59 protein-coding genes and 1 other RNA gene (1 of these 60 only partly in view) are annotated in these 55,426 nt (G+C 59.0%); 30 read left to right on the forward strand and 30 right to left on the reverse strand.

Annotated elements, in window-relative coordinates; translation table 11 throughout:
* Positions 1-90: 90 nt before the first annotated feature.
* The gene (locus ACR0MV_RS10895) at positions 91-1,248 is read left to right on the forward strand and encodes a DcaP family trimeric outer membrane transporter (protein WP_480702133.1); all 1,158 of its coding nucleotides are present in this window, start codon (positions 91-93) and stop codon (positions 1,246-1,248) included.
* A gap of 86 nt (positions 1,249-1,334) precedes the next feature.
* Here the strand turns inward: ACR0MV_RS10895 and ACR0MV_RS10900 are convergent, their stop codons facing one another.
* From ACR0MV_RS10900 to ACR0MV_RS10910, 3 genes are all read right to left on the reverse strand, one after another.
* Entirely contained in the window at positions 1,335-1,688 is a 354-nt protein-coding gene (locus ACR0MV_RS10900; RefSeq protein WP_170422838.1) for a hypothetical protein, read from the reverse strand.
* 127 nt (positions 1,689-1,815) lie between these two features.
* Entirely contained in the window at positions 1,816-2,301 is a 486-nt protein-coding gene (locus tag ACR0MV_RS10905; RefSeq protein WP_480702134.1) for a DUF6497 family protein, read from the reverse strand.
* Between the two features lie 88 nt (positions 2,302-2,389).
* A complete protein-coding gene (locus tag ACR0MV_RS10910; RefSeq protein WP_170422840.1) occupies positions 2,390-3,922 on the reverse strand; it encodes an acyl-CoA carboxylase subunit beta in 1,533 nt (510 codons plus the stop codon).
* Positions 3,923-4,105: 183 nt separating this feature from the next.
* Here ACR0MV_RS10910 and ACR0MV_RS10915 point away from each other — a divergent pair, with 183 nt between their 5' ends.
* Both ACR0MV_RS10915 and ACR0MV_RS10920 read left to right on the forward strand, forming a co-directional pair.
* Positions 4,106-5,311 (forward strand): multidrug effflux MFS transporter, encoded by a 1,206-nt coding sequence (locus ACR0MV_RS10915; protein WP_480702135.1) that lies wholly within the window; start codon positions 4,106-4,108, stop codon positions 5,309-5,311.
* A gap of 65 nt (positions 5,312-5,376) precedes the next feature.
* Entirely contained in the window at positions 5,377-6,777 is a 1,401-nt protein-coding gene (locus ACR0MV_RS10920; protein WP_170422845.1) for a helix-turn-helix domain-containing protein, read from the forward strand.
* A gap of 69 nt (positions 6,778-6,846) precedes the next feature.
* Here the strand turns inward: ACR0MV_RS10920 and ACR0MV_RS10925 are convergent, their stop codons facing one another.
* From ACR0MV_RS10925 to ACR0MV_RS10950, 6 genes are all read right to left on the reverse strand, one after another.
* Entirely contained in the window at positions 6,847-7,086 is a 240-nt protein-coding gene (locus tag ACR0MV_RS10925; protein ID WP_170422847.1) for an HP1242/YdcH family protein, read from the reverse strand.
* 90 nt (positions 7,087-7,176) lie between these two features.
* The gene (gene betA, locus ACR0MV_RS10930; RefSeq protein WP_480702136.1) at positions 7,177-8,835 is read right to left on the reverse strand and encodes a choline dehydrogenase; all 1,659 of its coding nucleotides are present in this window, start codon (positions 8,833-8,835) and stop codon (positions 7,177-7,179) included.
* Positions 8,836-8,908: 73 nt separating this feature from the next.
* Positions 8,909-10,417: a choline-sulfatase gene (betC, locus tag ACR0MV_RS10935; RefSeq protein WP_480702137.1), complete on the reverse strand. Its 1,509-nt coding sequence runs from the start codon at positions 10,415-10,417 to the stop codon at positions 8,909-8,911.
* Positions 10,414-10,986: a choline-binding transcriptional repressor BetI gene (gene betI, locus ACR0MV_RS10940; protein ID WP_170422853.1), complete on the reverse strand. Its 573-nt coding sequence runs from the start codon at positions 10,984-10,986 to the stop codon at positions 10,414-10,416. Before betI ends, betC begins: the two co-directional genes overlap by 4 nt.
* 87 nt (positions 10,987-11,073) lie before the next feature.
* Positions 11,074-11,982, reverse strand: a complete 909-nt coding sequence (locus ACR0MV_RS10945) for a DMT family transporter (RefSeq protein WP_480702138.1) — start codon at positions 11,980-11,982, stop codon at positions 11,074-11,076.
* Between the two features lie 40 nt (positions 11,983-12,022).
* Positions 12,023-12,622: a LysE/ArgO family amino acid transporter gene (locus ACR0MV_RS10950; RefSeq protein WP_480702139.1), complete on the reverse strand. Its 600-nt coding sequence runs from the start codon at positions 12,620-12,622 to the stop codon at positions 12,023-12,025.
* An 86-nt stretch (positions 12,623-12,708) separates the two neighbouring features.
* Between ACR0MV_RS10950 and ACR0MV_RS10955 the strand changes: the two genes are divergently transcribed.
* The gene (locus tag ACR0MV_RS10955; RefSeq protein WP_480702140.1) at positions 12,709-13,599 is read left to right on the forward strand and encodes a LysR family transcriptional regulator ArgP; all 891 of its coding nucleotides are present in this window, start codon (positions 12,709-12,711) and stop codon (positions 13,597-13,599) included.
* 9 nt (positions 13,600-13,608) lie between these two features.
* Here ACR0MV_RS10955 and ACR0MV_RS10960 read toward each other — a convergent pair whose 3' ends face one another.
* A complete protein-coding gene (locus tag ACR0MV_RS10960; protein ID WP_480702141.1) occupies positions 13,609-14,883 on the reverse strand; it encodes an MFS transporter in 1,275 nt (424 codons plus the stop codon).
* 168 nt (positions 14,884-15,051) lie between these two features.
* Positions 15,052-15,792, reverse strand: a complete 741-nt coding sequence (locus tag ACR0MV_RS10965) for a YebC/PmpR family DNA-binding transcriptional regulator (protein WP_170422863.1) — start codon at positions 15,790-15,792, stop codon at positions 15,052-15,054.
* Positions 15,793-15,902: 110 nt separating this feature from the next.
* Between ACR0MV_RS10965 and ACR0MV_RS10970 the strand changes: the two genes are divergently transcribed.
* From ACR0MV_RS10970 to ACR0MV_RS10985, 4 genes are all read left to right on the forward strand, one after another.
* A complete protein-coding gene (locus ACR0MV_RS10970; protein WP_480702142.1) occupies positions 15,903-17,675 on the forward strand; it encodes an SLC13 family permease in 1,773 nt (590 codons plus the stop codon).
* Positions 17,676-17,691: 16 nt separating this feature from the next.
* Positions 17,692-18,426, forward strand: coding sequence for a glutamine amidotransferase (locus tag ACR0MV_RS10975; protein WP_480702143.1), 735 nt, complete (start codon positions 17,692-17,694; stop codon positions 18,424-18,426).
* A gap of 72 nt (positions 18,427-18,498) precedes the next feature.
* Complete coding sequence (locus tag ACR0MV_RS10980; protein ID WP_480702144.1) at positions 18,499-19,356, forward strand: bile acid:sodium symporter family protein; 858 nt, start codon at positions 18,499-18,501, stop codon at positions 19,354-19,356.
* A gap of 11 nt (positions 19,357-19,367) precedes the next feature.
* The gene (locus ACR0MV_RS10985) at positions 19,368-21,029 is read left to right on the forward strand and encodes an FAD-binding dehydrogenase (RefSeq protein WP_480702145.1); all 1,662 of its coding nucleotides are present in this window, start codon (positions 19,368-19,370) and stop codon (positions 21,027-21,029) included.
* 14 nt (positions 21,030-21,043) lie between these two features.
* Here the strand turns inward: ACR0MV_RS10985 and ACR0MV_RS10990 are convergent, their stop codons facing one another.
* The 3 genes from ACR0MV_RS10990 to ACR0MV_RS11000 all read right to left on the reverse strand — a co-directional run bounded on the left by ACR0MV_RS10990 (position 21,044) and on the right by ACR0MV_RS11000 (position 24,567).
* Positions 21,044-21,784, reverse strand: a complete 741-nt coding sequence (locus tag ACR0MV_RS10990) for a YbaY family lipoprotein (RefSeq protein WP_480702146.1) — start codon at positions 21,782-21,784, stop codon at positions 21,044-21,046.
* A 99-nt stretch (positions 21,785-21,883) separates the two neighbouring features.
* Positions 21,884-23,662 (reverse strand): SLC13 family permease, encoded by a 1,779-nt coding sequence (locus ACR0MV_RS10995; RefSeq protein WP_480702147.1) that lies wholly within the window; start codon positions 23,660-23,662, stop codon positions 21,884-21,886.
* 89 nt (positions 23,663-23,751) lie between these two features.
* Positions 23,752-24,567, reverse strand: a complete 816-nt coding sequence (locus ACR0MV_RS11000; RefSeq protein ID WP_480702148.1) for a TIGR00282 family metallophosphoesterase — start codon at positions 24,565-24,567, stop codon at positions 23,752-23,754.
* A gap of 88 nt (positions 24,568-24,655) precedes the next feature.
* Here ACR0MV_RS11000 and ACR0MV_RS11005 point away from each other — a divergent pair, with 88 nt between their 5' ends.
* A complete protein-coding gene (locus ACR0MV_RS11005; RefSeq protein ID WP_480702149.1) occupies positions 24,656-24,892 on the forward strand; it encodes a putative hemolysin in 237 nt (78 codons plus the stop codon).
* Positions 24,893-24,894: 2 nt separating this feature from the next.
* On the opposite strand, the gene ACR0MV_RS11010 is transcribed toward ACR0MV_RS11005, so the two are convergent.
* The gene (locus ACR0MV_RS11010; RefSeq protein ID WP_480702150.1) at positions 24,895-25,452 is read right to left on the reverse strand and encodes a 5-formyltetrahydrofolate cyclo-ligase; all 558 of its coding nucleotides are present in this window, start codon (positions 25,450-25,452) and stop codon (positions 24,895-24,897) included.
* Positions 25,449-26,843: a magnesium transporter gene (gene mgtE, locus ACR0MV_RS11015; protein ID WP_480702151.1), complete on the reverse strand. Its 1,395-nt coding sequence runs from the start codon at positions 26,841-26,843 to the stop codon at positions 25,449-25,451. The genes ACR0MV_RS11010 and mgtE overlap by 4 nt, the downstream gene beginning before the upstream one ends.
* Positions 26,844-26,983: 140 nt before the next feature.
* On the opposite strand from mgtE, the gene guaD reads away from it, so the two are divergent.
* A complete protein-coding gene (gene guaD, locus ACR0MV_RS11020) occupies positions 26,984-28,273 on the forward strand; it encodes a guanine deaminase (protein WP_480702152.1) in 1,290 nt (429 codons plus the stop codon).
* 66 nt (positions 28,274-28,339) lie between these two features.
* Here guaD and ACR0MV_RS11025 read toward each other — a convergent pair whose 3' ends face one another.
* The 3 genes from ACR0MV_RS11025 to ACR0MV_RS11035 form a co-directional block, all read right to left on the reverse strand.
* A complete protein-coding gene (locus tag ACR0MV_RS11025; RefSeq protein WP_480702153.1) occupies positions 28,340-29,674 on the reverse strand; it encodes an 8-oxoguanine deaminase in 1,335 nt (444 codons plus the stop codon).
* A 114-nt stretch (positions 29,675-29,788) separates the two neighbouring features.
* Positions 29,789-30,580 (reverse strand): histidinol-phosphatase, encoded by a 792-nt coding sequence (gene hisN / locus ACR0MV_RS11030; protein WP_480702154.1) that lies wholly within the window; start codon positions 30,578-30,580, stop codon positions 29,789-29,791.
* A 44-nt stretch (positions 30,581-30,624) separates the two neighbouring features.
* Entirely contained in the window at positions 30,625-30,996 is a 372-nt protein-coding gene (locus ACR0MV_RS11035; protein WP_058275630.1) for a helix-turn-helix domain-containing protein, read from the reverse strand.
* Between the two features lie 309 nt (positions 30,997-31,305).
* Here ACR0MV_RS11035 and ACR0MV_RS11040 point away from each other — a divergent pair, with 309 nt between their 5' ends.
* Entirely contained in the window at positions 31,306-32,262 is a 957-nt protein-coding gene (locus ACR0MV_RS11040) for an NADPH:quinone oxidoreductase family protein (RefSeq protein ID WP_170422892.1), read from the forward strand.
* Between the two features lie 7 nt (positions 32,263-32,269).
* Here the strand turns inward: ACR0MV_RS11040 and ACR0MV_RS11045 are convergent, their stop codons facing one another.
* Positions 32,270-33,151: a LysR family transcriptional regulator gene (locus tag ACR0MV_RS11045; RefSeq protein WP_170422894.1), complete on the reverse strand. Its 882-nt coding sequence runs from the start codon at positions 33,149-33,151 to the stop codon at positions 32,270-32,272.
* 127 nt (positions 33,152-33,278) lie between these two features.
* Between ACR0MV_RS11045 and ACR0MV_RS11050 the strand changes: the two genes are divergently transcribed.
* The gene (locus ACR0MV_RS11050; protein WP_480702155.1) at positions 33,279-33,488 is read left to right on the forward strand and encodes a DUF1127 domain-containing protein; all 210 of its coding nucleotides are present in this window, start codon (positions 33,279-33,281) and stop codon (positions 33,486-33,488) included.
* Between the two features lie 181 nt (positions 33,489-33,669).
* A complete protein-coding gene (locus tag ACR0MV_RS11055) occupies positions 33,670-34,446 on the forward strand; it encodes a Bax inhibitor-1/YccA family protein (RefSeq protein ID WP_170422898.1) in 777 nt (258 codons plus the stop codon).
* Positions 34,447-34,623: 177 nt separating this feature from the next.
* Here ACR0MV_RS11055 and ACR0MV_RS11060 read toward each other — a convergent pair whose 3' ends face one another.
* From ACR0MV_RS11060 to ACR0MV_RS11070, 3 genes are all read right to left on the reverse strand, one after another.
* Positions 34,624-35,130, reverse strand: a complete 507-nt coding sequence (locus tag ACR0MV_RS11060; RefSeq protein ID WP_480702156.1) for a hypothetical protein — start codon at positions 35,128-35,130, stop codon at positions 34,624-34,626.
* Between the two features lie 198 nt (positions 35,131-35,328).
* A complete protein-coding gene (rpmG, locus tag ACR0MV_RS11065) occupies positions 35,329-35,496 on the reverse strand; it encodes a 50S ribosomal protein L33 (RefSeq protein ID WP_007799108.1) in 168 nt (55 codons plus the stop codon).
* Positions 35,497-35,621: 125 nt separating this feature from the next.
* A complete protein-coding gene (locus tag ACR0MV_RS11070; RefSeq protein ID WP_170422902.1) occupies positions 35,622-36,326 on the reverse strand; it encodes a DUF533 domain-containing protein in 705 nt (234 codons plus the stop codon).
* A gap of 318 nt (positions 36,327-36,644) precedes the next feature.
* Here ACR0MV_RS11070 and ACR0MV_RS11075 point away from each other — a divergent pair, with 318 nt between their 5' ends.
* The 3 genes from ACR0MV_RS11075 to ACR0MV_RS11085 all read left to right on the forward strand — a co-directional run bounded on the left by ACR0MV_RS11075 (position 36,645) and on the right by ACR0MV_RS11085 (position 38,538).
* Positions 36,645-37,280 carry a DUF1326 domain-containing protein gene (locus ACR0MV_RS11075; protein WP_170422904.1) on the forward strand — a complete coding sequence of 212 codons (636 nt, stop codon included), beginning with the start codon at positions 36,645-36,647 and terminating at the stop codon, positions 37,278-37,280.
* A gap of 13 nt (positions 37,281-37,293) precedes the next feature.
* The gene (locus tag ACR0MV_RS11080; RefSeq protein ID WP_480702157.1) at positions 37,294-38,136 is read left to right on the forward strand and encodes a DUF2182 domain-containing protein; all 843 of its coding nucleotides are present in this window, start codon (positions 37,294-37,296) and stop codon (positions 38,134-38,136) included.
* 69 nt (positions 38,137-38,205) lie between these two features.
* Entirely contained in the window at positions 38,206-38,538 is a 333-nt protein-coding gene (locus ACR0MV_RS11085) for a GYD domain-containing protein (RefSeq protein ID WP_170422908.1), read from the forward strand.
* Between the two features lie 8 nt (positions 38,539-38,546).
* Here ACR0MV_RS11085 and rnpB read toward each other — a convergent pair.
* From rnpB to gatC, 5 genes are all read right to left on the reverse strand, one after another.
* Positions 38,547-38,946, reverse strand: an RNA gene (gene rnpB, locus ACR0MV_RS11090) — RNase P RNA component class A.
* 124 nt (positions 38,947-39,070) lie between these two features.
* A complete protein-coding gene (locus ACR0MV_RS11095; RefSeq protein WP_480702263.1) occupies positions 39,071-39,745 on the reverse strand; it encodes an N-acetylmuramoyl-L-alanine amidase in 675 nt (224 codons plus the stop codon).
* A complete protein-coding gene (locus tag ACR0MV_RS11100; RefSeq protein WP_170466473.1) occupies positions 39,732-40,430 on the reverse strand; it encodes a hypothetical protein in 699 nt (232 codons plus the stop codon). Before ACR0MV_RS11100 ends, ACR0MV_RS11095 begins: the two co-directional genes overlap by 14 nt.
* A gap of 40 nt (positions 40,431-40,470) precedes the next feature.
* On the reverse strand, positions 40,471-41,958 hold the full coding sequence (gene gatA, locus ACR0MV_RS11105; protein ID WP_170422914.1) for an Asp-tRNA(Asn)/Glu-tRNA(Gln) amidotransferase subunit GatA: 1,488 nt from the start codon (positions 41,956-41,958) through the stop codon (positions 40,471-40,473).
* A 3-nt stretch (positions 41,959-41,961) separates the two neighbouring features.
* Complete coding sequence (gene gatC / locus ACR0MV_RS11110; RefSeq protein WP_058275619.1) at positions 41,962-42,249, reverse strand: Asp-tRNA(Asn)/Glu-tRNA(Gln) amidotransferase subunit GatC; 288 nt, start codon at positions 42,247-42,249, stop codon at positions 41,962-41,964.
* 238 nt (positions 42,250-42,487) lie between these two features.
* Here gatC and ACR0MV_RS11115 point away from each other — a divergent pair, with 238 nt between their 5' ends.
* Together ACR0MV_RS11115 and ACR0MV_RS11120 are read left to right on the forward strand one after the other, a co-directional pair.
* Positions 42,488-42,652, forward strand: a complete 165-nt coding sequence (locus ACR0MV_RS11115) for a hypothetical protein (RefSeq protein WP_170422916.1) — start codon at positions 42,488-42,490, stop codon at positions 42,650-42,652.
* Between the two features lie 139 nt (positions 42,653-42,791).
* Complete coding sequence (locus tag ACR0MV_RS11120) at positions 42,792-43,355, forward strand: DUF4202 domain-containing protein (RefSeq protein WP_480702158.1); 564 nt, start codon at positions 42,792-42,794, stop codon at positions 43,353-43,355.
* Here ACR0MV_RS11120 and ACR0MV_RS11125 read toward each other — a convergent pair.
* Positions 43,346-44,002: a ceramidase domain-containing protein gene (locus ACR0MV_RS11125; RefSeq protein ID WP_480702159.1), complete on the reverse strand. Its 657-nt coding sequence runs from the start codon at positions 44,000-44,002 to the stop codon at positions 43,346-43,348. The genes ACR0MV_RS11120 and ACR0MV_RS11125 overlap by 10 nt on opposite strands.
* A 60-nt stretch (positions 44,003-44,062) precedes the next feature.
* On the opposite strand from ACR0MV_RS11125, the gene ACR0MV_RS11130 reads away from it, so the two are divergent.
* Positions 44,063-44,755: a metal-dependent hydrolase gene (locus ACR0MV_RS11130; protein ID WP_170422922.1), complete on the forward strand. Its 693-nt coding sequence runs from the start codon at positions 44,063-44,065 to the stop codon at positions 44,753-44,755.
* Positions 44,756-44,757: 2 nt separating this feature from the next.
* Here ACR0MV_RS11130 and ACR0MV_RS11135 read toward each other — a convergent pair whose 3' ends face one another.
* Positions 44,758-45,207 (reverse strand): nucleoside deaminase, encoded by a 450-nt coding sequence (locus ACR0MV_RS11135; RefSeq protein ID WP_480702160.1) that lies wholly within the window; start codon positions 45,205-45,207, stop codon positions 44,758-44,760.
* Positions 45,208-45,268: 61 nt separating this feature from the next.
* Here ACR0MV_RS11135 and ACR0MV_RS11140 point away from each other — a divergent pair, with 61 nt between their 5' ends.
* The 11 genes from ACR0MV_RS11140 to ACR0MV_RS11190 form a co-directional block, all read left to right on the forward strand.
* On the forward strand, positions 45,269-46,078 hold the full coding sequence (locus ACR0MV_RS11140; RefSeq protein WP_480702161.1) for a pseudouridine synthase: 810 nt from the start codon (positions 45,269-45,271) through the stop codon (positions 46,076-46,078).
* A 174-nt stretch (positions 46,079-46,252) separates the two neighbouring features.
* Entirely contained in the window at positions 46,253-47,167 is a 915-nt protein-coding gene (locus ACR0MV_RS11145; protein WP_480702162.1) for a 5-bromo-4-chloroindolyl phosphate hydrolysis family protein, read from the forward strand.
* A 30-nt stretch (positions 47,168-47,197) separates the two neighbouring features.
* Complete coding sequence (locus ACR0MV_RS11150; protein ID WP_480702163.1) at positions 47,198-48,388, forward strand: toxic anion resistance protein; 1,191 nt, start codon at positions 47,198-47,200, stop codon at positions 48,386-48,388.
* A gap of 13 nt (positions 48,389-48,401) precedes the next feature.
* Positions 48,402-49,358 carry a DUF2927 domain-containing protein gene (locus ACR0MV_RS11155; protein ID WP_475204837.1) on the forward strand — a complete coding sequence of 319 codons (957 nt, stop codon included), beginning with the start codon at positions 48,402-48,404 and terminating at the stop codon, positions 49,356-49,358.
* 22 nt (positions 49,359-49,380) lie between these two features.
* Positions 49,381-50,529: an SPFH domain-containing protein gene (locus ACR0MV_RS11160; RefSeq protein ID WP_170422933.1), complete on the forward strand. Its 1,149-nt coding sequence runs from the start codon at positions 49,381-49,383 to the stop codon at positions 50,527-50,529.
* An 18-nt stretch (positions 50,530-50,547) separates the two neighbouring features.
* Entirely contained in the window at positions 50,548-51,024 is a 477-nt protein-coding gene (locus ACR0MV_RS11165; protein ID WP_480702164.1) for a protein tyrosine phosphatase family protein, read from the forward strand.
* Positions 51,024-52,133, forward strand: coding sequence for a TFIIB-type zinc finger domain-containing protein (locus ACR0MV_RS11170; protein ID WP_480702165.1), 1,110 nt, complete (start codon positions 51,024-51,026; stop codon positions 52,131-52,133). Before ACR0MV_RS11165 ends, ACR0MV_RS11170 begins: the two co-directional genes overlap by 1 nt.
* Positions 52,134-52,213: 80 nt before the next feature.
* A complete protein-coding gene (locus ACR0MV_RS11175; protein WP_480702166.1) occupies positions 52,214-52,882 on the forward strand; it encodes a nitroreductase in 669 nt (222 codons plus the stop codon).
* 25 nt (positions 52,883-52,907) lie between these two features.
* A complete protein-coding gene (gene dtd, locus ACR0MV_RS11180; RefSeq protein WP_480702167.1) occupies positions 52,908-53,345 on the forward strand; it encodes a D-aminoacyl-tRNA deacylase in 438 nt (145 codons plus the stop codon).
* Positions 53,345-54,448 (forward strand): glycerate kinase type-2 family protein, encoded by a 1,104-nt coding sequence (locus tag ACR0MV_RS11185; RefSeq protein ID WP_480702168.1) that lies wholly within the window; start codon positions 53,345-53,347, stop codon positions 54,446-54,448. Before dtd ends, ACR0MV_RS11185 begins: the two co-directional genes overlap by 1 nt.
* 51 nt (positions 54,449-54,499) lie before the next feature.
* Positions 54,500-55,426: the 5' end (the start) of a CocE/NonD family hydrolase gene (locus ACR0MV_RS11190; RefSeq protein WP_480702169.1), read on the forward strand. The gene runs 1,068 nt beyond the window's last position; only the first 927 of its 1,995 coding nucleotides appear in the window; its start codon is at positions 54,500-54,502; its stop codon lies off the right edge, out of view.

Below are 55,426 nucleotides of genomic sequence, written 5' to 3' on the forward strand. Positions count from 1 at the left end.
AGGTGTTTCCCGTCCCGTTCTCGTGATTTCCCTCACAACGCCTTGCGTGGAACGGTTCTCGTGCACACTCGCACACAAGGAAACATCCACATGATTGCAAAGAGAAAAACGGCGTCGCTGCTTGCCGTATCCGCGCTTGGCCTGTCCGGCACAGCCGCTATCGCGCAAGATGCCCAGACCCAAGCCGAGCTTGATGCGCTGCGCGCCCGCGTCGAAGCCCTTGAGGCCGGGAAACCCGGTGCCGGGACAGGTGACCTGCGAATCGGAAATACCACGCTTGATGTTTACGGATACGTGAAGGCTGATTTCTTTTTCGACACCGATTTTGAACTGGGCGACCTGGCCGATGCGACCCGAATTGGTGAGCCGGCGAATGCGACAAGCGGCACGTTTGGAGCCACCGTGCGCCAGTCTCGGATCGGGCTTCGCACGAACACGCCGTCTGCTATCGGTGACATCTCGGGCCAGTTGGAACTTGATCTGTTTTCCGGCGGTTCGGATGGGCCGGCGGAGCTGCGCCTGCGCCACGCCAACATCCACATCGGAGACGACTGGCTGATCGGTCAATACTGGACCAATTTTCAGCCCCTGGACACCTACCCAACAACCGTCGAGTTCAACGGCCCTGTCGGCATTCCCTTCGCCCGCGTCCCTCAGGTGCGCTATACGAACACCATCGGATCGGACACAACCTTTGCGGTATCGATCGAAGAGAATGTCGGTGGCTCGAACTCGAACGATCCCGTTCTGACTGGCTCGCTCGAATACAACACCGGCACCTACCTTGCTCGCGCCTCGGCCCTGTACGGCAAAGCCCAATCCGGCGCAGTCGAAGTGGATCAGACCGGCTATACACTTTCGGCAGGTGTTCGCCCCTGGCAAGGCGGTCTGTTTCAGGTCAACTATGTCGATGGCGAAGCGCTTGGCCCCTACCTGATCGCTGCCGGTGACGCGGTCGTTAACGGGCAGGCCAACGACGTAGACGGCTTTACCGTAGAGTTCCGTCAGGACCTCAGTGCCAAATGGAATGTCGGCATCGCCTACGGGCAAGAGAACTATGATCTGCCGACCTCGACCGGAACCCTGTCGTTTACCGAAGTCGAAACGATCCACGTCAACGCGTTTTATAAAGCAACCGACAATCTGACCCTCAGCGCCGAATTCTTCTACGGCGAACGTAACGACGCGCCGACCGGGCGCACATTTGACAGCAACCGCATTCAGCTTGCAGCCCAGCTCAATTTCTGAGCGCACATACCTGCCCTGCCCCATTGCGGGCAGGGTTCTGGGCCGGGATGGCCGCAAAGTGTTATGTGCGACAGCGGTTTGCACGATCAGCGAACCCCGTCGAATATGTCCGGGAACGAAACCCGCCCCACATCCGGGTCGATCACCAACAGCGCGTCATAACTGGCCGGGTCAAACGGGTCCTCTGCCGGAATGACCTCACGCTCGAACAACCAACTCAAGCGACCTGCATCCAGATTGCCCCTTTCAAAAGGCTGATCTCTGAAATGCGCCCACAGCGCTTCCATGAAAGCCGCATCCGCGCGCTTGTCTGCGGGCTTGCGATCCCGGAAACGCTCGCGCCGGGTCAGGGGCGTTACGCCCTTGGGATTGGCACGGCGAATGGTGAACTGGAAATCCGTACCCGGCAGGCGCCCGGGAAACCCACGATGTTTCAGCATGGCGTCACCTCGGCCGAACCGGGGATCAATTCGTAACACCCATCACAGGATGATGTCATTTTGCGCACCTCCAAAACCGCGTCGCTGTTCAGAAATGCTCTGACGTGATGAACAGAGAGATTCATGGTCAAAGCCCCTCCCAGATACACCGGGACTGTTCCAGCCGGTAGGCTTCAAAGAATTGCGTTGCGTCGGGGGTCGCGCGGCCAAACTCAATCGGACGATCAGACAGGGAAATGACCACGCGCGCGGGCTCAAGTTCGTACTTGGCCACGTAAGCGACCGCCAATGTCTGGCACAGATGCTCCATATCCACCGCCGCGATGTCATAGCCGATACGGCCGACGTCAGACCCGATACGTGGAGCGATAAAGCGAAAGCGTACCCAAAGTTCGCCGGGATTGTCATCCAGCAGAACGTCGCTCAGGTGCACAGGCTGGCCCGAAGGGACCGGCAGCAGATTTTCGTTTTCAGCCAGAACAGGAAACCCAATGCCCAAAAGGGCCAGGACTAAGGCGCGATCCCGGACCCGCCATAGGCAAGCTCCTCTCTCCGGGATCGCGCGCGCATGGCTTTTGGCCCGCGCTTTTCTATGTCCAATGGGGAAAACCATTTATCAGTTGTGGCCTCAAAGTCAATTTTTTACCGAAGAATCTGCCCTGGCCGTGTATTTGGCCGGGCAGATCAGTCGGTGTTTCCGTTTACAGCGGAATATTGTCGTGCTTTTTCCACGGGTTTTTCAGCTGTTTGTTGCGCAGGCTGGCAAACGCGCGCGAAACACGGCGGCGGGTCGATTGCGGCATGATCACCTCGTCGACAAAGCCACGCTCGGCGGCGACGAACGGGTTAGCAAACCGATCTTCATAGTCCGCCTGGTGCTGCGCCGTCTTTTCGGCATCGTTCAGGTCAGCACGGTGAATGATCTCGGTCGCACCTTTCGCGCCCATCACCGCGATTTCCGCCGTGGGCCACGCATAGTTGAAATCGCCGCGCAGGTGCTTGGAAGCCATAACCACATACGCACCGCCATAGGCTTTGCGGGTAATCACGGTGACTTTTGGCACGGTCGCTTCTGCGTAAGCGTAAAGCAGCTTGGCCCCGTGCTTGATAACACCGCTGTATTCCTGCTGCGTACCAGGCAGGAAGCCAGGCACATCCACAAACGTCAGGATCGGGATTTCAAAGCAGTCGCAGAAGCGCACAAACCGCGCGGCCTTGCGCGAACTGTCGATGTCCAGACACCCGGCCAGAACCATTGGCTGGTTCGCCACAACTCCGACCGTCTGCCCTTCAAGCCGGATGAACCCGGTGATGATGTTCTTGGCAAAGTCTTCCTGGATTTCGTAGAAGTCGCCCTCATCCGCTACTTTGGTGATGAGCTCTTTCATGTCGTAGGGCGTATTCGGGTTATCGGGGACAAGCGTGTCCAGCGATGCTTCGACCCGGTCAGGCTCGTCAAAGAACGGGCGAACCGGAGGTTTTTCCTTGTTGTTGAGCGGCAGGAAGTCCACCAGACGGCGAACCTCGGCCAGAGCCTCAACATCGTTTTCAAACGCAGCATCGGCGACCGAGGATTTCTTGGTATGGGTCGACGCACCGCCCAGTTCCTCGGCGGTGACCACTTCGTTGGTGACTGTCTTCACCACGTCCGGTCCGGTCACGAACATGTACGACGAGTCTTTGACCATGAAGATAAAATCCGTCATCGCCGGGCTGTACACCGCGCCACCCGCGCAGGGGCCCATAATCACGCTGATCTGTGGAACAACGCCCGAGGCGGTCACGTTGCGTTGGAACACTTCCGCATAACCCGCCAGCGATGCCACGCCTTCCTGAATCCGCGCACCACCCGAGTCGTTGATGCCGATCACAGGCGCACCATTCTGGACCGCCATATCCATAATCTTACAGATTTTCTGCGCATGCGTTTCCGACAGCGAGCCGCCGAACACCGTGAAATCCTGGCTGAACACATAGACCATGCGGCCGTTGATGGTGCCCCATCCCGTCACAACGCCGTCGCCCGCAGGCTTTTGTTTTTCCATCCCGAAATCGGTACAGCGGTGGCTGACGAACATGTCGAACTCTTCAAAGCTGCCCTCATCCAGCAGCAGCTCGATCCGTTCACGTGCCGTCAGTTTTCCGCGCGAATGCTGCGCGTCGATGCGCCGTTGTCCGCCACCCAGCCGTGCGTCGTTGCGACGGTCTTCAAGTTCGGAAAGGATGTCTTTCATAGCGATGATCCCCTGTAAAATTTGGCGCGACACTATACGCTGCGGCGCAAAGTCCAAAGCGCCTTTCCGCAAATTTGCAAACTATTGCCAATCCCTCTGATGAATATTGTAAACCTGCAAATTTTACCCCTGAAGGATCAAGACGGATGGCATTCCTTTGTGCGCTCACTATACAGATGAACCATGCAGTTTAGTTCTTCTTCGGCGCACCGCACGCCACCGACCATTGGCACCCTTGTTTTGCTGTCCGGCCTGTCCGCGCTCAGCCTGAACCTGTTTCTTCCCAGCCTGCCAAACATGGCCCTGCATTTCCAGGCAGACTACAAGGTCATGCAGTTGTCGATTGCCTTGTATCTTCTGGTCAACGCGGTCCTGCAAATCCTGATCGGTCCACTTGCTGACAAGGCAGGGCGGCGTCCCGTGCTACTATGGGGGCTGGCGCTTTTTTTGATCGCCACGCTGGGCTGCATATACGCCCCTAACATCGAGATCTTTCTGGCTTCCCGGATGTGCCAGGCGGTTGTTGTCGTCGGCATGGTCCTAAGCCGGGCCGCTGTGCGGGACATGTACGATCAGGATCAGGCAGCGTCGATGATCGGCTATGTCACAATGGGCATGGCTGTCGTCCCCATGATTGGCCCGGCAATCGGAGGCCTGTTGGAAGAGAGTTTTGGCTGGAAGGCCAACTTCTGGCTTCCTTTCGCACTGGGTATGCTGACGCTGCTTCTGACCTATTCGGATTTCGGAGAAACCTCTGCCAAAAGCGGTAAATCGCTGGTCCAGCAATTTCGCGAATACCCCGAATTGCTGCGATCGCCGCGGTTCTGGGGCTATTCGCTGTCCTCTGCCCTGTCTTCAGGCGCGTTCTTTGCCTATTTGGGCGGCGCCCCCTTCATCGGCACCGAGCTGTTCGGCCTGAGTGCAGCCGAGGTCGGCATCTACTTTGGCGCGCCCGCCGTCGGCTATTTTGTCGGGAACTTCGTTAGCGGTCGCTATTCGGTCCGTTTCGGCGTGAACCGGATGGTGCTCTGGGGGTGTTGGCTAAACGCAAGCGGCGTGGCGATGTCTGCTGTTCTGTTCCTGGCGGGCTTTGGTACGGCTCTCAGCTTTTTCGGCTTTATGACTTTTGTTGGTGTCGGCAACGGGATGACGATTCCCAATGCGACCTCGGGCGCGCTGTCCGTACGCCCTCACCTGGCGGCTACCGCCTCCGGCCTGAGCGGAGCCATCATGCTGGGCGGCGGTGCGGGCCTCAGCGCTTTGGCCGGCACTCTGCTGACACATGAAACCGGGGCCATGCCTTTGCTCTGGCTGATGCTGGCGACAGCAGGACTGGCGGTCTGCGCAATTCTGTCCGTCATCCGACGAGAGCGACAACTGGGGCTGTAACTCAGCTTGCCTAGGGCGGTTTGCAAAGTTAGCTTGCCAAAATAGGAAAGTTGCAAAGGCCCGTCATGGCGACTCAAAAGCTATATGCTGGTGCGAAACTGCGCGAAATGCGCACGCGCCTGTCTCTGACCCAAAAGGAATTCGCTGCAAAACTGGGCGTGTCCCTTCCCTATCTGAACCAGATGGAGAACAACAACCGGCCGATCTCGACCACGGTTGTTTTGGCGCTGGCGCAGGAATTCGGAATGGACGTGACCGAACTGAGCACCGGCGACAGCGAGCGTCTGGTCTCGGACATGCGCGAGGCCTTAGCCGACCCGGTCTTTGACGATGCCGTTCCCCCGCTTGCTGATCTGCGCCTGACTGCGTCGAATGCACCGGCGCTGGCGCGGGCCTTTATTGCGCTGCACAGGACATATCGCCAAACGCATGAACGCCTTGCATCGCTGGACGAGGCACTGGGGCGCGAGGACGCCCAGATTCAAGCAAGCCCCTGGGAAGAAGTCCGCGACTTCTTTCACTATTGCGACAACTACATCGATGCGGTCGATCGCGCTGCAGAACGGTTCGCAAGACGCGCCAGCGATGCGGGTGGCATACGCGCTGCTGCGCTCGACAGCCTCTCTGAACGTGGAATCCGGGTTCAGTTCCCCGAAATCGAGGAAACGCGGAAATATGACCCTGAGAACAAGACGTTGCTGCTGTCGTCCCGGACCACACCGCAAACTCAAGTGTTTCAGCTTTTGCTGCAGGTCGCTCTGATCAGTCAGGACAAGCTGCTGGAAGCAACGCTGGACTTTGCCAAATTCCAAAGCGACGAGGCCCGCGCAATTGCTAAGATAGGGCTTGCGAACTACTTCGCAGGTGCATCTTTGATGCCCTATGCCGAGTTTCTGGCCGCGGCCCAGGAATATCGTCATGACCTGGAATTGCTCAGCAACCGGTTTGGAGCTTCCATCGAACAGGTGGCACACAGGCTGTCAACGCTGCAACGCCCCGGGGCAAAAGGCATCCCGTTTTTCTTCGTCCGCGTCGATCAGGCGGGTACGATCACCAAAAGGCATTCTGCCACGCGCTTGCAGTTTGCCCGGTTCGGCGGCGCATGCCCGTTGTGGAACGTTCATCGCGCGTTTGAAACACCGGGTCACTTCCTGCGCCAATTGGCGGAAACACCTGACGGGGTGCAATATATCTCATTGGCACGGGATGTATCGAAGTCCGGCGGTTCGTTCGGAGCCCCCGTCCGCCGTTATGCCATCGCGTTGGGATGTGAGGTGCGCCATGCCGAGGCTCTGGTTTATGCCGACAATCTGGATTTCAACAATGCCAGCGCGTACGAACCCATTGGTATCTCGTGCCGTATCTGCGAGCGGCAAAACTGTCACCAACGCTCGGTCCCGCCGCTGGAACGCCGCCTGACGATCAACGCCCATACCAGAGGTACGCTGCCTTATGAGGTCACCTGACCTTTTGCCGGAGGCAAAAATGCGGGAGAAGCGGGATTTAATCGACGGGGGCAGAGCCCCCGCCAGAACTCAGGCTTTTGACAGGATCGCCCAGATCTCGTCCTTCAGGGCTGCACGTTTCTTGCGCAGCTCAGTTTCAGCCAAGTCTTCCATCGGCTCGACATTGGTTTCGGCACGATGAACTTCGCGGTTGATCTCGTGGTATTCGTCCGCCAGCCGAGCAAAATGCGCATCCGACTGTTTGAGCTGGCTCATCAGCTCAACCTTGTCCGGAAACTCTTGGGCCAGTTCGTGCGGGGTGTGGGACATTCCTGTTCGCTCCTAAAATATGTCGTTGCGATACAAGTCTAGACGCCCCACCCCCACATCACTTTGACGCGGATCAAATCCGGCGTTCATTTAGCGTTGTGCCACCGCCCATTGCGGGTGAATCCAAGGCCGGTCGTTGGCCGCCGGCAAGGCGTCCTTGCCCAGCAGGTGGTCCGACATCTTCTCGCCCACCATGATCGACGGAGCATTCAGGTTGCCGTTGGTGATCTGCGGGAAGATCGAGCTGTCTGCAACGCGCAACCCGTCAACACCAATGACCCGCCCCTGCGGGTCGACAACGGCATTCTTGTCGTCTGACCGGCCCATGCGGCACGTGCCGCAAGGGTGATAGGCGCTTTCGGCGTGTTCGGCGATAAAGGCATTCAACTCTTCGTCGGATTGGACGTCTGCACCTGGTTGGATCTCTTTCCCGGCATAGGGTTTAAAGGCGTCTTGCCCAAAGATTTCGCGCGTCAGGCGAATACAGGTTCGGAAATCCTCCCAATCCTCTTCGTGGCTCATGTAATTGAACCGGATCACCGGCGCATCTTCGGCCTTGGCCGAGCGCAGCGTTACGGCCCCCCGAGAAGGGGAACGCATCGGGCCGACATGGGCCTGGAACCCATGACCCTCTGCTGCCGCCTGACCGTCATAGCGGACGGCGATTGGCAGGAAGTGGTACTGAATGTCCGGGTATTCGACACCGGGCTTGGACCGAATGAACGCAGCGCTTTCGAACTGGTTCGACGCACCAAGACCGGTCTTGGTGAACAGCCATTGCGCACCAATCAGGCCTTTGCTGATCAGGTTCCAGTGTTTGTACAGCGTGATCGGCTGCAAAGACGCCTGTTGGATGTACAATTCCAGATGGTCTTGCAGATTTGCGCCCACGCCGGGGCGGTCGGCCACGACGTCGATACCGTGTTCTGCCAGATGGGCCGCGGGACCGATGCCGGACAACATCAACAACTTGGGCGAGTTGATGGAAGACGCGGCCAGAACAACTTCGCGCCGTGCGCTGATGATTTCTGCTTTGCCGCCACGGATCAACTCAACCCCGGTCGCGCGGCCGTTCTCCATCACCACTTTTGTGGCCAACCCACGCACGATGTCGCAATTTTCACGCTTGAGCGCGGGTTTCAGATACGCATTTGCCGCCGACCAGCGCCGTCCTTTCCAGACGGTCTGCTCCATCGGGCCAAAGCCTTCCTGCTGCTCGCCATTATAGTCTCCGGTCACCTCATAGCCAGCCTGCTGACCGGCATCGACAAAGGCCTGAAACAGCGGGTTTTCGCGCGGGCCACGCGACACGTGCAGCGGACCATCGGTACCACGCCAGGTCGGGTCGCCACCGTGGCCACCGTCGTGCCAGGTCTCCATGCGCTTGTAGTAGGGCAGCACATCCGCATAAGACCAACCATCGGCGCCCATCTCGGCCCAGGTGTCAAAGTCGCGCGCATGGCCGCGCACGTAGACCATGCCATTGATCGAGGATGAGCCGCCGATCACCTTGCCGCGCGGGCAGGCAAGTTCGCGGTTGTTCAGGTGCGGCTCGGGCTCGGACCGGTAACCCCAGTCATACATCGGCATGTTCATCGGGTAGCTCAGCGCCGCTGGCATCTGGATGAACGGGCCAGCATCAGTGCCGCCATGTTCGATCACCAGAACCGAGGCCCCGGCCTCGCTGAGTCGATAAGCCATCGCGCATCCTGCGGATCCTGCGCCAACGATGACGAAATCTGCTTCCATTTTCAGGTCTCCAAAACCCGCCGAGCCCGTTCAAGGCGCCTCCGGCGGGAGTATCTTCAATAGGGTGAAGAGGTCACTCACCGCGCGGGAAGCGGGCGTTTTCCTCGACGACATTCAGATCCATGTGGTTGCGCATGTAGCGCTCGGATGCCTTTTGCAGCGGCTGGTAATCCCACGGGTAATAACCACCTTGCCGCAAGGCTTCGTAAACGACCCAACGGCGGGCCTGGCTGGCGCGGACGTCGGCATCGAACTGGTCCAGATCCCAGCGCGCCTCGGACTTGGCACGCAAGGTCTCCAGCGTGCCTGCGTGTTCGGGTTTGTCGGCGAGGTTTTCCAATTCGTGCGGGTCCGCGTCCAGATCGTACAACTGGTCCGGGTCCAACGCGCAGCGGTTGTATTTCCATTTGCCATAGCGCAGCGAGACCAGCGGCGCATAAGATGCCTCGGCAGCGTATTCCATTGCGACCGGAGCGGTCCGTTCGGTACCATTGGCAAGCGGCACAAGGTCTTCGCCATCCGTCCATGGGGCGATCTCCGCCATATCGACACCGGCCAGCGCACCCAGGGTCGGCGTGACGTCAATCGTCGAGACCGGCGTATCGATCCGCCCCGCAGGCATCCCCGGCGCAGAGATCATCAACGGCACGCGAGCCGAGCCTTCGTAGAAGTTCATTTTGAACCACAACCCGCGTTCCCCCAGCATATCGCCGTGGTCCGAGACAAACATGATGATCGCCTCTTGCCGCGTGGTTTCCAGCACTTCGAGGATTTCGCCAATCTTGTCGTCCAGATACGAGATGTTGGCGAAATAAGCGCGACGGGATTTACGGACGTCGTCTTCGGTGATGTCAAAGCTGCGCCAGTCATTGGCGTCAAAGATACGCTTCGAATGTGGATCCTGATTGTCATAGCCAAGGTCCGCGACCTCGGGCTGCAGGTGCTCACAGTCTTCGTAGAGGTCCCAGTATTTGCGACGCGCCACATAGGGGTCATGCGGGTGGGTGAAGCTGACGGTCACGCACCACGGACGGTCATCCTTGCCACGGGCCAGATCATACAGCTTGGCCTTGGCGTTGTAGGCGACCTCGTCATCGTATTCCATCTGGTTGGAAATCTCAGCCACGCCTGCGCCCGTGACCGAGCCCATATTGTGGTACCACCAATCGATACGTTCACCGGGTTTTCGATAATCGGGCGTCCAGCCGAAATCGGCCGGGTAGATATCGGTGGTCAGACGGTCCTCGAACCCATGCATCTGATCGGGGCCGACAAAGTGCATCTTGCCGGACAAACAGGTGTAGTAGCCCGCACGGCGCAGATGGTGCGCATAGGTGGGGATATCGCTACGGAATTCGGCCGCGTTGTCATAGACCCCCGTGCGCGAGGGCAACTGACCGGACATGAAACTGGCCCGCCCCGGCGCGCAAAGCGGCGAGGCCGTGTAAGCGTTGGCAAACCGGGTCGACCGCTCGGCCAGTTTTTTCAGATTGGGAGCGTGAAGCCATTCGGCGGGACCATCAGGAAAGAGGGTCCCGTTGAGCTGATCCACCATCAGGATCAGAATATTCGGCTTTGTCATTTTTCAGCCTCGAGCAGAGTGTTGAGGACACGCATGGCGTGGTTCACCGCCAACTGCGGTTCTTCCGGGGCGCTGAGTGCGGCGCGGATATAAAGCCCGTCGATCAGGGCGATCATGTTTACAGCGGCCTCTTCGGGGTCGCTGAGCAAGGGGCGCAGGGCATGGGTCAGGTTCGACCGGATGCGCGCCTGATAGATTTGCCACAGGCGCAGGGCATCATCGTTTGTCTGCGCCAGCACATAGAAGGTCATCCATGCTGCAATGACATCCGGTGTAAAACAGGACGGAGCAAAACAGGCCCGGATAATCGCCTGAGCACGCTCGCGTGGGGCAGCGTTCTTTAGCTCACCACGGGCCTCGTCAGCGAAATCGGACAGGATACGGCGCATGGCGGCCAGAAAGATCTGGTCCTTGCCGCCGAAGTAGTGATGTGCCAGCGCACTGGACATCCCTGCCCGTTTGGCGATCTGGCTGACTGTCACATCAAGGGATTTCTTCGACCCGAGCTCGGCAATCGTTGCCTTGACGATCGCATCACGACGGATTGGCTCCATTCCGAGTTTCGGCATCGCTATCCCCTCATTACGTAAACTGTGAAAACGCTAAGGGGTTTTTATTGACTCGTCAATCAATAACGTTTTGCGCCGCGCGTGCGATCACAGTTTTGGCGCGATACTGGGCGTCGTCAAGTTGCTACGGTTCAAAACCGCTTCTCGCCAGGCGATGAAGCTGACCGCCAACAGAATCACGGTTCCGCCCGCGACAACCCAGATGTCGATACTTTCGTGGAACACCAACGCCCCAAGCAATGTGGCCCAGATCAGCTGCAGGAACGTAACGGGCTGCGTCACCGCAACCGGGGCGGCCTTCAGGGCCAGGGTCATGAAATAGTGACCCATCGTGGCAAAGCTTGCCACAAGAAACAAAACGCCAAGGTCGCGCAGGCTGGGTGGGGTCCAGACAGCAATCGCGAATGGGATCAAAGCTAAGGTCACCCAAATTGACATATGAGCTACGACGACCGAAGGCGGCAGATCACGTACCAGCACTTTGGCTATCAGGTAGGACCCACCCAAGGTCAGGGCCGTGCCCAACATTGTGATGTGACCGGGCGAAATCTCACGAAACCCCGGACGCAGGATGATCAGAACGCCGATCAACGCCACCAAAATCGCCGCAATCCGGCGGAAGGCAAGCGGTTCTCCCAAAAAGAGAGCCGCTCCGAGGGTGACATAAACCGGTGTCATGTAGTTCATCGCCGTGACTTCGGCCAACGGGATCTGGGTCATCGAAAAGAACCACAACATGACGGCAAAGGCATGAACGACGCCACGCGTGCCCAGCAAAACCAAGTGCCTCTTTGTCAGGTGCGTGGTCAGAACCAGCCGAAGCGCAGGCAGCAAAAAGATCAACCCAAACGCAAATCTCAGAAATGCGGCCTGGATCGGGTCCATGGTTGGCCCAAGCGACTTGACCAGGGCGGTCATGATCACAAAGGACAGGCCCGCCGCAAACATCCAAAGCATGCCTGCCAGCGGTCGATGTTGGGCGGCCAAACTTGTCATGTTAAGGGTTGAACACCGAAACCTCGACAGAGGCAACCCATCACATCAACACAAGTTTGACAGCAATCGCCAGCATGACCAGACCAATCAGTAGATCCAGAACCTGCCACGCCCTGGCACGTCTGAAAATCGGTGACAGAACGCCCGCCCCGTAACCGAGCGAAAAGAAGAACACAAAGCTGGCCGTCATGGCACCAATGGCAAAGGCCAAACGGTCCTCATATTGGGCCGAGATCGATCCGATCAGGACAACCGTATCCAGATAGACATGCGGGTTCAGCCAGGTGAAGGCCAGAACGGTCAGCAGAACCGATTGCAGGCTGGCACGCTGGCCTTCGCTGATCTCCATCACCGCACCGCCGCGCCAGGCCGAACTCAGACTGCGCAGACCATACCACGTCAGAAAAATCGCGCCGCCGTAGCGCATCACAGTCTCGAACCACGGCAAGGCCTGCGCCAAGGTGCCGAAACCAGCGACCCCGGCAGCAATGAGGATGGCGTCCGACACCGCGCAGGTCAGGCACAGTGGGAACACATGTTCACGTCGCAGGCCTTGTCTCAGGACAAAGGCATTTTGGGCACCTATGGCCAGGATCAGGCTGAAGCCTAGTACGAAACCTGCGATCAAGGATGTGGGCATGAGACCTCCGACGTTCTGCAGCGTTGACTAATCGCACGACTTCCTTCAATCAAATTAAAGATATTGAATCTAGTTAAGCTGAACTAATGTTGTTAGACCCAAATCACCTGTCTGCATTGTCCGCCATTCTGCGCCACGGCAGTTTTGACGCCGCCGCGTCGGACCTGTCGGTGACGCCATCAGCCGTCTCTCAACGGATCAAAGCGCTTGAAGACCGTGTCGGCGCAGCCCTGATCAACCGCGGAACACCGTGCACGGCCACCCCGCTGGGTTTACGCGTTGCGCAGCACGCTGAGGACATTGGGCTGCTTGAGGCAAAACTCGCCCGCGAACTGACCCTGGATCAGACGAGCGGCCCGGCCCGCGTACGCATCGCGGTTCCGGCAGACGTTCTGGCGACATGGTTCATCGACGCGATGTCTCAAGTCGACGGCCTGCTGTTCGACCTCGTCGTCGACGATCAGGACCACTCTGCAGAATGGCTGCGACGCGGCGAGGTCAGCGCCGCCATTACAGTCGGAGGAGACACAATCCCCGGCGCGGACGCCCTCGCCCTGGGTGCAATGCGGTATGTCCCCACGGCCAACCCGGATTTCATGAGCAAATGGTTCGCTGATGGGGTGAATGCCGACACATTGTCCCGCGCGCCCTGCCTGACGTTCAACCGCAAGGACTCTTTGCAAAAGGCATGGTTAACCCGGCAAACTGGTCAGCACCTATCCCCGCCATCGCATTTCCTACCCTCTTCGCAAGGGTTTGTTGAAGCGGCAATTGTCGGGTTGGGATGGGGCATGAACCCGGTCGGCCTTGCGCAAGATGCGCTGGAGGATGGCCGCTTGTGCCCTGTTCTGCCAGACGCGCCACTGGACGTGAGGCTGACCTGGCAAGTTGGCCGGGTCCTGTCCGCAGCGCTTGCCCCTCTGACCGCTGCGGTCAAACGCACTGCGGCTAGGGCTCTTCTTCCTGTCGACACCTGAGTTGCCAACTCAGGACCGAACGGCGGTTTTTGTATGTGGCAGAACCACGCGATAGCAGTTGATGGCCGCAAAAAGGCTGGTGGCGACGATGAACGCGATCGCCCAAACGACCTCGTGCATATGCGCAATTCCCGCAAGAGCGGCAGAGAACAGCACACCTGAAATCCGGCAAATGCTTTTGACGGCAGCCGCCCCTTTGACCCGCTGGTCCTTGGGCGCGACGTCCAGAAAATACAGCTTTCTGGCGCTGCCGATCCCGGTCACGGCAACCGTCACGATGAACAAGGCAACAGCATGCAGGTGCACTTCATGATCAATGCCCAAAAAATGCACCAGCAAAAGCGCACCCCCGGTGACCGCAACCATCAGGTTTCCGACCACCATGACAGCCCGGTGTGACTTCATGTTCACGAATTGCCACAACGGGGCAGAGATCAGATATCCCGACGCCGAAGACACGATCATGGCCGTCAGCCCCTTGGCCGAACTGTGATGAGCTTCAGCAGCGATCAGAGCAAAAAAGGGAACGGCCAGGGAAACTACAACAAGCGGCATCCGCATAACCATGTAACGACGGAACCATGCCTCATCGAACATGGCGGCGATATCGGTGAAGTTCTCGACGAACTTTCGCTTGCCAATGGGCTGAGATGCGGCCTTATCCTCGGGCGGCCCTGCATCCTCAGACATCATTAGGATCGACAGGCCGGAAAGGACGAAAAAGGTCACAGACACGGCGATGATTGCAGAATGTCGTGAAAACGGTGGGTTTTCCTTGGTGAGTTCATGCACCAGCAGTACAATACCAATCGCCACCAGCCCACCGACGCCCAGCTGCAGGTAGTGCATGACCATCCGCGATTTTGAATGCACGTGGTCCCCAAGCAGGTCGGTATACATAAGTGACTGGATCTCTTCGATCAGGCCGATCAGAAAGAATGCGGCCACAAAAGCCAGACCGATAACCGGCACGATGCCGGTCGCGGCAACCACCAAGGCCATGACGAGGCAAGCGCCAATGGCAACTTCGGTCATTGCGATTGCGCGTTTCTTCCGTTCCCGCGCAGCAATCGGTTGCGCCAGAAACACGTCAGAAATCATGCTGCCAACCATACGCACCGAAACCAATGCCCCGGCTATGAACATCGGAAGCTCTAACGAGACCGCCAGAAACGGCAAAACGACGGACGGGCTGCCCAATGTCCAGGCCACCTGAGACAAAATGCTTTGCCCGGCCAGGACCGGGACGTTCCTTTTTGACGTATCCTGAGCGATGTCCGTCACTCGCTTGCGTGTTCTTCCATGCTCTGCACAGCGTGTTCGCCGCACAGGGTTGGATAATCCAGTCTTTTCAGCATACTCAGTTCGGCGCTACCGGCCAAGAACCCTATGTGCACAATGCAAAAAACCCGACCAGAGGCCGGGTTTTGCAAGCACGTATCGCGATAAGTGTCAGAGTTGCGCCATGACCTCATCTGTCGCTTCGAAGTTTGTGGTCACGCGCTGAACGTCATCGTCGTCTTCCAGCGCATCAACCAGCTTCATCAGCTTTTGCATATCTTCCAGACCAAGTTCGGTCGTCGTGGTGGGCTTCCAAACCAGCTTGGTGGATTCGGTTTCGCCCAAGGCGGCTTCAAGCGCGTTCGACACTTCGTTCAGGTCGGTATCAGCACACCAGATGATGTGACCCTCGTCCGAACTTTCGACATCTTCGGCACCGGCCTCGATCGCCGCCTCGAAAACAGTGTCCGCATCGCCGACTGTCGCCGGGTAGACGACTTCGCCCTTGCGTTCGAACATGAACCCGACCGAGCCGGTCTCACCCAAGTTCCCGCCATTCTTCGAAAAGGTCGAGCGCACGGTCGAAGCGGTGCGGTTGCGGTTGTCGGTCATCGTCTCGACGATCACGGCGACACCGTTCGGGCCGTAACCCTCGTACCGGATTTCTTCGTAGTCGTCGCCTTCACCCGCCACCGATTTCTTGATCGCGCGGTCGATCACGTCCTTCGGAACCGAGTTCGACTTGGCCTCTTTCACCGCCAGACGCAAGCGCGGGTTTTTGTCGGGATCAGGGTCGCCCATCTTGGCGGCGACGGTGATCTCTTTCGACAGCTTGGAAAACAGTTTGGACCGCGCGGCGTCCTGACGTCCCTTGCGGTGCTGGATATTGGCCCATTTGGAGTGGCCTGCCATGGTGCGTCCTCGTCATCATGTTTGCGTATTCGGCGCTCATATAGACGTTTGCAGGGCAAAGGATCAAGAGAGCGGCTTGCGACAGTCACTCTGACCGGTATGGTGACCGCATGACGACAGACCAGATTATTCTTTTTTCCCTTTTCGCGATTGTCTTTGGAATGCTGCTTTGGGGGAAATTCCGATACGACCTCGTGGCCTTCACCGCACTTTTGATCGGCGTTGTACTGGGTGTGGTCCCCGTTGACGATGCATTTGCCGGGTTCGGACACCCGGCGACGATCATTGTTGCGCTGGTGTTGGTTGTCTCAGCCGGGCTGGTCCGGTCGGGGGCCGTCTTTTTGATCACCCGCACACTGGTCGACGCGTCACGTGGGCTGGGCGCGCATATCGCGCTGATGGGCGGGATCGGCGCGGTTCTTTCGGCCTTCATGAACAACGTGGCAGCGCTTGCACTGTTGATGCCGGTCGACATCCAGACCGCGCGCAAAGCCGGACGAGCCGTCGGTTTGACGCTGATGCCGCTCAGCTTTGCGACTATCCTTGGGGGGATGGCCACGTTGATCGGCACGCCACCCAACATCATCATCGCCTCGATCCGGGCCGAAACTTTGGGCGAACCGTTCAGCATGTTCGATTTTGCGCCTGTCGGTGGACTCGCAGCCATTGCGGGGCTGGCATTTGTCGCACTGATCGGGTGGCGCCTGATCCCCAATCGCGGACCGCAGGAAGAGGCATCAGAAACCCTCGCCGAATATATCGCCGAATTGACGGTGCCAGAAGAGTCTCCACAAATCGGCAAACGCGTAAGCGAACTATATGAGGCCGCTGAAAAATCCGACGTGGCCATCATCGGCCTGATCCGGGATGGCAAGCGACGTTATGGCCGGTCGGCCCATGCAACGTTGAAACCGGGCGACGCGCTGGTTCTTGAGGCACGGCCAGAGGCACTGGATGAGTTCCGCACGGCTCTGAACCTCGACTTCTCGGACACACGTCGTCAGGAACTGTTGACGGCCGAGGGGGACGGCCTGGAAGTGGTCGAGGTTGTCGTGCCGCTGAACGCGCGCGCTACCGGACGCACTGCGCAAGGTCTTGGGCTGGCGTGGCGTCAAAGCACCGTTCTGATGGGTATCTCTCGGCAGGGTCGCCGCATCACCGAACAGGTCCGCAAGACCGAGATCGAGGCCGGCGATATCCTTCTGCTGCTCTGCCCGCGCGACCGCAGCGCCGACGTAACCGAGTGGCTTGGTTGCTTGCCCCTGGCCGAGCGCGGGCTGAACGTTACAGCCAATGACAAGGCATGGCTGGCGATTGGTCTGTTCGCCGCCGCAGTGCTGGCAGCCAGTGTCGGGCTGATTTACCTGCCAATCGCGTTGGGTCTGGTCGTTGTGGGCTATGTACTGACCAAGATCATGCCAATCTCTGAGATTTACACCCACATTGAATGGCCCGTTGTGGTGCTGCTGGGGTCAATGATCCCTTTGGGCAGCGCACTTGAGACGTCGGGCGGTACGGAACTGATTGCAAATGCGTTGATTCAATTGACGGATGGCTTGCCCGCCTGGGCCATTCTGACCGTGCTGATGGTGGTCACCATGACCCTGTCTGACGTGCTGAACAACACCGCGACAGCCATTGTCGCGGCCCCGGTTGGCATACAGATGGCCCGCACGCTTGAGGTGTCACCAGACCCGTTCCTGATGACGGTAGCCGTTGCCGCCTCGGCCGCGTTCCTGACGCCCATCGGGCACAAGAACAACACGCTGGTCCTGGGCCCCGGAGGGTATCATTTTGGCGACTACTGGCGCATGGGACTGCCGCTGGAAATCTTGATAATTGCCGTTTCCATCCCCGCAATCCTTGTCTTCTGGCCGCTGTGACGGATAAGAGCGCCATATGAAACGCTTTCTGATCCTGCAACTGCGCCCGGAAACCGATGCATCGGACGCCGAGTATGCCTCGATTCTGGACAAAACCGGCCTTTCACCGGAACAGACCCATCGCATACGGCTGGATTGCGAAGAGCTGCCCGTTGATCTGGATGTCACGGACTACGCAGGAGTGATCGTCGGTGGCGGGCCAGGATGTGTTAGCGACGATCCGGCCACCAAGTCCGACACCGACGCGCGGACCGAGACTGCCATCATGGGACTCATGCCTCAGATCATTGCGCGGGATCATCCGTTCATGGGCTGTTGCTATGGGCTTGGTATTCTTGCCGCACATCTGGGCGGCTCGGTCAGTAAAGAGCAGTACGGCGAACCTGTCGGCCCCTCAACCTGCCGTCTGACCGACGAAGGTGCCCAAGACCCACTAACTGCGGGCCTGGCCGACAGCTTCGATGCGTTCGTCGGTCACAAAGAGGCCGTTCAGGCCCTCCCGGACGGCTGCGTGCACCTGCTGGCCTCAGACCCCTGCCCGTTTCAGATGATCCGCTGGGGACAAAACGTTTATGCCACGCAGTTCCATCCCGAGGCAGACGCGGGCGATTTTGAACAGCGCATCAACATCTACAAGAACCACGGCTATTTCCCGCCCGAAGACGCCCAGCGCCTGATCGATATCTGTCATGCCGCAGATGTCACACAACCGGCAGAAATCCTGCGCAGATTTGCCGAACGTTACGGGTGACCTAACGGCGTTATTGCCTGACCTACAACCCCTCGCATAGGCTGGCCCGAACGGCTTTGGGAGGAGTTGTTCTTGGATCTTCTAATAAGTGTCGGCCTGCCGCTTTCGCTAGCCATCATCATGCTGTCTTTGGGCGTTGGCCTGGAGGTTGCCGATTTCCGCCGCGTCCTGAACCGGCGCTATCCATTCGCAATCGGCGCTTTGTGTCAGGTGGTGCTTTTGCCGGTCGTGGCCTTCATCACGGTCAAACTGTTTGCGTTGCCGCCCGAGATCGCGGTCGGCTTCATGATACTCAGTTTTTGCCCCGGTGGAGTCACCAGCAACATTCTATCGAAACTGGCCAAGGGGGATGTCGCCCTTTCGGTCAGCCTGACTGCTGTTATCAGCCTGCTGTCCATGGTCACCGTTCCTTTTCTCGCCGCTTGGTCGGTGAACCACTTCATGGGCGATGCCGCACCAGAGGTTTCCATCGCGGGGCTGGCCATAGCGATGTTCCTGATCACCACGCTTCCAGTGGCCCTCGGCGTAACACTTCGCAGCTTTGCAACCGACTTTGCAAAGCGGATCGAACCCACGTTATCCAAGATTGCGACAGTTCTTTTTGTGTTGATCGTGGTGGCTGCGCTGGCCGGAAATTGGCAACTGTTTGTCGACAACCTCGGCGTGATGGGGGCCGGTTTGATCTCGTTGAATATAGCGCTGTTGCTGATTGGGTTGGGCCTGGCGCGTGTAGCTAAACTGTCGTGGCAAGAAAGTAAGACGGTTTCCATCGAAACCGGAATACAAAACTCGACACTTGGGATTACACTGGCCGCATTGATCACCGCAACGGAAAGCGGGTTCAGCCCGCTGGCCCTGCCCTCGGCCGTGTATGGAATTACGATGTATGTTGTAGCCCTGCCCTTCATCCTTTGGTTCCGCAGCCGCTGAAAGGATAAGTCATGACCAACAATACTGCTGATGCCATTGTCGTCGGAGCTGGACTGGCCGGGCTGGCCGCCGCCGCCGAACTGGGCGATCGCGGAAAGAAAGTGATCGTGGTCGATCAAGAGCCCGAGCATTTTCTAGGCGGTCAGGCCTTTTGGAGCCTGGGTGGCCTGTTCATGGTCGACACACCTGAACAGCGGCGCATGGGTATCAAGGACAGCTATGATCTGGCCTTGCGCGACTGGATGGGAAGCGCGCAGTTCGACCGGGACGAGGACGCCTGGCCCCGCAAATGGGCCGAGTCCTATGTCGAGTTTGCAGCGGGCGAGATGCGCCCATGGCTGCACGACATGGGTCTGCGCTGGTTCCCTATCGTTGGTTGGGCGGAACGGGGTGGGTCCTATGCGGATGGTCACGGCAACTCGGTCCCTCGGTTCCACATAACATGGGGCACCGGCCCCGGCGTCTTGGAACACTTCATCCGTCGCGTGCGCGAGCATGTCAAAAATGGGCTGATCGAATTGAAGTTCCGCCACCAAGTCAGCCACATCATCGTGCAGAACGGCGCGGCCAAAGGCGTCTCGGGCGAAGTTCTGGCCGATGACACCGCCGCCCACGGCGCTAAGACCAACCGTGATGAGGTTGGCGAGTTCGAAGTTTATGCCCCAGCGGTCATCGTCACATCAGGCGGGATCGGCGGTAATTTTGAGATGGTGCGCAAGAATTGGCCGCGTGACCGTTTGGGCGAGCCGCCAGAGAACATGGTTGCGGGCGTTCCCTTCCACGTCGATGGCCGCATGATTGGCATCAGCGAAAAGGCCGGTGGGCATGTGATCAACGGCGACCGGATGTGGCATTACACCGAAGGCGTAAGGAACTGGGACCCGATTTGGCCTTCGCATGGCATCCGTATTCTTCCCGGGCCAAGCTCGATGTGGTTCGACGCGAAAGGCAATCGGTTGAAACCGCCCTGCCTGCCGGGGTTCGATACTTTGGGCACGTTGAAGGAAATCCTGAAAACCGGTCATGAATACAGCTGGTTTGTTCTGACCCAGAAAGTGATCAAGAAGGAATTTGCCCTGTCCGGGTCCGAACAGAACCCCGATATGACCAATGGCGGCTGGAAAGAGGTGCTGTTCCAGCGCATCCTGACCGGCTCAAAGGCCACTGCGCCGGTCGAAGCGTTTAAAGAGCATGGCGAGGATTTCGTCGTCGCCAACACTCTGACCGAACTTGTGAATGGTATGAACCACTTGGGCGGAGGTCTGATCGACGAGGCGCATCTGCGCGCACAGATTGAGGCGCGGGATTCCCAGATCGACAATCCGTTCACCAAAGACGCGCAGATGGCAGCAATTCTGGCGGCGCGCAATTATCGCGGGGATCGATTGATCCGCACGGCAAAGCCACACAAATTCCTGGAATCGGCCAACGGCCCACTGATTGCGGTTAAGCTGCACGTACTGACGCGCAAGACGCTTGGCGGGTTGCAGACCAATCTGGACAGCCAGATGATCGGCGCAGATGGTCAAGTTGTTCCCGGGCTATTCGCCGCCGGCGAGGTCGCTGGCTTCGGTGGCGGCGGTTACCACGGATACAACGCCCTTGAAGGGTCCTTCTTGGGCGGCTGCATCTTCTCGGGGCGTAACGCCGGCAGGTCCAGGGCCGTCGCGTGACGGCCCTTTAGCCCTTATCCCTCGCGGGCAAGCTGCACGAGCGGTTGCCCGTTGCTGTTCAAGAGCACCAGAGTGTCGCCCTGGAAAACGTAAGCCGATACGCCCTGCAATGCTTTGAAGAACTGCCGCTCGACCTCGTCCAATGGCGGCGGACAGGCCATCAAAGTAGCGGCCATGTTATCCGGGAACTCGATATTGGTTCCGGTGATCTTGGCCTGACCGGAAAACCGATTGCACCCTCCGGTTCCGGAAAAGGCCCCGTCTTGCGCAAATGACAATGCAGGGCGGCGTTCCGTCTCAATAGGCGCGCCGTTCAGGCCCATGGCCGTCCAATTGGTGTTTTCCAAAGTGGCGGCTCCGGGCGGTTGCACCTTGACCAAAACCAGATCCGTGGTGTTCCCCGCCCCGTTCGTCAGAACCGGATAGGCAGTGTCTGTGGTGTAAAGCAGCTTGTCGCCCTGAAAAATTGATCCGCGAACCACATAGCGCATCCCTTCCTGGATCAGAGCGTCATCGTAGCTCAATTCAAACTGCGCAGGCACGCCGGTCAGCGCATAGCGTTTGGCCGACAAGGTGACCGATGGGACATCGGCGCGCGAGACGTCCTGCAACTGGACAAAAAGGGTCGCATCAGGCGGCACCGCGATGCGTTCGCGATAGGTGGCCGTGCCTTCGATTGTACCTGCCAAGGCGGCCCCACCAAGTGTGGCGGCCATCGCCGCGGCCGCAAAAGCAGTGTATCCGGTCTTGAGCATGGCTGTGCTCCTTCCTTGTAAATTCATTTATTCAAAACATTGTGTGTGGCTTTGAATTTACAAGGACTTCTACAGAAAGCCAGCGGTTACACGCCGGTTCTAAAGAGGCCAGATGAACGGTATCAGCAACGAGGCCAACAACCCAACCGTCAGATTCAAGGGCACGCCGACCCGCAGGAAATCAGTAAACCTGTACCCGCCGGGGCCGTACACCATCATGTTGGTCTGATATCCGATCGGTGTTGCAAAAGACGCCGAGGCTGCGACCATGACTGCAACAACCAACGGGCGCGGGTCAATCCCAACGGCTTGCGCCAGGCCGATGGCAATCGGCGTGACGACAACGGCGACCGCGTTGTTCGACACCAGTTCTGTCAGCACCGAAGTCAGCAGGTAGACGGCCCAGATGATCAGGAACGGGGGCAGCATGCCCAAACCGGGGGCAATGGCCTCGACGATCAGGGAAACTGCCCCGGATTTGTCCAAAGCTGCACCAATGGCAAGCATGGAAAAGATCAGGGCCAACAGGCGGCCTTCAACAAAGGAAAACGCCTCATCCGCGTCAATGCAGCGGGTCATCAACACGACGGCCACTGCCAACACCGACAATAACAGGATCGGTGCAACGCCCAGCGCGGCCAGCACGACGATCCCGATCAGCGCACCGATTGCAATCGGCGCGTGGCTGCGACGGAACGCGCGGGCCGAAGGCTGGGTGACGTCGACCATATCCATATCGGCGGCCAGTCTTTGAATATCCGCCGGAGAGCCTTCCAACAGCAGCGTATCCCCGACGCGGACGACCAATTCGTCCAACTGCCGACCGATGTTCTGGTTCCGCCGATGCACCGCCAGCACATAGACACCGTAACGCCGCCTCAGTCTCATCGCGCCCAACGTGCGGCCGACCATGCGGCACCCCGGAGTGATCAGGACCTCAACCGTTTTGGTTTCAACCGCCGAAACCTGGTCGACACGCTTGAGCTCTTTGTTCGTCTGCAAGCTCAGCAGTTCGGTCATCTCGGTTCGCAACACGACGCGGTCGCCGACCTTCAGCGTGACGCCCTTGAGGTTGCGCCGCAATGACTCGTCGCCCCGAACCACATCGATCAGGCGAACACCGGGGCGCTTAAACAGTTGAACTCCGGTGACGTCGCGCCCGATCAAGTTGCTGTCGGGCGGAATTACGGCCTCGGTAAAGAACTTCATCTTGGACCGGTCGCTGAGCATCGACGCCATACTGTCGCGTTCCGGCAGCAATCGCGGTGAGATAAAACGCAGGTAGAACATGCCGTATATCACCAAGGCGATGCCCAGCGGTGTGACCTCAAAGATCGTAAACGGCGTCATCCCCTGCGCACGGGCCACACCATCGACCAGAAGGTTGGTCGAGGTTCCGATCAGGGTCAGCGTACCGCCCAGAATCGCCGCATAGCTCAGCGGGATCAGCAGCTTCGAGGCTGGTACATTCAAGGTGCGCGCGATCTGGACAAAGACCGGGATCATGACGACCACCACAGGCGTGTTTGAAACCACTGCCGAGGCGATAACGACGAAAGCCATCAGCGTCGCTATGGCGGCCTTGGGGTTCACCTGTGCCTGTTTCTGCGCGGTTGATGTGAAAGCATCCAGCGCGCCCGTGCGCACCAATGCCCCCATGATGATGAACATCGCCGCGATTGTCCAAGGGGCCGGGTTTGATAGGACCGCCAACGCGCTTTGGTAGGGAAGGATGCCGGTCACCAGCATCACCGCGACCCCGCCAATTGCGACGACTTCGGTCGGATAGACCTCGCGCAGGAACATGATGAACATGCCTGCAACGACCAACAGCGCCAGTATTGCGCTTCCCATTTCTGTCAGTTGAAGGAATTGCATTCTTGGTATTCAGTCCGAACCCTGGCCTGGCTTACGCGCCCGTCAGGCAGTTTCACGCATTGCGCGCGGCAGAGCAAGCCTGACGTGGATTATTGCGGCCCGGCCTGCTGCAACCGTCCGCCAATGCGTACCATTTGAACAGATTTCGCCTGTCCATCGCGGTCATCGGTTTCAACGAACACACCGCTCAGCGTGGCCTCACCATTGGCCGGGGTGAACCGGGCCTTGGGCATTCCGGTGATGAAACGGCGCATCGGCTCGACCTTGTCCATCCCGATGACCGAGTCATAGTCGCCGCACATCCCGGCATCAGACAGATACGCCGTGCCACCCGGCAGAATCTGCGCGTCCGCCGTCGGAACGTGGGTATGCGTGCCGACCACAAGGCTGGCGCGCTTGTCGCAATAGTGGCCCATGGCCATTTTCTCGGACGTCGCTTCGCAATGCATATCAACGATGATCGCCTGCGCCTGTCCGCCACGGGGGTGCGATTTCAGGATCGGTTCGATGGCCGAGAACGGGTCATCAAAGGGGCGCTTCATGAAAACCTGGCCCAGAACTTGCACCACCAGAACCTTGCGACCGCCCGGGGCGGTATACAGCCGGTGCCCTCTGCCCGGCGCACCTTTGGCAAAATTCACCGGGCGCACGATGCGGGGCTCTTTCTCGATGAACTGCAGCATGTCCTTTTGGTCAAACGCATGGTCGCCCAGTGTCAGGCAATCAGCCCCCGCATCCAGCAGCAGCTTGGCGTGATCCCCTGTCAGGCCCATCCCGTTCGAGGCGTTCTCGCCATTGACCACGACGAAATCCAGCCGCCATTCATCGCGCAAACGCGGCAAATGCTGCTGTACAGCCGCACGCCCAGCGCGGCCCATGACATCACCCAGAAACAGTATTCTCATGGCTAACGTCCTAAGTGTGGTGTCCTCCAAGCACAAGTGGTTAAACTGCGGTCATAAACCGTGAAAACGCATTGGACAGGAGACGTTAATGACCCGTTACATCACCCCAGTGGCCGCTCTGGCCCTCCTCGCTGCCTGCGATCAGGCCGATCAAGCTTCGGAGCAGCCTGTGGGGCTGGCCAATCCTGCTGCGACCTTCTGCATCGAGCAAGGCGGGCAATACGAGATACAGGATGGTGAGAACGGCCAAGTCGGAATCTGCACCCTGCCGGACGGATCCAAGCAAGATGCGTGGGAGTATTTCCGTGCCGAAAACATGGGTTAGGCCTAGAAGGTCAGAACCCGACTTTCGGTAATGACCATGTCGAGTGGCTGATCGGTCGGCTCCAACGGCAGGCCTTCGGCCTCCTGCGCGTCAAAGGCAAAGCCGATGGCCAGTGTCGGGCGCTTGGCGCGCAGCCCTTCCAGCGTGCGGTCATAGAATCCGCCGCCATATCCCAGCCTGCCGCCCCGCGCATCAAAAGCAACCAGCGGCACGATCAAAATCTCGGGGTCGAAAAAGTCATCGACCTCGGGAACTTTGGCACCGAAGGGCCCGTCTTTCAGAGCCCCTTCGGGCGTCCAGCGCGAGAATTTCAACGGCTGCCCGGCGGCCTGGATGACGGGAACGCCGACCGCGCCATACGCCGACGCTTCGGCCATTGCTGGCAGCGGATCAATCTCGGTCCGGATCGGCATGTAGCCCGAAAGCGGCACACCGCGATGACCGGCCAAAACTTCGGACAATCGCCCGGCGGCGCCCGGCATACGCGCATCGAAAGCAGCCTTGCGGCGTGCAAAGGCGGTCTTGCGTGCAGCAGCCTTGATTTCAGTCAGATCGGTCACAAAAGCACCACGCTGGCAAGCCCCAAGAAGATGAAGAAGCCCATGACATCCGTTGTGGTGGTCACAAACGTCCCCGATGCCAGTGCCGGGTCAACCCCCAGACGGTCCAGCAAGACAGGTACTACCGTACCTGCAAAGCCTGCGATGACCATATTCACGACCAAGGCCGACCCGATCACGACACCCAGCATCGGAGAGTCGAACCACATCATCCCTACGGTGCCCAGCACAATGGCGAAACACAGACCGTTGAGCATGCCGACCAGCAACTCCCGCCTGATCACCCGCATGACGTTTGCGTTGGTCAGGTCGCGGGTTGCCAGGGCACGCACCGCAACCGTCAGCGACTGCGTCCCGGCATTGCCGCCCATGGACGCGACGATCGGCATCAGGATCGCCAGTGCAACAAGCTGATCAATCGCCGCTTCGAACTGGGAAATCACCAGCGAGGCGCAGATGGCCGTGCACAGGTTCACCGCCAGCCACGGCAGGCGGCGTTTGCTGGTGGCCGCGACGCTGTCGGACAGAGAGCTTTCCTCACCCACACCGGCCAGGCGCAGGATGTCTTCTTCATGTTCCTCGTCCAGAACAACCATCGCGTCATCGATGGTGATGACGCCGACCAAACGCCCGTCGGCGTCGACGACAGGGGCCGAGATCAGGTGATACTGGTTGAAAGCATAGGCCACATCCTCTTCGTCCTGATCGACGGGGATGGTGTGGAATTCCTCTTCGGCGATATCGTGCAGCGAAACGTCCCGCCGGGTCGCCATCAGCTTGCCCAGCGTAACCTGCGCCACGGGTTTCAACCGCGGATCGACCAGAACCACGTGATAGAACTGTTCGGGCAGATCGTCATTGGCGCGCATGAAATCGATGGCCTGCCCCACGGTCCAGTGCTCGGGCGCCATGACAACCTCGCGCTGCATGAGACGGCCAGCCGAGTTCTCGGGATAGGACAGAGCCTGTTCCGCCGCGATCCGCTCGGAATCTTCCAGAACATCAAGGATTGCCTCTTGCTGCGGCTCTTCAAGGTCCTCCAACAGGTCAACGACATCGTCGCTTTCCATATCTCGAACAGCATCGGCAAGAACGTCAGGGCGCAGGACACTGATAACCTCTTCCCGAACGGACTCGTCCAGTTCCGAGAGGATGTCGCCGTCGAATTCCTTGTCATACAACCGGATCAGGCGTCCGCGATCATAGGGGTTGATCTGTTCAAGAAGGTCGGCGATGTCCGCAGGGTGCAACGGCTCCATCAGTTCGATCAGCTTCTCGCGATCATCCACATCCACCGCATAGAGGATCGCAGCCACAGTCCTGCGGTCCAGCGCATAGACGTCGTCTTCATGGCCAGCGTCGGTTACGGGTTCATCATAGCCTGTCGTCATGTCTGCCCCCGTTTGGTTCCTGCATTGACCCCTAATTAGAAGAAGCAGCTACCGGAAAACAATGACAATGCGGCGATTTACCGGCAAGTTTCGCCGCCTTATGCTGTTTCCCAGTCCCATACAGGCGGAGAACATTGGAAATGGCGCAAAAAACGCTTCTGAAAGGGCGCGTCCTGAGTTTCAACGGATCACCCTTTGAAGGTGAACCGACCGAGGCCGTCACCATAAGCGAAGCGGTATTGATCGAGGGGGGCCGGATCGCTTCGGTCGCGGATGCAGACAGCCTGATCTCTGCACACCCGGATGCCGACATTGTGGACCATGGTCAGCATATCATCATGGCCGGGTTCGTAGATTCGCATGTGCACTACCCCCAGACCGCCATGATCGCCAGCTGGGGCAAGCGCCTGATCGACTGGCTGAACACCTATACCTTCCCCGAAGAAATGAAGTTCGGGGACCCGGCGTATGCCGCCGAGATCGCCAACCGCTATCTGGACCTGACCGCAGCGCACGGAACCACGACCATGTGCAGTTTCTGTACTATCCATCCCGAAAGCGTCGATGCCTTCTTTGCCGCAGCGCAACAACGCGGGCAGCGTGTGGTGGCTGGCAAAACCTGCATGGATCGCAATGCGCCAGAGGGCCTGCGGGATACGCCTCAGAGTGCCTATGACCAGTCGCAAGCATTGCTGGAGAAATGGCACGGCGTCGATCGGATTTCTTATGCCATCACGCCGCGGTTTTCGCCGACATCGACGCCAGAACAATTGGAGGCGATGGGTGCGCTTTGGGCCGAGCACCCGCATTGCCTGATGCAAACGCACCTGAGCGAGCAGACGGATGAGATCACCTGGGTCCGTGAGCTGTTCCCGGACGCGCGGGACTATCTGGACACCTATGAAAAGTTCGGCTTGCTGGGGTCACACGGCGTTTACGGCCATGTCATCCATCTGGAGTCGCGAGAACGCGATCGGCTGCGCGAAGTTGATGCCGCACTGATACACTGCCCGACCTCGAACACCTTCATAGGATCAGGCCTGTTCGACATGGACGGCCTAATGCGCGACGGGCATCGGGTTGGTCTGGCCACAGACACCGGCGGCGGGTCGAGCTTTTCGATGTTGCACACCATGGCCTCGGCTTATGAAATCGGGCAGTTGCGTGGTGCGCCCCTGCACGCGGCGCAGCTGTTGTGGCTGGGCACCGTCGGTTCGGCGCGCTCTTTGCGGATGGACGACTGCATCGGCAATGTGGCACCGGGAATGGAGGCTGATCTGGTCGTGTTGGACCTTGCCTCAACCCCCGCTATCGCCCAACGAGAAGCCTGCGCAAATGACCTGTGGGAGGCGATCTTTCCAACCATCATGATGGGGGATGATCGGGCGATAGCAGAGGTGTGGATCGGTGGCCGGAAGGTCGAGACTTAGGTTAAATGCGCCTGCGGCGCATGCCTCCGGCGGAGGTATTTTTGGCCAGATGAAGAGTGGATCCTGCTAAACGGCCAGTGCACGCGCCAGGCGATTGTGCGTTTCTATGACACGCGGCAGGTCGATCGTTGTCAATTCTCCGGTCCGTACGATCTGACGTCCTTCCACAAACAGGTGCTTCACCTTCATCGGCCCGGCCAGCAGCAAGGCGGCCGGATCCCAGCTACCTGCGCTTTCGATGCTGCGTGTATCCCAAATGGCGATATCGGCACGTTTGCCGGGCGCGAGGCGTCCGCAATCGGGTCGGTTTAGTACTTCGGCACCGCCGCGTGTGGCGATCTCTAACGCCTCGCGCGAGGACATGGCGTCGGCCCCGTTGCTGACCCGCTGCAACAGCATGGCTTGACGCGCTTCGAGTATGAGACTGCCGTTGTCGTTGCTGGCCGAACCGTCAGCACCGAGGCCCACCGGAACACCCCTGTCACGCATGGAACGCACCGGCGCGATGCCGGACCCCAGGCGGCAATTGGAACAGGGACAATGGGCGACACCGGTTTGGGTTCTGGCGAATAGGTCAATTTCGGCCCCGTCCAGCTTGACGCAATGGGCATGCCACACGTCAGACCCGGTCCAACCCAGATCCTCGGCATATTGGCCAGGTCGACATCCGAACTTGGCTTGCGAATACGCAATATCCTCGTCGTTTTCAGCCAGATGGGTGTGCAGCATCACGCCCTTGTCCCGCGCAAGCAGAGCCGTGTCGCGCATCAGATCGCGGCTGACCGAAAACGGCGAACAGGGCGCCAAACCAACACGGCACATCGACCCTTCGGATGGGTCGTGAAACGCGTCAACCACGCGGATCATGTCGTCGAGGATTTCTGGTTCGACCTCGACCAAAGCATCCGGTGGCAGCCCTCCGTCGCTTTCGCCAATGCTCATTGCGCCACGGGTCGGGTGGAACCGCAGGCCAATTTCCGCGGCAGCTGCGATGGTGTCGTCCAGCCGCGCGCCATTGGGATACAAATACAGATGGTCGGAACTGAGTGTGCATCCCGAAAGGGCCAGCTCTGCCAAACCAATCTGAGCCGACACAAACATCTCTTCCGGACCAAAACGTGACCAGATCGGATAAAGCGTCTGCAACCATCCAAACAACAGCGCATCCTGCCCGCCCGGAACGGCTCGGGTCAGGGTTTGGTACAGATGGTGATGGGTGTTCACCAACCCGGGGGTCACGACACAGCCCGAGGCATCGTGCACCTCTCCGGCAGTTTGCAAATCGTGGCCGATTTGCGCGATTTGTCCTTCGCGGATCAGAATATCCGCACCAGACAGTTCTTGGCGCGCATCATCCATCGTCAGAATGGTGTCCGCGTTTTTGATAAGGATTTCGGTCATTTCGCCCTCCTGCATCAGCCCGTTTCATGCAAGGAGTGCGTTGGCTGGCGGAAAACGGGCACAAGAACCAGCCGGCAAGACCCTACCCGACCGGTCGAAACACGGCAACCGGATTTAGTAGTTGCGCAGAACCTCAAGGGCGGCTGCGTGCAGTTCGGGATTGGCCGCCGCCAAAGCGCGACCGCCATTGTGGGCTGGACCGCCTTGCCAATCGGTGACGACCCCGCCTGCGGCTTCGATAACCGCGATGGGGGCTTGGATGTCATAGGCATTCAGACCGGACTCGATGACCAGATCGACCTGTCCCGACGCTACAAGCGCATAGGCGTAACAATCCATACCGTAACGGGTCAGTTTTGCCTGACCAGCCACCGCCTCGAACCCGGCGCGGTCTTCGGGGGTGCCGACCTCGGGAAATGTGGTGAAGACGATGGCCTGATCCAATGCAGTGGTTTGGCGCGTTTTCAACCGAGCCTTGCCAGCAGGCCCAGTGACCTGCGCAATGTCGGCCGAGCCGATAAACCGTTCTCCGATATAGGGCTGATCGATCACCCCCATGATCGGACCGTTGGCCGTGCTCAGCGCGATCAGAACGCCCCAGGTCGGCGTCCCGCTTATAAAGCCGCGCGTCCCGTCGATCGGATCCAGAACCCAGATGCGACCGCTGGAGCCTTCGACATGACCGAATTCTTCACCAAAGATACCATCTTCGGGGCGGTGGCGCGCCAGAACCTCGCGCATTGCCTTTTCGCCGTCGCGATCGGCAACCGTCACGGGGTCAAACCCGTCGTCCAGTTTATTCGATGTCTGAAGATCGGTTTGCCGGAAAAACGGAAGAATGGCCTCGCGCGCGGCGTCGGCCATTTCTTCGGCTACTTCCAGATCGGTCAAAGAAGTCTTTTGCATGCGATAGCCGTGAGGCGCGCGCAGTGCAGAGTCAACCCGCTAAATCAAGCGACGTCGCTGAGAACCCGCGCGAGTTCAAACAGACGGCGGCGCTGGTTTTCGGGAATCGCATAGTAGGACCGCACGAGGTCCAGCGCTTCTTTGTCGCCCATCAGATCGGCAGGAACCGACTTTTTGCCGCTTGTCTCTTTTTCGGCCTCTTCCAGACCTTCGAAGAAAAAGCTGACGGGAACGTCCAATGCCTCGGCGATATCCCACAGGCGCGACGCGCTGATCCGGTTGGCCCCAGTTTCATACTTTTGAATTTGTTGAAACTTAATACCAACTTGCTGCGCCAACTGCTGTTGGGTCATGCCAATCAGCCAGCGGCGATGCCGGACGCGTTTGCCCACATGGACATCGACGTGATGGGTCATTGGTATTCTCCTCTCCTACACACAACTACAGGGGGCGCGCATGATTTTTCAACGCAACACTAGCGAGTCGCACTTAACCACTCCCTAATTTGGAACATACCCCCGAAACAGCACCATAGCGCAATATTGCGTCATTTGGGTATTTTTTCAAGAAGGTTGAATCAGTTCGCGCTTACAAATGTTTAGGGTTGTGTTGTTTTCGCGCGGCGTTCCTTCGTCACCTGGCGTCGGTCGCCCCCCTGTCCGGGTAAACGATTGACAATCTGCCGCCGAAGCGAACCTATGCCCGCAAAAGAACGGAGCGCGATCATGCAGGCATTCACGATTCCATCCCAAGGAGCCGCGGCCCAACTGGCTGAGATTGATCTTCCCGAACCCGGTCCGGGGCAGGTTCGCGTGGCGATCAAAGCCTGCGGCCTGAATTTCGCCGATCTGTTGATGCAGAAAGGCACGTATCAGGACACGCCTGCCGCTCCGTTTACTCTTGGCCTGGAAGTTGCCGGAGTTGTCGACAAACTGGGGGACGGCGTCACGACGCTGCGTCTCGGCGATCGCGTGGCAATATACTCCGGTCAGGGCGGGCTGGCCGAGTTTGGTGTTTTTGACGCCGACCGGGCAATCCCCCTGCCCGATGCGATCAGCTTTGAAGACGCTGCCGCCGTTCAGATCGCCTATGGCACCAGTCACATCGCGCTGGATCATCGCGCGCATCTGCAACCGGGTGAAACCCTGCTGGTGACCGGAGCGGCGGGCGGTGTCGGTCTGACCGCCGTAGAGATTGGGAAACTCATGGGCGCAACGGTGATCGCCCATGCACGCGGCCCTGAAAAGCTGGAAGTCGCACGTGCTGCCGGAGCGGATCACCTGATCGACGCCTCAGAAGACCTGCGCGCACGCGTCAAAGAGCTAGGCGGTGCGGATGTCGTCTATGATGCGATTGGCGGCGATGTGTTCAAAGCGGCATTCCGGGCCACCAACCCCGAAGGCCGCCTGTTGCCCATCGGGTTTGCAGGCGGAGATGTGCCACAGATCCCGGCCAACCATCTGCTGGTCAAGAACCTGACCGTCATTGGCTTTTACATCGGCGGGTACCTAAAGTTCCGCCCTCAGATCGTACAGGACAGCTTTGAGACGCTATTTGGTTGGCTCGCCGAGGGACGGATCAAGCCGCATATCAGCCACGTCCTGCCCTTGACCGAGGCCGAAAAAGGTATGCAGCTGCTGCGCGACCGAATTGCCACCGGCAAAGTGGTAGTCACACCCTAGGTGGCCGTTACCCCACAACCGCCTTGAGAGGCGCGCTGCCGACCATCCGAAAATTCTGACGCACCAGATCGGCCAGCGCCTCGACCACTGCTCCACGACCGGCTTCTCCCCCGTACAGATTGATCACGTGCGCGGGCAGTTCGGGCAAAGCACCAGCCGCATCGATCTGTTCAAGATGCGCCGCCTCGGTCCCGTCCAACATTGCGTGAACGGCAAGATCAGCGCTGACGGTGGCTTCGATGGTGCGGTCGTTCTCGGTTTCGACCGACAGTTCCCACGGGATGCCCGCTGCGTCGAGCGCCGAAATCATCTGGGGCCGGAAAACGCACCGACGGCCGACGGCAAGAGGAATCGGGCGCTTGCGCCACGCAGATCCACCCGGAGCCCCAATCCACCGCAGCGGCAACTCGGCCACAGTTTCAGACCCGTCCACTGCCGAGGCTTCGGTTGTCAGGATCAGATCGCATTCGCCACGACTGAACATCTCTTTCAACTGCAGCGAATAAGACGAAACCAATTGCACCCGGACGCGCGGGAATTCTGCGTTGAACCTTTGCAAAACGCGTGGAATTGCCGGGTACACAATGTCATGCGGGACGCCCAGCACCACCTCGCCCTCATAGGCTTGGTCGGTCAGCTTGGAAATTACCTCATCATTCAGCGCGATCATGCGGCGGGCATAGGCCAGCAGCTGCTCGCCAGATGCGGTCAGAGCGATGGTCCGGCCGCTGCGGTCCAACAACTCAAGCCCCAGCAACTCTTCGAGCCGCTTTAATTGCATCGACACCGCAGATTGCGTCAGGTGCAAAAATCCGGCGGCTCGCGTCACGCCCCCTTGATCCGCAACTGCGACGAAAGAACGGAGCGTTGTGATGTCGAGGTTTCGCATGTTCACGGATCCTTATGCATCAGTTCAAAAATATTCATTTTCCAAATGTGTCATACTGCGCCATATAAATCAAGGAAGTTGATGATAGATCAACAAACCATCGCAAATCAGAGAAAGGACAATAAACATGACCCAAATTGCACTCAAACACGCCTGCACCCCTAAACGGCGGTTTTCGTTGTCTATGATTCGCGATGCCTTGTCCCTGCACCGTCAGCGCAAAACACTTGCGCGACTGGATGCACGCGCCCTAGAGGACATCGGAGTCACCCGTGAACAAGCTCAGGCCGAAGCCGCCCGATACGCGTGGGATGCGCCGGAATTCTGGCAAAAGTAACTCTGGCATACATCTTTTCTCAGAGAATGGCGGCGCGATCCATCGAGCCGCCATTTTTGTTGCGTCTTTTAGCCAGTTTCCGGCGTTAAACCCTTGAAACGCGGCCCGCACTTGCCGATATTTGCGGGGAATGTGGCTCGTATCGAGACCACGACAAGAACTATGCGAAGGGAGACCCTTAATGGCACAATTTGACACGATCCGGACGGCGACCGGTGCGCGCGCTGCCCAGATTGACGAGGGCCTACGCGCCCACATGAACAAAGTCTACGGCACGATGTCCGTGGGCATGCTGATCACGTTTGCAGCTGCCTGGGCGATCTCGGGCCTGGCAACGACCACCGATCCTTCGGCCGCAGCGGCCCAGATCAGCGAAAGCAAATACCTGACGTCGTTTGGCTACACGCTGTTCGCATCGCCTCTGAAATGGGTGATCATGTTCGCACCGCTCGCCTTTGTGTTTGGCTTCAGCGCCGGGATTAATCGCCTGTCCGCAGCTGGCGCACAGACTGTGTTCTACCTGTTCGCAGCCGTAATGGGTGTTTCGATCAGCTGGATCTTCCTGGTCTTCACAGGCCAGTCGATCATTCAGGTCTTCCTGATCACAGCGATCGCCTTTGCGGGCCTCTCGTTGTACGGATACACGACCAAAAAGGACTTGTCCGCAATGGGCACGTTCCTGATCATGGGCGTGATCGGCCTGATCGTAGCTTCGATCGTCAACATCTTTCTGGCATCTTCGGCCGTGGCGTTTGCGATTTCTGTTATTGGTGTTTTGATCTTTGCCGGTCTGACCGCATATGACACTCAGAACATCAAAACCACCTACCTACAGATGGCACATTCCGGCGATCAGGAATGGCTGGGCAAGGCCGCCATCATGGGCGCGCTGAGCCTGTACCTGGACTTCATCAATATGTTCATGTTCCTGCTGCAGCTGTTCGGCAACCGCGAATAAGCGGAAGCAAATTTTGAAACAGAAGGCGGGCCACTACGGTCCGCCTTTTTTATTGCCCGCTCGTCAGCAGCGTCCGCTCAGTAATCCACTTGACGCGCGCAAACCCTATTACACCGCAAAGAAAAAGGCCCCTACCCTGTGGGCAGAGGCCTTACGGTGAAATACCTGATCAGTGGATCAGCTGCAGTTCAGAGCCACTGCAAAGCCAGAACTACGGGAGGACGACCCCTTGCGATAAACCTGTCCCGCAGGAAGGCATCCGGTGAACTGTTCGGCGTTCTGACCGAACGCAGAGCCAATCCGATTGTCGACACGAGTGCTGTTGTTCTCGGTCCGCAACACGCCGAAAAGCGTGCCGTTCACGTTAACGGTGCTCAGGTACATATTCATGTCCGAACCGGTGAGGACAACCGAGTTGGCATCGCTACGACCACCATTGTCGATAGCAACCCGGGCGACCTTCTCGGGCTCGGTCTGATCTGTAGAGACTGCCACAGCCGGCAGCACAGCAAGTTCCGCCGGTACATTTGTGGCAGTAGGAAGGAACGCGACCGCGCCCGGAACATCCGAGAAGGTTCGCGGCTCACCATCGATTCCAGTGAAACCGACACCCGAACGGTTTAGCGGGTCTTCACAAGCCGCCAGAGCGAAAACGGCAATTGTGGATAACAAGATTTTTTTCATGGCGACCAACATTTTGGGACGATTTGCTGAAGCGTATTGCCAAGGTGATCCAAAAAGCAACCCAGCGCCGGACCGAATAATCCCTACGCTGATGCGTCGCTGCAACGGCCCTGTTCGGCAAACACCGCCATCCACGCAAAGAAAAAGGGCCCCGCGCTTGCGGAACCCTTTTCTATTCTGTCCAAGATGGACGGCAGATTACTTGATCTTGCCTTCCTTGTACTCGACATGTTTCCGAACAACCGGGTCGTATTTACGAACGGTCATTTTCTCGGTCATGGTGCGCGCGTTTTTCTTGGTCACGTAGAAGTGGCCCGTGCCCGCGGTCGAGTTCAGACGGATCTTGATTGTCGTCGGCTTCGCCATGGTTATCTCCTGCGTCCGAAAAGGCAGGGGCCTTTCGGTTGAATTCCTATGAGCGTGCGCTTTTACGCCTTGCACCGCTCGTGTCAAGGGCAATTGGGCACATGGGCGGCGATATAGGGTAAGCGTCAGGTCGAAAGCGTCGGAGCGCCCATATACACATGAATTTGGTCGCGTTCAGCGTCGGACAAGCCCAGCGCAGTCGCCAGCTGCCCCAGATAGGATGCCTCGCGCGCGTTATCCAGACGAATCGCCGCCAATGACGTAGCATAGACCTGCGTCTTGAGCGGCGCAGCAGAGTCAGCCGCCAGCCCAATCACATCGATCGGTGCGTTCAGTTGATCCTGAACAAAGGCGCGTTCTTCGTCACTGATATCGTCGCCCAGCTCACCCAGAATGGTTTCCTTTTCGTGCTCGTCCAATTCTCCGTCCGCTTTCGCGGCCTGGATCATCGCGCGCAGCATCAGCTTGGCCTGCTCCTCCATCGCGGCCCCTCCGGGGGTGCCTTTGAACACCGTCTCCATCATGTCCACAGTGTTCTGACTGCCGGTTTTTGCGGCCCCCTGCATGGCATTCATCAACCCACCAAGACCAGCCGCCCCTGCCGGGTTCGCCATACCAAGCTTTCCAATCATCTCTTGCAGTCCAGCGGCACCACCGGGCATCCCGAACTGTTCCGCCATCTTGCCCAGCTGATCCATGCCAAAGCCGCCCCCGGTCCCTTGCATCATGTCCTGCAGCCCGGCCATACCGCCCATTTGCTTGTACTTCTCAATGCCTTTTGCCGCAGCAAATCCGACCGCAACCGAAGCCAGTGCTTTCATGAAGCTCATAACAATCCTCCCAAACTTCAAAATGTGTGTTCGTAGTTTAGCAGATTTCGGTGAAGCAAGTTATCTGCTGAGAAGGCAGATGCCCCGTGACGCTAGCGTAAAAACAGGCAGCTGCGGTCTGGTTTTGAGATTTGAGCACCTAACAGGCGTAATCTCGCACAAACATGAACCTAATTTGTCAGAAATTCGAATTTGTGATAGTTAGCGCGCTATCAACAATCTCAAGAAGCCAATTTCCGGCTCATCCTTCGAGGCACAATAAACAGGCCAGCGACCGCGTCAGCAGCGTTTGCATGATTTATAGTGTTAGGGGGCATCATGACTGAGTGGACCATTAAGGGCGAAGAATTGGCCAATTGTAACTGCAACTTCGGTTGCCCCTGCCAGTTCAGCGTTCTTCCGACCCATGGAAATTGCGAAGCTGTCGTTGTGTTCGACATCCAAAGCGGACACTACGGCGACACCGATCTGGCAGGCGTAAAAGCAGCTGGAGTTTACTACTGGCCAGGCCCTATTCACGAGGGCAACGGTCAGATGCAACTGGTCATCGACGAAAGCGCCAGCGCCGATCAGCGCGCCGCACTGCAGGCCATTATGACCGGTGAAGACACCGATGAAATGGCGACGATGTGGTACGTCTACAGCGCGATGGCCCCGACCAAACACGAAACACTCTACGTTCCGATCGAATTGAACTGGGACCGTGACGAACGCACCGGTTTCGCGAAGGTAAAGGGCATCTTCGATGTCGAGGTCAGCCCGATCCCGCACATCGTCTCGGGCGCGGCACACCGGGCGTCGATCCAGCTTCCGAACGGGTTCGAGTATCGCCACGCCGAGGCGGCCTCGGGAACTGCCAAAACCCATGGCGGGGAAATCAGCCTGACCTTTGATGCGACCCATGCCCATTTGGCTCATCTGAATATCTCGGGCCACGGTGTCCTGGGCGCCTGACCCGGGGCGCATCATGACCTCCCACCCCACCCAGCCCCGCACTGGGGCGGTCGAGCGGTTGATGCGGCATGACCGGGCCATCGTTCTGGCCGGCGTTTCGCTGATCATTCTGGTTTCGGCCTGGTACACAATCGCCGGGATCGGAATGAACATGACCGCCGCCGAAATGACCCGGATGGCCGGTCCTATCGGTGAGCCCATGCAGATGGGCTCGGCACCTCAATGGGATTTGCAATTCGCCACCCTCATCTTCCTGATGTGGTGGGTCATGATGATCGCAATGATGACCCCCAGCGCCGCCCCTGCTGTTTTGCTGTACACAGCGATAAAACGGGCGGGACCGGAACGAGCCAAGGCCGCGCACTTTAGCTTTTTGTTTCTAGCTGGGTATCTTGTCGCCTGGGCGGTGTTCAGCCTGATTGCGACGGGGATGCAATGGGGGCTTGAAAGCATCGGGCTGTCCGACGGGCCGATGATGACCATCCGGTCCAAGACCTTCGCCGGATGCATTCTGATCCTCGCCGGGGCCTACCAGCTGTCCGATCTCAAAACAGCTTGTTTGCGGCATTGCCAAAGCCCGGCTCGGTTCATTGCAGATCACCATAAGCCGGGGGCTTACGGAGCCCTCAGGACCGGCGCCCTGCATGGGGTTTACTGTCTGGGCTGCTGCTGGGCGTTGATGGCGCTGTTGTTTGTCGGCGGGATCATGAACCTCTACTGGATCGCTGGCCTTGCCATTTATGTGGCCTTGGAAAAGCTGCTGCCCAACGCGCGCTGGCTGCCTGTGGCGACCGGATTGGCGCTGATCGCGGTGGGCCTTTGGGTCGTACTGGACGCCGTCCTTCACATTTTCTGAAAAACGATTTCAGGCCGTGGGACCCGGCCAATTTCAGGGTTCTAAAACATCGAACTAAGGAGGAGTGTTATGCCCATTTTCATCACCTACGCGTCTTATTCGCAGGACGGGGTCAAAGGCATGCTGAAAAAGCCTGCAGACCGCACTGCACCGGTCCGCGCGCTGCTGAAAAAGGTCGGCGGCAAGCTGATAGCTTTTTATATGACGACCGGCGACAATGATGTGGTGGTCATCAGTGAGGTTCCCGACGGAACCGATGCCGTTGCCGTTGGAATGGCTGTTGCGGCCTCGGGTGCTGTGTCAAACATACAGACCGTGCGCGCCTGGAAGGCGAAGGACTTTGCCGCCATCACGAAGAAAGCGGCAAAACTGGCCGGGACTTACACGCCGCCCGGGAAATGATCTGAGATATGCGCGGAGGGCCTGTAAGCCGGATCTTGTTCCAGGGTTGCCCCCTTCGATGACCATTCCTCTAGGCCGTGCATTGCTGCGCGGCTCAAGCTGCCAACCCGGTCCCTCTCGGCCAAGACGCGCTTAGCGGTGGTATCGGCGGACGCCGACCATCCCGCGCGGGGACCCTATTTGGCATTGCTCCCGGTGGGGCTTGCCGTGCCGCCACTGTTGCCAGCGGCGCGGTGGGCTCTTACCCCACCGTTTCACCCTTACCCTCGACCGAAGTCTTGGGCGGTCTGATTTCTGTGGCGCTTTCCGTCGGGTTTCCCCGCCCGGGCGTTACCCGGCACCGTTGTCTTGTGGAGTCCGGACTTTCCTCTCGGGTCTTGCGACCCCAGCGGCCATCCGGCCCTCCGCGCGACGGTCGGGGTATGCGTTGTGCCGGGCGGCGTCAAGGGTGGAGGGGGTACAAAGGGGCCAGCCCCTTCTTGGCCTGCGGCCAATTCAACCCCGAGGTATTTTTGGCCAGATGAAGAACGGATCAGGCATGTTTGGCCAAAGGAGCGAGATCGGCTGCGCACAGCGAACCTTTGCCCCAAGGCCGATAGCGAAGGCGAACAGCGCTCAGCAGGGTTTCATCATCGACATCGGCGCTGAAACCCGCGGCGCGTGCCAGTGTTCTGAACTCGTCCAAGGTGGCGGGTCGCGCCTCACCGTTGGGGCTGCGCGGCGCGGCAAGTTTTTTGCGCTCCAGACGCTGCCAATCAAAACGCGGACCGGGATCAAACTTACGGCCCGGTGCCATGTCAGAATGACCTATCACTCCGTTGGGCCCAATTCCCCAGCGGTTCATGACCTGAGGCAATAGCTGTTCCAGCACGCCCATTTGAGGTTCCGAGAAAGGATGCACGCCGGTGTTGTCCAGCTCGATGCCAATCGAACGAGAGTTGATGTCGGTCTGACCGCGCCACTCTCCGGAACCTGCGTGCCAGGCGCGGTCTTGTTCACGTACCATCTGCCACAAGGTTCCGTCGCCACCGATCAGGTAATGCGCGGAAACCTCATAGGCGGGGTCGCACAGTCGATCCAGCGCATCCTGCGCAGTGTTCATGGCAGTGTAGTGCAATACGATCAGGGATGGTTTTAACCCATCCCTGCGCGGCCCGAAATTGGGCGAAGGATGCCAGATCGGTGTCAGTGGATCAGTTGTTGACAGCACTACGGAAGGCACTGGGATCCCAGCCGCAGGCATAGCCGTCGCCGTCGGGGTCCAAACCGTTGCGGTCACGTTGGGGCCCACCGCTGGCCAGAAACTCGATCTGAGCCTGATCCGGCGACGGGAACTTGGCGCAGTTTCGCTGGGCCTTGGCCTCAAGGTTGAAACCGGCACGGCTGTAAAGTTGTGTGCCAACCGGGTTCGAGGTGCTGAGCGCGTATTGCACTATGTTCGGCTGCCCGTCCGAACCGCGTTGTGGAACGGCGGTCGGGGTGACGACTTCGTAGGTCTGGCGGTTCTGCTGAATGAGGGCAGCGTCGGACTCAATCGTTCGGCGGCCTGAAACGGCGGCGAAGTCCTGTTCATCCGAGATCGCGTTGCTGCTGGCTGCGGACAGCGGCGCTTGCGTCACTGTGCTTTGACCTGAAGTGCTGGCCAAGGCGGCAGCTGTTGCCGAGGCGATATCGGCGTTGTCTCCGGTCGGCGCGGTGCCAGGTGCACCCAGTTGCTGTTCTGATACCTCAGCCGGGCCAAGCAGCGGGTTGCCGGTATAGCCCTGCCCCGCCAACGTAGCCTCGCGTTGTGCCTGGTACTGCGGCGTATTGAACCCTGTACCCTGGACCGGGGCCACCGTGTTGCAGGCGGCCACAAGCCCGATTGCGGGGATCAGAAGCGTAAAGCGCATTCAGCTGCTCCGTCTTAACTCGTCTTGCCTGACGACAGAGTTACCACCATTTGCCCGGTTTGGCCACAAACCCGGCGGCGCTTTCCAGCGCATAGGCCGTGTTCAGCAGATCGCCTTCGTCCCACGGGCGACCGATGAGCTGAAGACCCAGCGGAAGACCCTGTTTGTCCAGCCCTGCGGGAACCGAAACGCCAGGCAGGCCAGCCAGGTTCACCGTAACGGTGAAGACATCGTTCAGGTACATCTGCACCGGATCGGCATCGGTCATTTCGCCCAGACCGAAAGACGCGGACGGAGTCGCCGGGGTCAGGATCGCATCGATCCCCGCGGCGAAGACATCCTCGAAGTCTTTCTTGATCAGGGTGCGGACCTTGCGGGCGCGGTTGTAGTAGGCGTCGTAGAAACCAGCCGACAGCACGTAGGTCCCAACCATGACACGTCGCTGCACCTCGTGGCCAAAGCCCTCGGCGCGGGTCTTTTCGTACATCTCGGTGATGCCGTCACCCTGCGCCAGCTGCGCACGGCGGCCATAGCGGACACCGTCATAGCGCGCGAGATTCGAGGACGCCTCGGCGGGTGCAATCACGTAGTAGGCAGGCAGCGCGTATTTGGTGTGGGGCAGCGATATATCGACAATCTCGGCACCCGCTGCTTTCAGCATCTCGGCCCCTTCGGCCCAGAGCTTTTCAATCTCAGCAGGCATACCGTCCATGCGGTATTCCTTGGGGATACCGATCTTCTTGCCTTTGATGTCTCCGGTAAGCATCGCCTCGAAATTCGGGACGGCCAGTTCGGCACTTGTCGAGTCCTTGGGATCGTGACCGCACATCGCCTCAAGCATGATCGCGGCATCGCGCACATTCTTGGTCATCGGACCGGCTTGATCCAGCGAGGAGGCGAATGCTACGATGCCCCAGCGCGAGCAGCGGCCATAAGTCGGCTTGATGCCAGTGATACCAGTGAATGCTGCGGGCTGACGGATTGAACCGCCGGTGTCGGTGCCGGTTGCGGCCAGACACAGATCAGCAGCCACCGCAGATGCCGACCCACCGGACGAGCCCCCCGGCGTCAGTTGGGCGTCATCATTGCCACGGCGCCATGGGCTGACCGCGTTGCCATAAACGGAGGTTTCGTTGGACGAGCCCATCGCGAATTCGTCCATGTTCAGCTTGCCCAGCATCACTGCACCGGCATCGGCGAGTTGCTGCGAAACAGTAGATTCATATTCCGGCTTGAAACCTTCCAGAATCTTCGAGGCCGCTTGCGAGGGCACGCCCTTGGTGCAGAACAGATCCTTGATGCCGATCGGCAGACCACACATGGACGGCGCGTCGCCGCCCTTGATCCGCTCGTCCGCTGCCTTGGCGCGTTCCAGCGCAATCTCGGGCGTTTTGTGGACAAAAGCGTTCAGCGCGCCGGCGTCATCGATGGCCTTCAGGCAAGACTCGGTCAGCTCGACCGAGGTCACTTCACCTTTGCGCAGCGCGTCGCGGGCCTCGGCCAGGCCCAGTTTGTTCAGATCGCTCATGTCTTACTCCACAACTTTGGGAACAGCGAAGAACCCTTCGCGCGCATCGGGGGCATTGGCCAGGACCTTGTCCTGCTGGTTCCCGTCGGTGACCACATCCTCGCGACGTTTCAAGCGCATAGGCTCGACTGAGACCATCGGCTCGACGCCTTCTACGTCGACTTCGTTCAGTTGTTCGATGAACCCAAGGATGGTGTTAAACTCGGACGCCAGCGCCGGCAGCGCGTCATCCTCGACCTTGATCCGGGCCAGTTTGGCCACCTTGGCGGCATTGCTTTGGTCAATCGACATCGGATATCCTCATATGCGTTAGGGGGCATTTACCTGTCTGGTCGCCGGGTCGCAAGACCGCCGAGGCTCTGATCCACCCCTGGATCTGTCGCAAAGGTCCATAATTTCGATCCGATCATTCGTTTCTGCATACCCCCTATGCAAAAAAGTAAACCGTTTAGTTCATTTTGCCCCTTGAAAAAGTGAACTGAACTGTTCATTTCATACTTCACGGCACAGCCTGATATGGAGAAAACCGATGAAAACGTTCATGACTGCCTTTGTATTGGCCACCACAGTTCTTACTGCACAAGCGCAAGCGGGCGGGTTTGGCCCGAGCATGGACACCCTGACACGCAGCCTGATGTTCCCCGATCAGGTAGAGCAACCCGTCACCAAGGACCAAATCAAACCGGGCAAGTAACTTGACCCGTCAAACCGGGCCGGGCCCAAATGCCCCGGCCCGGCAATTGCTTGCTGCGCACCACGCGGCAAATCGCTACGGTGGCCCTGAATAACCCGCCGACCTGCACCGCAGACCCGGCCAGCCAACGGAGCGGAAGATGAACGCGCGCAAGCAAGCTGTTCTGGACGCAATTGATGCGGCCAACTCACACGACCCCAACCAAGAAGACGGCCAGCCGGTTGAACTGCTGTATGGCCAGCGCATGAGCGCCGAGTTGGACCGTTTGTTCCCCGACGCCTCTGATCCTTTGCAGATTGCAGCACGGGGGCAGCACGTAGAGCGGTGGAAACTGGCGCGCAGCGAGTATCCCGAAGGTCGCGCTGGGTATCTGGCCTGGCGCAAGGCGCAAGGGGTTCATCACGCCGAAGTCGTGATGAGGCTGATGGAGCAGAATGGCTATGGCGCCGACGATGTCGAATCCGCCGGTCGAATGCTGCGCAAACAGGGCATCAAGCGCGACGACGAGGTTCAGGCGCTTGAAGACGTGATCTGTTTTGTCTTCCTCAAATGGTATTTCTCTCCGTTCGCCGAAAAGCACTCGGCCGAGAAAATCCAAAGCATCGTCGAGAAAACCGCCCGCAAAATGTCAGCCGACGGTCGCGCGCGGGTTTTGTCCGAGTTCGACCTGCCCGATCATCTGGCCAACGCGTTTCAGGACTGAGACGCGCGGACCAGGTGCCGCCTGTAGACCTCGATCATCCAGCCCAGCATGATCGCGTTCAGGATGTGCCACATGAAATGCGTGCCCAACGGAATTTGCCCGCAAATCGGTTCGTCCAGCGCGCGGAAGGTGATCGAGGCAATTAGGATCAACGCGCCGACAGCCAGACCTCGGGCAGTATCCGGCACCCGATCGCGCAACAAATACGCGTAGATCAGGATCAGCAGCGGAACCGGGGCATAGGCTGCTGATCCCCCCAATCCGGGCACAAACTGGAACAACGGCACCGTGGCTGCGGCGTAAGGTATAAACAAAGCCGTCAGCAGTGCTGCGGGCACCGCGCGCATCTGCCAAACGTCCCGGTTGATCGCGAAGATATAGACCAGGATGTACAACAGGATCGGCAGCACATCCGCCATCGCGGCCCAAACCTGCGCATGGGTGTGGAACAGGTAGCTGCCGATCCCAATGGCTGCCAAGATGAGCACCAACAGCATCGCCAACGGCATCCCCTGCCCGCGCACCCGCCGCCACATGACAAACGCGGCGACCAGAAACGCGGCATTTGTAACCGCGTTGATCGGTTCGGCCCAATAGGCGGGCGACAAACGCTCGCAATAGCCATCAATTTCCTGAAACCAGTCCATGAATTTTTACATAGCCGATGCTAGGGTAAAGCCAACAGTTTGTTTTAGGAGGATGAATTCATGAACATCATTTGGTTGGGCCATGGCAGTTTTCGCATCGAAACCGGTGGGCAGGTTCTGCTGATTGATCCCTGGCTGACCGGGAATCCTGTCCTGCCGGAGGATCAACACGACGACGCCGTCGACGGTGCGACGCATATCCTTCTGACCCACACACATTTCGATCACGTGGTCGACGTCGTGTCACTGGCCAAACACCTGAAGATCCCTGTTGTCGGGCAGTATGACCTGATGGGGTATTGGAGCGAGGCCGAAAGCCTTGAAACCATCGGTTACAACAAGGGCGGAACCGTGAACCTGAACGGAGTCAAAGTGTCAATGGTTCCCGCCTCACACAGCTCGACCTTCTCAACGCCCGATGGGCTGCGCACCGGCGGCAGCGAAGTTGGTTTCATGATCGAATCGGATGGCCATATGCTCTACGTCTCGGGCGACACCGACATCATGGCCGATATGGATTGGATGGGAGACTACTACAAACCCGACATCGGCATTCTGTCGGCGGGTGGGCATTTCACGATGGACATGAAGGGCGCGGCTTATGCGGCCAAACGGTACTTTGACTTCAAGACCGTGATTCCCTGCCACTACAAGACTTTCCCGATCCTCGAACAATCCGCGCAGGTGTTGATCGACGGGCTACCAGGTGTGGATGTGATCGAGCCCGAGGTGATGAAACCCATCAGCGTCTAGGGTCAGCGCCGCGCGGCGAAGAACTCTTTCAACAGGTCGGCGGCCTCCTGCGCTGCGATGCCGTCGTAGACCTCTGGCACATGGTGCGCCTGCGTATGGGTGAAAACCCGCGCGCCATGCGCAACGCCACCCGATTTTGGATCGGCGGCCCCGTAGTAAATGCGTCGGATTCGTGCCGCCGCCAGTGCCGCCGCGCACATGGCGCAGGGCTCCAACGTGACATAGAGGTCATGATCGGGCAGCCGCTCGGACCCTGCTGTGGCGCAGGCCGCGCGCAAGGCCAGAATTTCGGCATGGGCGGTCGGGTCATTCAACTCGCGCGTTCGATTGCCCGCAGACGCCACGATTGCGCCGTCCGGCCCAACAATAACCGCACCCACGGGCACTTCACCGCGTTTGGCTGCAGCGCGCGCCTCAATCAACGCCTTATCCATATGCGATCTGAACACCATGCCTCTGACTGCCTTAGAAACCCGCCTTTCGCAAGCGGCTGGGATGCGCTATGGGCTGCGAATGACCAAAACCCCTCCTCCCGGCGATCGGATCGCCAAAGTCCTTGCCCGCGCGGGCGTAGCGTCGCGCCGTGAAGCTGAACGCATGATCGAAGCCGGTCGTGTGAGTGTGAACGGCAAGGCAATCAACAGCCCTGCGCTGAACGTCACCGCCAAAGACAAGATCACCGTCGACGGCAAACCGGTTTCCGAACCGGAACCATCGCGCCTGTGGCTGTATCACAAGCCGCCAGGCCTGGTGACGACGACGCGAGACGAAAAAGGGCGCGCAACGATCTTCGACGATCTGCCCGAGGATATGCCGCGGGTCATGAGTGTCGGACGGCTCGACCTGAACTCGGAAGGTTTGCTGCTTTTGACAAACGACGGCGGCATCAAGCGCAAGCTGGAACTGCCCGCCACCGGATGGCTGCGCAAATACCGCGTGCGCGTGAACGGCCGCCCCAAAGACGAGGATTTCGAGCCCCTGCGCAAGGGTCTGGTGATCGAGGGCGAGCGGTTTCAACCCATGACCGTCTCACTGGACCGCCAGCAAGGCGCGAATGCGTGGCTGACCATCGGCTTGCGCGAAGGCAAGAACCGCGAAATTCGCCGCGCCATGGAGGATATTGGCTTTGCCGTGAACCGTCTGCTGCGTGTCTCATACGGCCCGTTCCAGCTCGGAAGCCTTAAACCCGGCGAGGTCGAAGAAATTCGCCGCCGTGTCATGAGGGATCAGCTGGGTCTGGACGCCGAACCCGACGCCCAGGCCAAACGCCCCGCACGACCACAGCGAAAACGGCCCGGCATCGGCAAGAAACCTCGCAAGTGACGCAGGTTAGGCAACCTTCCCCCTAGCGTCATGGCCTCGCATGCCCTAAATTTCCAATAGGGAAAAGCTTGGGGGGCGCCATGTCCGGGACCGGAGTGCAGAAACTGGCCTATGTTGTGCTGTTGATGCTCATGCTTGGCGTGTGCACCGGCCTGCTGGGAGGCTTGTAAGCACATGGCCAAACGGTATGGCGGAAAATACAGCCCGCAAGGAGACTCCTCGCCTCCGGATCAGCCGCCGCGCGGTCAATATGACGGTGCTCGCGTGGAACCAGCCGGTGCTCGCGCCAACCTTTTGTTTCTGCCTGCCATTCCGCTGGTGTTCCTGTCGCTGAACGACGGCGCGGTCGGTATGACCATCGGATTGATTGCGGCCGGAATTCTGACAGCAGCCGCGTTTTTGCTGCGCGAAGGATTGCGGGCGGAATCGGAGTACAACGCCCGCCGCACGGCCAGGCGTCCTGCTTTCCCAAGAAAAATTTTTTCGAGCGTGCTGACCGGCCTTGGGATCGGGTTGGCAGCCTATCGCACTGAGTTTCTGGACGCCGCCACAGCAGCCGACGCCAGCCTGATTGCTCCGATCTTGTTCGGCTTGGTGGCCGCCGCCCTCCACTCTGTCTCGTTCGGGCTTGATCCGATGAAAGACAAGGGCATGGAAGGTATCGACACCTTTCAACAAGACCGCGTCGCCCGTGTGGTCGAGGATGCAGAGACCCATCTGACCGAGATGACAGACGCCATCAAACGCGCCGGTGACCGCCGGATCGAGGCGCGGGTCGAACGGTTTCAGGACACGGCGAGGGACCTGTTTCGCACGGTCGAGGAAGACCCGCGTGATTTGGCGGGTGCCCGCAAGTACCTGACCGTTTATCTGCAGGGCGCCCGTGATGCGACGGTCAAGTTTGCGGATGTCTATGCACGCACCCGAGACCCTCAGGCGTTGGCGGATTACACGTCCCTTTTGGATGATCTTGAACAGAATTTCGCGGCTCGTACCCGCAAGATGCTTTTGGATGACCGCAGTGATCTGACGGTTGAAATTGATGTGTTGCGCGAAAGACTGCAACGCGAAGGCGTCCGGTTGGACTGACCGGCCACAATTTGAGAGAGGATTACCCCCATGTCCGATGACATCAAGAACAAGGCGGTCGAAGCTGAAACGCTGGTCCAAGAGGTGACTGCCGTTGCGTTGCCCGAACCCGCAGCCGAAATCGTCTCGCTTGAAGAAGCTGACGAACCTGTCAGCGCTGAAATCCGCAAGCGGATGGACGAGATTGACATGGACAACACCAATTCCATCGTCGCGTTTGGGTCGTCTGCACAGGCCGAATTGCAGGAAATCAGCCAAGCTATGCTGGCGGATGTCCGCAACAAGGATGTCGGACCAGCCGGCGACAGCCTGCGAAACATCGTCACCACGATCCGAGGCTTCTCGGTAAGCGAGCTGGACGTCCGCCGCGAACGCAGCTGGTGGGAAAAGCTGATCGGCAAGGCCGCGCCGTTCGCCAAGTTCACCGCGCAGTACGAAGAAGTTCAGGGCCAAATCGATCGGATCACCGACGATCTTCTGTCGCATGAACATACGCTGCTGAAAGACATCAAGTCGCTGGACCTGCTGTATGAAAAGACTTTGGGGTTCTACGACGAGCTGGCGCTATACATCGCAGCGGGTGAGGAAAAGCTGACCGAGCTGGACAGCCACGACATCCCAGAAAAAGAGACCGAGGTTCAGGCCGCGCCGGAAGACGACCAAGTCATGAAGGCGCAGGAGCTGCGGGATTTGCGCGCAGCACGGGATGATCTGGAACGGCGCGTGCATGACCTGAAACTGACACGCCAAGTGACAATGCAATCACTGCCCTCGATCCGTCTGGTTCAGGAAAACGACAAGTCACTGGTCACTAAAATCAACTCGACGCTGGTCAACACTGTGCCCCTTTGGGAAACCCAGTTGGCACAGGCCGTAACCATCCAGCGCAGCGCCGAGGCGGCCTCGGCCGTGCGCGACGCCAATGATCTGACAAATGAGCTGCTGACCTCGAACGCGGCCAACTTGCGTCAGTCGAACAAGATGATCCGCGAAGAAATGGAGCGCGGCGTGTTCGACATCGAAGCCGTCAAACAAGCCAATGCGGACTTGATCGGTACGATCAACGAAAGCCTTGCGATTGCGGACGAAGGCAAAGCCAAGCGCGCTGCAGCCGAACAGGAACTGGAGAAGATGGAGGCCGAGCTGCGTGACACATTGGCTGCCGCCAAGGCGCGCAAGGACGGGGTCGGCGACAACGCTGGAACTGCGGTCTCGAGCTAAAGGCTGGCTGGGCGTGCGTTTTCGTGGTGCTTTGAAACCTGCATTGGCGCTTGTTTCGCTTTTGGCTCTGGCCAATTGCGACGAGGCGCTGACATCTTCCGTTGTCCCTGAACCGCGGCCACAGCCTCCGGCTCCGGAGCCGAACGCGTACGTCCCGCCATCCGCTGCCAGCCAGGATCTGACACGGTTTTACGAGCGGGTCGAACGTGACCTGCTGACACGCGGGCTGCTGCGCACCGACGGTGGCGGTCCGGATGCGCCCTATGACGCTGATGATCTGGCGCGCAATTTCGAAGCGATCGCCTTTTACAGCGAATATCCCGACCACGCGGTCGCCGTCGCCTCGCGCCAGACCGACGGCCAACTCAGCCGCTGGACCGGACCCGTCAGGTTGCAGACCGAGTTTGGCCCCTCTGTCCTGCCCGCCACGCGTACCAAGGATGTCGAAGCCGTCGAGTCCTATTCCGCTCGTCTGGCTCGGGTGACCGGACATCCGATCTCTGTGGTCAGCCGTCGGGCAAACTTCTATGTGTTCTTTGCGGGCAAGGATGACAGCGCCTACGTGGTCACTCGCCTGAAACAACTGATCCCGAATATCAGTCAGGATTCGCTGGATCTGGTGGCGAACCCGCGTTCAGATATCGATTGCTTTGTATTCGCGTTGGGCAACAGCTCGGCCCCCTATAAATACGTTCGCGCCGTGACCCTGATTCGGTCGGAACTATCCGATCTGCTGCGTCGCAGCTGTATCCACGAAGAAATCGCCCAAGGGCTGGGGCTTTCCAATGACAGCCCGGCCGCGCGCCCGTCGATCTTTAACGACGATGACGAATTTGCGCTGCTGACCAGCCATGACGAAAAACTACTGACAATGTTGTACGATCCGCGCCTTGAAACTGGCGTTTCAGTGGACAACGCGCGCCCCGTGGTACGGATCATTGCACGAGAATTGATGGGCCAGCCGCTCTGAGCCCCGGAAGAGGAGAACCCAAATGGGCATTTTTGATTTTCTGACCGGAGAATTCATCGACGTCATTCACTGGGTCGACGACACCCGCGACACCATGGTGTGGCGGTTCGAACGCGAAGGCCATGCGATCAAATACGGCGCCAAGCTGACGGTGCGCGAAGGTCAGGCAGCGGTGTTTGTGCATGAGGGGCAACTGGCAGACGTGTTCACTCCGGGTCTCTATATGCTCGAGACCAACAACATGCCGATCCTGACAACGCTGCAGCATTGGGATCACGGGTTTCAGTCGCCCTTCAAATCCGAAATCTATTTCGTTAACACGACGCGGTTCAATGATCTGAAATGGGGCACCAAGAACCCGATCATGCTGCGCGATCCGGAATTTGGGCCGACCCGCATTCGGGCCTTTGGCACTTATACCGTGCGGGTCAAAGACCCTGCGAAATTCTTGATTGAGATTGTCGGCACCGACGGCGAATTCACGATGGATGAGATCAGCTTTCAGATCCGCAACATCATCGTTCAGGAATTCAGTCGCGTCATCGCAGGTTCCGGCATTCCGGTTCTGGACATGGCGGCCAACACTGCCGATCTGGGTAAGCTTATCGCAGCCGAGGTTTCTCCGGTGCTGGAAGGCTATGGCTTGGAAATGCCCGAATTTTACATCGAGAATATCTCTCTGCCACCTGCGGTCGAGGCTGCACTGGATAAGCGGACCTCGATGGGTTTGGCCGGAGACCTGGGCAAGTTCACTCAGTACTCTGCAGCCGAAGCCATGACAGCGGCAGCCAATAACCCCGGTCAGGGCGGTGGCATGGGGGCCGGGCTTGGTATGGGAATGGGCATGGCGATGGCCAATCAGATGGCAAACATGGCAGCGGGTCAACCGAGCGGCCCGTGGGGCAGTTCCGCCCCCGCTGCCCCGCAACCCACAGCGCATGCGGCACCGCCCCCTCCGCCCCCCGTTGAGCACGTCTGGCATATCGCGGTGGACGGGCAGACCAGTGGTCCATTCTCGAAGGCCAAGATGGGCCGCATGGCGACGGACGGAGAAATCACGCGCGACACTCACGTCTGGACGGCGGGTCAGGACGGCTGGAAAAAGGCCGGTGACGTGCAGGAGTTGGCGCAGCTGTTCACGATCTTGCCGCCACCGCCGCCGGGGGCTTAGGCACAGCCAAGGAAGGAAATGACGTCTTTAACCGATATCCTTAACTTTCGTCGCGTCGATGACCGGCTGACTTTGTCAGGCCAGCCGACCGAAGAACAGATCGCAGCGCTGGCAGGTGCTGGGATCACGGATATCGTCAACTTGGGGCCGCATGACAACAAGGGGGCACTGGCGGACGAGCCGGGAACTGTCGCTGCAGCCGGTATGACCTATCACTATATTCCGGTGGATTTCGAGAACCCGACCGAAGACGACTACTCCGCCTTTATCAAAACTCTGGAAGCGCTCGGCGATACGCCCGTACATGTGCACTGCATCTACAATGCCCGCGTGTCCGCCTTCATGCTGCGCAGAGCGCGGGACGGGAGTGGTGATGTGGCCGCCGCCGAGGCGCTGATGGATGGAATATGGCGTCCTGGTGGTGTTTGGGCCGCCTTTCTTGGACACGAAGCCGATATTGATAAACCGAACCGCTACTTGGGTTATGAGTACTGATGAACGAGAATCCAGCCAACCCGTTGTCCGAACATCGTTTTCCCTGCGATCAATGCGGTGCGGATTATCGGTTTAATCCAAGTGATGGGACCCTGACCTGCGATCATTGCGGGCATTCGAAAAACGTTGGCGCAGGCCCATGGGGCGGCGCCAGCCTGAAAGAGTTGGACTTCGACGCCGCCGTAAAGAATGCCTTGCCGGATGCCGAGATCGAGGAAACACGGGTTCTGACCTGTTCAAACTGTGCAGCGCAGGTTGAGTTCGACCCGGATACGCACGCGGCCGAGTGCCCTTTTTGCGCGACACCCGTTGTGACCGAAACTGGCGTGAGCCGGCATATCAAACCGAAAGGCGTGTTGCCCTTCGCGCTGGATGAGCGCTCGGCACACAAGGCCATGTCGGACTGGCTGGGAAGGTTGTGGTTCGCGCCCAATGGGCTGAAAGAGTACGCGCGCAAAGGCCGGAAGATGCAGGGAATCTACGTGCCCTACTGGACCTTCGACGCGGATACCAAGTCCGGCTATCGCGGCGAGCGCGGCACGGTCTACTATGAAACGCGTACGGTGATGCGAGACGGCAAGCGCGTACAGCAGCAGGTGGCTAAGATACGTTGGTCTCCAAAATCAGGCCGGGTTGCCCGGTTTTTCGACGATGTGCTGGTGTTGGCGTCTCGGTCCTTGCCCAAAAGCTACACGGACGCATTGGAGCCGTGGGATTTGCCTGCGCTCGAGCCCTATCAGCCGGAGTATCTGGCCGGGTTCCGGGCCGAGGCCTATACGGTTGGGCTACAGGACGGCTACACCGAAGCGCGCGGGTACATGGCGCGTGTGATCGAACGGGATGTGCGTTTCGACATCGGTGGCGACCGGCAACGGATTCACGCGATCGACACGGATGTTCAGGACGTCACCTTCAAGCACATTTTGCTGCCGGTCTGGATGGCCGCCTACAAATACCGCGGCGAAACCTATCGCTTTGTCGTAAACGGCAGAACCGGCCGGGTTCAGGGCGAGCGCCCCTGGTCGGCGATCAAAATCACGATTGCGGTGGTTCTTGGCCTGCTTGTTGCTGCAGGTGTGGGCTATCTGATGGCCACCGGACAGCAGTGACCCTTTTGCCCGTTTAACTGCTTGAACATCCTGCGACCTGACGTCATCCTGCGCCTCGACTGCACGAAGGGGAGAGCAGTGTGACACCATCCGATCTGGATCGATTACTGAGCGATCGGCATTCTTGCCGGGCGTTCCGCCCCGATCCCGTACCGAAGGCCCACATCGAACAGATTTTGACCAGCGCATCGCGTGCGCCAAGCTGGTGCAACGCGCAGCCGTGGGACATCGTGATCACCAGCGGCAAGGAAACAGACGCGTTCCGAACAGCGCTACAGAAAGAGGTCGCAACTGGCGCACCGAAACCAGATCTGCCCTTTCCGACGGCGTATAACGGTGTCTATCAGGCGCGACGCCGCGACTGTGGCTGGGCGCTCTATGAGGCCGTGGGCGTCGAACGCGGGGATCGTGCGGGCTCGGCCCGGCAAATGATGGAGAACTTTGCGCTTTTTGGCGCGCCGCATTGCGCGATCATCTCAAGTCCCGCAGATCTTGGCCCCTACGGCGCAATGGATTGCGGTGGGTTTGTCATGGCGTTCACCCTGGCCGCACAAGCCTTGGGTGTGGCGACGATCCCTCAGGCTGCGGTGGCCAGCTATGGCCCGTTCCTGCACCGGTATTTCGACATTCCAGATGACCGTCTGATCCTGTGCGCGATTTCCTTCGGCTATTCAGACGCCGAACATCCGGCCAACGGGTTTCGCACGGAACGCGCCGATCTGGACGAAATCGTCAGCTGGGTCGGGTAATTACGCCACCAAACGGAGATCAGATTTGCGCGCAGTTCTACAGAGGGTTTCCCGGGCCAAAGTGTCGGTCGACGGGCAACAAGTCGGGCAAACCGGGCCAGGTCTGATGATCCTGTTCTGTGCGATGCAAGGCGATGATGAGCACAAGGCCGAACAACTGGCCGCCAAAATATCGAAGCTGCGTATCTTCAAAGATGATGCAGGTAAGATGAACCGGTCTGTCGTGGATGTCGGAGGCTCGGCCTTGGTCATCAGCCAGTTTACACTGGCAGCCGATACGTCGCGTGGGAACAGACCCGGATTTTCCGAGGCCGCACCCCCAGATGCGGGCCAGCACCTTTACCAAGAGTTTGCACGCCGCTTGCAGGCCCATGGCATACCCGTGGAAACCGGGCAATTCGGGGCGGATATGGCGGTCGAGCTGGTCAATGACGGGCCAGTGACAATATGGATGGAAAGCTGATGGATCAAAGGCAACAGGCAATTCGCATTTGGCAAGCCGGTGTTGACGCGGTTGACGGGCAACGGGCGACCAAAGCTGTTCTGGACGACGTCCCAACTCCGGACCAAATTCTGGCGGTCGGCAAAGCCGCAGCTGCCATGGCCCACGCGGCACTGGATCATTTCGGACCACTGCCAACTCTGGTCGTCACCAAGGATGGCCACGGTGGCGGCCTGCCCGAGGACGTTCGCGTGATCGAAGCCTCTCACCCCGTACCGGATGCGCGCAGCCTTGAGGGCGGACGAGCCCTGCGCGAAGTGATCGAAGCGATGCCTGCAGATTCTCATGTCTTGCTTCTGGTGTCCGGCGGCGCGTCCTCTTTGGCCGAGGATCTGTTGCCCGGAAACACTCTGGCGGACCTGGAACAGTTGAATGGCAGGTTATTGGCCGAAGGTCTTGATATCACAGCAATGAATGCGGAACGGCGCAAACTGTCCCGGATCAAGGGCGGCGGTTTGCTGTTGCATTTCAAAGGTGCCAGAGCGACCGTTCTGGCGATCTCGGACGTCCCCGGCGATGACCTTGCCGTTATCGGTTCTGGGATCGGCGCGTTGCCGGACAGCTATGCGTTTCAAGCCTCGACCCAGATCGTGGCCTCAAACGCCCATGCGCGATCCGCAGCGGCAGAGTTGGCGCGCAGCGAAGGTTTGACGGTTCTGGCCGATGAGGAATGCCTGCACGACGACTTCCTGCGCGTTGCGTCCGATCTGGGACAGCGGCTGAGGAACATGTCGCCCGGCGTAATGGTGTTTGGCGGAGAGCCCACGGTCGTTCTGCCAGAAAATCCCGGCCGGGGCGGGCGCAATCAAGCTCTGGCGTTGGCATTGGCCCGGGAAATCGCCGGAACAGCGGATTTGACACTGGTTGTTGGCGGGACCGACGGAACCGACGGCCCAACCGATGCCGCCGGGGCGGTGGTCGACGGCGCGACTTGGGGCGGCGGGGCCGAACAAGCCCTGCAAGACGCTGACAGCGGCAGTTTTCTGGACGAGGCAAACGCCTTGCTGGTGACCGGGCCGACCGGAACGAATGTGATGGACCTGATTGTCGCAATCAAACGCTGATTTGGCGGTTTTCGGACTTAAATTCAAAGCAAAGGCTTCGACACTGCAAAAATGACGCGCTCGCCCAATACGCTATGCGAAATCGAAGACTTGCCGGATGTTGGCATCGTGATGCCGGACGGATGCCGTCTGTCAGCGCGGGTCTGGCGTCCCGTTGATGCCGCCTCCAACCCCGTTCCCGCCATTCTTGAATTCCTACCTTACCGCAAACGCGACGGTACGGCGGGTCGCGATGCCCTGACCCACCCGTGGTTTGCCAAACGCGGCTATGCGTGCATTCGCGTAGATATGCGAGGCAATGGCGACAGCGAAGGGCTGATGGAGGACGAGTACACTCAGCAAGAGCTTGAAGACGCCGTCGCGACCATTCAATGGCTGGCTGAACAGCCCTGGTGCACGGGCGCGGTCGGCATGATGGGTATCAGCTGGGGTGGGTTCAATGCCTTGCAGGTCGCGGCCCTTCAACCCGCTGCACTCAAGGCGATTATCACCCTATGTTCTACAGCGGATCGTTACGCGGACGACATCCACTATAAGGGCGGGTGTCTGTTGAACGAAAACCTGGGCTGGGGCGCGACCATGTGGTCCTATTCGTCCCGCGCGCCGGACCCTGCCCTACGACCAAACTGGCGTGAGCTCTGGCTGGACCGGCTGGAGAACCAGCCATTTCTCCCCTCGGTATGGCTACGCCATCAGACGCGAGACGCGTATTGGCAGCATGGATCGGTTTGCGAGGATTTCAGCACCATCCGCGCCGCAACACTGGCGATTGGCGGTTGGGGCGACGCCTACAAAAACACTGTGCCACTGCTGGTCGAACAACTTGACGCGCCGGTCAAAGGGATCGTGGGGCCCTGGGTGCACAAATACCCGCATTTTGCAGTACCCGAACCCAGAATCGGCTTCCTGCAAGAGGCGTTACGCTGGTGGGATCACTGGCTAAAGGGTTTGGATTCCGGTGTTGAAGATGATCCCGAG

This window comes from Ruegeria sp. BC3 (genome assembly GCF_056539265.1).

What these genes read in the sequence shown, in the direction of transcription:
- ACR0MV_RS10900 (WP_170422838.1), bottom strand. Translation starts at nt 1,688, where the DNA reads ATGCTGAAACATCGTGGGTTTCCCGGGCGCCTGCCGGGTACGGATTTC.
- ACR0MV_RS11080 (WP_480702157.1), top strand. Translation starts at nt 37,294, where the DNA reads ATGACCTCCCACCCCACCCAGCCCCGCACTGGGGCGGTCGAGCGGTTG.
- ACR0MV_RS11070 (WP_170422902.1), bottom strand. Translation starts at nt 36,326, where the DNA reads ATGAGCTTCATGAAAGCACTGGCTTCGGTTGCGGTCGGATTTGCTGCG.
- ACR0MV_RS10950 (WP_480702139.1), bottom strand. Translation starts at nt 12,622, where the DNA reads ATGCCCACATCCTTGATCGCAGGTTTCGTACTAGGCTTCAGCCTGATC.
- ACR0MV_RS10945 (WP_480702138.1), bottom strand. Translation starts at nt 11,982, where the DNA reads ATGACAAGTTTGGCCGCCCAACATCGACCGCTGGCAGGCATGCTTTGG.
- gatC (WP_058275619.1), bottom strand. Translation starts at nt 42,249, where the DNA reads ATGTCGATTGACCAAAGCAATGCCGCCAAGGTGGCCAAACTGGCCCGG.
- ACR0MV_RS11150 (WP_480702163.1), top strand. Translation starts at nt 47,198, where the DNA reads ATGTCCGATGACATCAAGAACAAGGCGGTCGAAGCTGAAACGCTGGTC.
- ACR0MV_RS10915 (WP_480702135.1), top strand. Translation starts at nt 4,106, where the DNA reads ATGCAGTTTAGTTCTTCTTCGGCGCACCGCACGCCACCGACCATTGGC.
- hisN (WP_480702154.1), bottom strand. Translation starts at nt 30,580, where the DNA reads ATGCAAAAGACTTCTTTGACCGATCTGGAAGTAGCCGAAGAAATGGCC.
- ACR0MV_RS10905 (WP_480702134.1), bottom strand. Translation starts at nt 2,301, where the DNA reads ATGGTTTTCCCCATTGGACATAGAAAAGCGCGGGCCAAAAGCCATGCG.
- ACR0MV_RS10970 (WP_480702142.1), top strand. Translation starts at nt 15,903, where the DNA reads ATGACGACAGACCAGATTATTCTTTTTTCCCTTTTCGCGATTGTCTTT.
- ACR0MV_RS11075 (WP_170422904.1), top strand. Translation starts at nt 36,645, where the DNA reads ATGACTGAGTGGACCATTAAGGGCGAAGAATTGGCCAATTGTAACTGC.
- betI (WP_170422853.1), bottom strand. Translation starts at nt 10,986, where the DNA reads ATGCCGAAACTCGGAATGGAGCCAATCCGTCGTGATGCGATCGTCAAG.
- ACR0MV_RS11135 (WP_480702160.1), bottom strand. Translation starts at nt 45,207, where the DNA reads ATGGTGTTCAGATCGCATATGGATAAGGCGTTGATTGAGGCGCGCGCT.
- ACR0MV_RS11035 (WP_058275630.1), bottom strand. Translation starts at nt 30,996, where the DNA reads ATGACCCATCACGTCGATGTCCATGTGGGCAAACGCGTCCGGCATCGC.
- ACR0MV_RS11085 (WP_170422908.1), top strand. Translation starts at nt 38,206, where the DNA reads ATGCCCATTTTCATCACCTACGCGTCTTATTCGCAGGACGGGGTCAAA.
- ACR0MV_RS11005 (WP_480702149.1), top strand. Translation starts at nt 24,656, where the DNA reads ATGACCCGTTACATCACCCCAGTGGCCGCTCTGGCCCTCCTCGCTGCC.
- guaD (WP_480702152.1), top strand. Translation starts at nt 26,984, where the DNA reads ATGGCGCAAAAAACGCTTCTGAAAGGGCGCGTCCTGAGTTTCAACGGA.
- ACR0MV_RS11130 (WP_170422922.1), top strand. Translation starts at nt 44,063, where the DNA reads ATGAACATCATTTGGTTGGGCCATGGCAGTTTTCGCATCGAAACCGGT.
- ACR0MV_RS11060 (WP_480702156.1), bottom strand. Translation starts at nt 35,130, where the DNA reads ATGAAAAAAATCTTGTTATCCACAATTGCCGTTTTCGCTCTGGCGGCT.
- ACR0MV_RS11125 (WP_480702159.1), bottom strand. Translation starts at nt 44,002, where the DNA reads ATGGACTGGTTTCAGGAAATTGATGGCTATTGCGAGCGTTTGTCGCCC.
- ACR0MV_RS11025 (WP_480702153.1), bottom strand. Translation starts at nt 29,674, where the DNA reads ATGACCGAAATCCTTATCAAAAACGCGGACACCATTCTGACGATGGAT.
- ACR0MV_RS11040 (WP_170422892.1), top strand. Translation starts at nt 31,306, where the DNA reads ATGCAGGCATTCACGATTCCATCCCAAGGAGCCGCGGCCCAACTGGCT.
- ACR0MV_RS10985 (WP_480702145.1), top strand. Translation starts at nt 19,368, where the DNA reads ATGACCAACAATACTGCTGATGCCATTGTCGTCGGAGCTGGACTGGCC.
- ACR0MV_RS11045 (WP_170422894.1), bottom strand. Translation starts at nt 33,151, where the DNA reads ATGCGAAACCTCGACATCACAACGCTCCGTTCTTTCGTCGCAGTTGCG.
- ACR0MV_RS11120 (WP_480702158.1), top strand. Translation starts at nt 42,792, where the DNA reads ATGAACGCGCGCAAGCAAGCTGTTCTGGACGCAATTGATGCGGCCAAC.
- ACR0MV_RS10955 (WP_480702140.1), top strand. Translation starts at nt 12,709, where the DNA reads ATGTTGTTAGACCCAAATCACCTGTCTGCATTGTCCGCCATTCTGCGC.
- betA (WP_480702136.1), bottom strand. Translation starts at nt 8,835, where the DNA reads ATGGAAGCAGATTTCGTCATCGTTGGCGCAGGATCCGCAGGATGCGCG.
- ACR0MV_RS10925 (WP_170422847.1), bottom strand. Translation starts at nt 7,086, where the DNA reads ATGTCCCACACCCCGCACGAACTGGCCCAAGAGTTTCCGGACAAGGTT.
- betC (WP_480702137.1), bottom strand. Translation starts at nt 10,417, where the DNA reads ATGACAAAGCCGAATATTCTGATCCTGATGGTGGATCAGCTCAACGGG.
- ACR0MV_RS11055 (WP_170422898.1), top strand. Translation starts at nt 33,670, where the DNA reads ATGGCACAATTTGACACGATCCGGACGGCGACCGGTGCGCGCGCTGCC.
- gatA (WP_170422914.1), bottom strand. Translation starts at nt 41,958, where the DNA reads ATGAGCGATCTGAACAAACTGGGCCTGGCCGAGGCCCGCGACGCGCTG.
- ACR0MV_RS10965 (WP_170422863.1), bottom strand. Translation starts at nt 15,792, where the DNA reads ATGGCAGGCCACTCCAAATGGGCCAATATCCAGCACCGCAAGGGACGT.
- ACR0MV_RS10910 (WP_170422840.1), bottom strand. Translation starts at nt 3,922, where the DNA reads ATGAAAGACATCCTTTCCGAACTTGAAGACCGTCGCAACGACGCACGG.
- ACR0MV_RS11050 (WP_480702155.1), top strand. Translation starts at nt 33,279, where the DNA reads ATGACCCAAATTGCACTCAAACACGCCTGCACCCCTAAACGGCGGTTT.
- ACR0MV_RS11140 (WP_480702161.1), top strand. Translation starts at nt 45,269, where the DNA reads ATGACCAAAACCCCTCCTCCCGGCGATCGGATCGCCAAAGTCCTTGCC.
- ACR0MV_RS10895 (WP_480702133.1), top strand. Translation starts at nt 91, where the DNA reads ATGATTGCAAAGAGAAAAACGGCGTCGCTGCTTGCCGTATCCGCGCTT.
- ACR0MV_RS11100 (WP_170466473.1), bottom strand. Translation starts at nt 40,430, where the DNA reads ATGCGCTTTACGCTTCTGATCCCCGCAATCGGGCTTGTGGCCGCCTGC.
- mgtE (WP_480702151.1), bottom strand. Translation starts at nt 26,843, where the DNA reads ATGACGACAGGCTATGATGAACCCGTAACCGACGCTGGCCATGAAGAC.
- ACR0MV_RS11000 (WP_480702148.1), bottom strand. Translation starts at nt 24,567, where the DNA reads ATGAGAATACTGTTTCTGGGTGATGTCATGGGCCGCGCTGGGCGTGCG.
- ACR0MV_RS10995 (WP_480702147.1), bottom strand. Translation starts at nt 23,662, where the DNA reads ATGCAATTCCTTCAACTGACAGAAATGGGAAGCGCAATACTGGCGCTG.
- ACR0MV_RS10990 (WP_480702146.1), bottom strand. Translation starts at nt 21,784, where the DNA reads ATGCTCAAGACCGGATACACTGCTTTTGCGGCCGCGGCGATGGCCGCC.
- ACR0MV_RS11165 (WP_480702164.1), top strand. Translation starts at nt 50,548, where the DNA reads ATGACGTCTTTAACCGATATCCTTAACTTTCGTCGCGTCGATGACCGG.
- ACR0MV_RS11185 (WP_480702168.1), top strand. Translation starts at nt 53,345, where the DNA reads ATGGATCAAAGGCAACAGGCAATTCGCATTTGGCAAGCCGGTGTTGAC.
- ACR0MV_RS11115 (WP_170422916.1), top strand. Translation starts at nt 42,488, where the DNA reads ATGAAAACGTTCATGACTGCCTTTGTATTGGCCACCACAGTTCTTACT.
- ACR0MV_RS10920 (WP_170422845.1), top strand. Translation starts at nt 5,377, where the DNA reads ATGGCGACTCAAAAGCTATATGCTGGTGCGAAACTGCGCGAAATGCGC.
- ACR0MV_RS10975 (WP_480702143.1), top strand. Translation starts at nt 17,692, where the DNA reads ATGAAACGCTTTCTGATCCTGCAACTGCGCCCGGAAACCGATGCATCG.
- rpmG (WP_007799108.1), bottom strand. Translation starts at nt 35,496, where the DNA reads ATGGCGAAGCCGACGACAATCAAGATCCGTCTGAACTCGACCGCGGGC.
- ACR0MV_RS11145 (WP_480702162.1), top strand. Translation starts at nt 46,253, where the DNA reads ATGGCCAAACGGTATGGCGGAAAATACAGCCCGCAAGGAGACTCCTCG.
- ACR0MV_RS11170 (WP_480702165.1), top strand. Translation starts at nt 51,024, where the DNA reads ATGAACGAGAATCCAGCCAACCCGTTGTCCGAACATCGTTTTCCCTGC.
- ACR0MV_RS11160 (WP_170422933.1), top strand. Translation starts at nt 49,381, where the DNA reads ATGGGCATTTTTGATTTTCTGACCGGAGAATTCATCGACGTCATTCAC.